The sequence below is a fragment of the Bacteroides xylanisolvens genome, from assembly GCF_018289135.1.
Lineage (GTDB): Bacteria > Bacteroidota > Bacteroidia > Bacteroidales > Bacteroidaceae > Bacteroides > Bacteroides xylanisolvens.
This window is the reverse complement of sequence record NZ_CP072216.1, coordinates 519,043-576,713: the sequence shown is the minus strand read 5'-3', so window position 1 is coordinate 576,713 and position 57,671 is coordinate 519,043. Positions and strand designations below refer to the sequence as shown.

Genomic DNA, 57,671 nt, shown 5'->3' with positions numbered 1-57,671 from the left:
AATAATAAGACGAATGATGTACCGCAAGAAACACAAACAGAAACGGTGCAAGTAGAGAAACCGACACCCCGCAAGCGCAAGGGCGGTTCGGGCGACTACCGGGAAACCTACTTTCAGAAAGTGGAACTGGCAGACCGACAGCCCTTATACGTGAGCCGTACCACGCACGAGAAGCTGATGCGTATCGTGACGGTGATAGGCGGGCGCAAGGTGACGGTAAGCAGCTACGTGGAAAACATTCTGCTGCGGCACTTCGAGCAGTACCAAGACGAGATAAACACCCTGTACGAAAGCCACTTCCAAAAGCCTGTCTGACTATGATAATCTATTGCATACTTACCGGGCTTTTGGTGTACTATATCGCCCTATGGCTGTGGTATCGCTACACGGACAGCCGGACATCAACGGGCAGAACGGATGATGCGCCACTCCCACGAAACGAGGTTTCGGGCTACACGCTGATAGGTGAAAGCCGATACAAGGGCGGACTAATCGGGACAGCGCAGGACAAATCGGGACACCTCCCGCAAGCGGCTGAAAATGATACTATTTTTGCGCCGCAGGCTGACGGACTGCCGGAAGAAAACATTCCGGAAGCAGCAGCCGAAGCGGAAGAAACGCCCGGTTACGAGAATGACGAACCCGACTACGAGGACGAGGAAATAGCCGGGTACATGGACGGTGACGATGATACCGGGCGAGCTACGGGCGTGAGCTTCGATGAACTGGGCGAAGCGGTACGCACGGCGAACGCCGACAACCCCACCGAAGCGGAGAAACGGCAAACCGCCGGGACACTGGCAAGCATTGAGGGGACGAACCTCTACGATGCGGTGGTGGAGAACATCAACGGCGGGCTGGCAAAGGTGGCGGAACTGCTGGGACGCAACGAAGCGGAACTGGCTACGGCTGCTGTCCCTGCCGGAACTGGCGATACAAGCGAGGAACACGAAGCGTTCGACATGAACGATTTCCTATAATATAATAATGTATAAGCCTGACAGCATGAAACAACGGGATTACGGTTGATTGGCAACCTGAAAACCAAACAGACAAACGGGACTATCCCCGACCACTAAAATTTCAAATTATTCACCAGCCGGGAAAGGCGGACTATCCACCCGCCGCCCGGCATTAAAAACAAATCACAATGAGAAAGAAAATCTTCTTGTCGGCGGCTATACTTGCCGCCGTGGTAAGTGCCTACGCACAAGGAAACGGGCAGGCGGGCATCACCGAAGCCACGAACCTAATCACCGGGTATTTCGACCCCGGAACAAAACTGGTGTATGCAATCGGGGCGGTCTGCGGCTTGATTGGCGGGGTAAAAGTATATAACAAGTTTTCAAGCGGCGACCCCGACACCTCAAAGACCGCCGCCAGTTGGTTCGGGGCGTGCATCTTCCTGATTGTCGCCGCCACTATCCTGCGTTCGTTCTTCCTCTAAACCAGCGGCAATGTCTGAATATCCGGTAAACAGGGGTATCGGGAAGCCAGTGGAGTTCAAGGGGCTGAAAAGCCAGTACCTCTTTATCTTTTGCGGCGGCTTGCTCGCCGTCTTCGTGGTGTTCATCGTCCTGTTCATGGCAGGCGTGAACCAGTGGCTATGTATCGGGTTCATCGTGTCGGCTTCGCTGCTGCTCGTGTGGCAGACGTTCCGGCTCAACGCCAAGTACGGCACGCACGGGCTGATGAAAGCTGCCGCACGCAAAAGACACCCACGCTTCATTATCAGCCGAAAGGCGATACCCCGGCTGTTCAACTACAAAAGAAGAAAGGAAGAAAGAACATGAGGAATATGTTAAAGGCTACCACGCTGGAAAGGAAATTTCCCCTTTTGGCGGTGGAGAACGGCTGCATCATATCAAAGGATGCAGACCTGACGGTGGCTTTCAGGGTGGAACTGCCCGAACTGTTCACCGTCACCAGTGCCGAGTACGAAGCTATACATTCGGCGTGGTACAAGGCGGTCAAGGTGCTGCCCGACTACTCCATAGTACACAAGCAGGACTTCTTCATCAAGGAGAACTACCAGCCCGACACCGAAAGGGACGAGCTTAGTTTTTTAAGCCGCTCCTTTGAACGGCACTTCAATGAACGCCCGTTCCTGAACCATTACTGCTACCTGTTCCTGACGAAAACGACAAGGGAGAGAAGCCGCCGACAGAGCGACTTCTCCACCCTCTGCCGGGGCAGGATTGTACCGCAGGAGATAGCCGACAAGGAAGCGGCGGCAAAGTTCATCGAAGCGGTCGGGCAGTTTGAAAGGATTATGAACGACAGCGGTTTTGTCACCCTTACCCGGCTGGCGGCATCGGAAATCACCGGGCAGGACGGAAAGGCGGGCATCATCGAGAAATACTTCTCGCTCTCGCAAACCGACACTACTTGCCTGAAAGACATCGGGCTGTACCCGGAAGAAATGCGGGTCGGGGACGATATACTGTGCCTGCACACGCTTTCGGACGTGGAAGATTTGCCCGGAAAGGTCGGGACGGACTGCCGATTTGAGAAGCTGTCCACAGACAGAAGCGATTGCAGGTTAAGTTTTGCCGCCCCGGTGGGCGTGCTGTTGTCGTGTAACCACGTCTATAACCAGTTCATCTTCATAGACGACCACGCCGAAAACCTGAAGAACTTCGAGCAGACCGCCCGGAATATGCAATCGCTCTCCCGCTACTCCCGTGCCAACCAAGTGAACAAGGAGTGGATAGACGAGTACCTGAACGAAGCGCATAGCAAGGGGCTTATCTCGGTGCGCTGCCACTGCAACGTCATGGCATGGAGTGACGATAGGGACGAACTCAAACGCATACGCAACGATGTGGGAAGCCAGCTTGCACTAATGGAGTGCAAGCCACGCCACAACACCACCGACACGCCCACGCTCTTTTGGGCGGGCATACCCGGCAACGAGGCGGACTTCCCCGCAGAGGAAAGTTTCTACACGTTCTTGGGGCAGGCTCTCTGTCTGTTCGTGGAAGAAACGAACTACAAGAGTTCGCTTTCGCCCTTCGGCATCAAAATGGTGGACAGGGTAAGCGGTCGCCCGCTGCACATCGACATATCGGATTTGCCCATGAAGAAAGGCATCACGACCAACAGAAACAAGTTCATACTTGGGCCGAGCGGGTCGGGTAAGTCCTTCTTCACCAACCACATGGTGCGCCAGTATTACGAGCAGGGTGCGCACGTGCTGCTGGTCGATACGGGTAACAGTTACTTGGGGCTGTCCCGGCTTATCCACAACCGCACGCACGGCGAGGACGGGATTTATTTCACCTACACCAACGAGAACCCGATAGCGTTCAACCCGTTCTATGTCGAGGACGGAGTATTTGACATCGAGAAGAAAGAGAGTATTAAGACCCTGATACTCACCCTGTGGAAGCGGGATGATGAAGCCCCCAAACGGTCGGAAGAAGTGGCGTTATCCAATGCGGTAAGTGCCTATATCGACCTGATAGGCAAAGACAGTTCGGTAACGCCCTGCTTCAACACGTTCTACGAGTTTGTCCGGGATGATTACCGCCGACAGCTTGAACAGAAGAACGTCAGGGAAAAGGATTTTGACATTGACAATTTCCTGAACGTGCTTGAACCGTACTATCGTGGCGGTGAGTACGACTACCTGCTGAACTCCGACAAGGAGCTGGATTTGCTGCATAAACGCTTCATTGTCTTTGAATTGGATAATATCAAAGACCACAAGATTTTATTCCCGGTAACGACTATCATCATCATGGAAGCCTTTATAAACAAGATGCGCAAGTTAAAGGGGATAAGGAAGTTAATACTAATTGAGGAAGCGTGGAAAGCGATTGCATCGGCGAACATGGCGGGCTACGTAAAATATTTATACAAGACCGTCCGAAAGTATTTCGGGGAAGCGATTGTAGTCACGCAAGAGGTAGAGGATATTATTTCTTCCCCTATCGTGAAAGAAAGTATCATCAATAACTCGGACTGCAAAATATTGTTAGACCAGCGAAAATATCTCAACAAGTTCGACAGCATACAGAACCTCTTGGGACTGACCGACAAGGAGCGTTCGCAGATATTGTCTATCAACATGGCGAACCACCCCAGACGGAAGTACAAGGAAGTTTTCTTCTCGCTGGGCGGCACACAATCGGCGGTATATGCCACGGAAGTTTCATTGGAAGAATATTACACGTACACGACCGAGGAAAGCGAGAAAATGGAACTGTTCGCCCTCGCCGACAAGCTGGGCGGCAACCTTGAACTGGCTATCAAGCGGCTTGCAGAAAGCAAAAGAAATCCCCAATCATCAACAACTTAAAAATTAGGAACATGAAATGGATTGATAATCTGATATACACGCTATTGTCCGCCTGCCTGCTGGCGGGCTGCGAGGACAGCGGAAGCAAGGAGCTGGAAAGGATGCAGGGCTATTGGGTACACGTCAGGGGACACCCGGCTTTCACACTCTCGGAAACGGGCGGCAGATACACCGTCACCCGGAAAGCGAATGTCAGGGGCAGAATACTGGAAACGGCTTACCCGGTAACAGAACGGAACGGCTGCCTGTTCATCGAAACGGGCTTCCGCATACAGTTCACCTATGACAAAAAGACCGACCGGATAACGCTCATGCCCGGCGGCGAATACAAACGAGTTACAAACCCTGAAAACAAAAGATAATGAAAAGAACAATTCTCCTTATGGCGGTGTGCCTTTGCTTCATCGGCAAGGCATCCGCACAGTGGGTGGTGTCAGACCCCGGCAACTTGGCGCAGGGCATCATCAACACCACCAAGCAGATAGTGCAGACTTCCACCACTGCCAAGAACACGCTGGACGGCTTCATGGAAGCGCAGAAGATTTTCCAGCAGGGTAAAAAATATTACGATGCGCTCAAAGCGGTACACGATGTTGTCAAGGGCGGCATCAAGGTGAAGAAGTCCATTGAGCTGGTGGCGGAAATATCCGAAATCTACGTGCGAAACTATCAGAACATGCTGGCAGACCCGAACTACACGCCGGATGAACTCACCGCCATTTCAGCCGGGTACGCCAAGCTGCTCTCCGAAAGTGCGGACGTGTTGCAGGACTTGAAGAATGTAGTGAACGTGACGGGCATGTCGCTGACGGATGCCGAAAGGCTGGCGGTAATCAACAACGCCTATAAAAGCCTGCTCAACTACCGCAACCTCGTGAACTACTACACCCGAAAGAACATATCCGTGTCCTACCTGCGGGCGAAGAAGAAGAACGACACCGACCGGGTGCTGGCTCTCTACGGCTCGGCGGATGAACGCTACTGGTAACATATAAATCGGTATGCCTATGTTATTAGCAGCGGTGGATTTTGACAACCTGCACCAAGTGTTGCGGGTGCTGTACGATGAAATGATGCCCTTGTGCAGCAACATGACGGGGGTAGCCAAAGGGATAGCCGGGCTGGGAGCTTTGTTCTATGTAGCCGCCAAAGTGTGGCAGTCGCTCGCAAGGGCGGAAGCCATAGACGTGTACCCGCTCCTGCGCCCTTTTGCGCTGGGGCTGTGCATCATGTTCTTTCCCACGTTCGTGCTGGGCACTATCAACACGGTATTGTCGCCAGTGGTGAAAGGGTGCAACCAGCTTATGGAAACGCAGACTTTCGACATGAACGAGTACCGGGCGCAGAAAGACCGACTGGAATATGAAGCCCTGATGCGAAGCCCCGAAACGGCTTACCTCGCATCGGACGAGGAATTTGACCGACAACTGGAAGAACTGGGCTGGTCGCCCTCCGACATGGTGACTATGACGGGCATGTACATGGACAGGACGGCTTATAATATAAAGAAGTCCGTCCGGGACTGGTTCAGGGAGTTATTGGAAATGCTCTTTCAGGCGGCGGGGCTGATTATAGACACGCTGCGCACGTTCTTCCTAATCGTGTTAAGCATACTGGGTCCGCTGGCGTTTGCGATTTCCGTCTATGACGGTTTCCAAAGCACGCTGACCCGGTGGATTTCACGCTATATCTCCATTTACCTGTGGCTACCCGTGTCGGACTTGTTCAGCAGCGTGCTGGCACGCATACAAACCCTGATGCTCCAAAAAGACATCGAGCAGCTTTCAGACCCGGATTTCATCCCGGACGGGAGCAGCACCGTGTATATAATCTTTATGATTATCGGCATCGTGGGCTACTTCACCATTCCAACGGTGGCAAGCTGGATAGTGTCGGCTGGCGGTACGTCTGCCTATAACCGCAACGTGGCACGGGCCGGGTCAATCGCCGGGGCTGCGGTCGGTGCGGCAAGCGGGAAAGTAACCGGGAAACTACTCAAATAACCAACATCAAAATTTAGTATATGGAATTTAAGTCATTAACGAACATCGAAACGAGTTTCCGGCAAATCCGGCTCTTTGCGCTGGTATTCATCTGCCTGTGCGCACTGGTGACGGGCTTTGCCGTGTGGAATTCGTACAGCTTCGCCGAAAAGCAGCGGCAGAAGATATACGTCCTCGACAACGGCAAAAGCCTGATGCTGGCACTCTCGCAGGACATGGCACAGAACAGACCCGTGGAAGCGAAGTCGCACGTGCGGCGTTTCCACGAACTTTTCTTCACCTTATCACCCGAAAAGGGGGCTATCGAAAGCAACATCAAACGCTCGTTGTTTCTCGCCGACAAGACCGCTTTCAACTATTACAAGGACTTGGCGGAAAAGGGCTACTACAACCGGGTGATTTCCGGAAACGTCACGCAGACGGTGGAGATTGACAGCGTGAAGTGCGACTTCGACCAGTACCCCTACAAGGTGAACACGTATGCCCGCCAGTTGATTGTCCGGGAAAGCAGCCTGACGGTGCGAAGCCTTGTGACCTCGTGCCGGTTGCTTAACGCCACACGGAGCGACAACAACCCGCACGGCTTCATCATCGAAGCGTTCACCATTACCGAGAACAAGGATTTGCAGACCATTAAAAGATAGCCTTATGGAGAGAAAACGAAACCACATCGAAAAGGTGCGGGACTGGGCGGACGACCGCCTGCGCCGAATGTGCGGACGGATTACGCCGGGCAAAAGGCTGGCGGTTATCCTCCTGATGTTCTTCTTTTTCGGCGGCTTGTCTATCTACATCACCGTTTCATCAATCTACAATATCGGGAAACGGGACGGGCAAAGGCTGCAAATAGAACACATCAGACAACTGCCGTTGCACGGCAATGACACAACCAAAAGTATCAACCCGTTAAACAGACCGCAATATGGAAGAAGTACAGAAGAATGAGAACGGCACGACCGCACCGCAGGCGGACGGGAAGCCGAAAAAGGAAGATAAACCCAAACGGGAACTTACCCCGCAGCAGGTGCAGCAGCGCAGGAAAATGATAGTCTTCCCGCTGATGTTCCTTGCCTTTGCAGGGTGCATGTACCTGATATTCGCACCCTCCGGCAAAGAGGACGTGAATGTGGAAAGCGTGGGCGGCTTCAATGCCGACATACCCCTGCCCGCAGAGGACGGGATTATAGCCGACAAGCAAAAGGCTTACGAGCAGGCGGTGACAAACCGCAAACAGCAGGACAAGATACAATCCTTGCAGGACTTCGGTTTCACGCTGGACGATGATACGGAAGAACCACAAGAGGAAATCAATCTGATGCCGGAAGAAGATCCGAAGCCACAAAGGGGCGGCGGTGCTTCTTCAAGGGCGGCTTACCGGGACATCAACCGCCAGTTAAGCACGTTCTACGAAACGCCCCCTGTGGACGAGGAAAAAGAGGAATTGAAACGGCAGGTGGCGGAACTGACCGACCGACTGAAACAGCAGCAGAACGCCACGCCTACGGCTGACGACCAAATGGCACTCTTGGAAAAATCCTACGAGCTGGCGGCAAAGTACATGAACGGGCAGGACGGACAAAGGGGACAGATTGCCCAAATACCGACAGCCGGGCAGAACGGTGGCGGTATCGGCACTCCGACTATTCCGGTGCAGGCTATCCGGGAAACGACCGTTTCGGGATTGCAGCAGCCCATGAGCGATGCCGACTTCATCCGGGCTTACAGCCAGCCACGAAACTACGGCTTCAACACGGCGGTAGGCACGGGGTACGCTATGGGAAAGAACACGGTAGCCGCCTGCATACACCAAGACCAAACGCTGGTGGACGGGCAGGCGGTGAAACTACGGCTGCTCGAACCCATGCAGGCGGGAAATATCGTTGTGCCGAAGAATACCCTTGTGGCGGGGACGGCAAAGGTGCAGGGCGAACGGCTCGACATACTGGTGTCCTCGATTGAGTACGCTGGCAACATCATCCCGGTGGAACTCGCCGTGTTCGACACGGACGGGCAAAAGGGGCTTTCCGTCCCGTCCTCTATGGAGCAGGAAGCGTTCAACGAAGCTATGGCGAATATCGGAAGCGGGCTGGGTACAAGCATTTCCTTTGCCCAAAGTGCCGGGCAGCAGGTGGCTATGGACGTGACAAGGGGATTGCTGCAAGGAACGTCCGGCTACCTCGCCAAGAAGTTCCGAACCGTGAAAGTGAAGCTGAAAGCAGGCTATAAAGTCATGCTGTATGCCAAACAACAATAACCATTTTATCAACCGTTAAAATTTCAATTAGCAATGAAACAGATTTTTGGATTGTTCGCCCTCTTGCTGGGCGTGTGTGCGGCAAACGCACAAACCGCTGACACCGTGAAGTATGCGGCTGGCAACGACTTGTACCGGGGGATTACCCGGAAACTCCCGTACCGCCAAATGGTTACGCCCTACGGCGTGGAAGTGACCTTTGCCAAGACGGTGCATATCATCTTCCCCGCCGCCGTCCGCTATGTCGATTTGGGAAGCAACCACATCATAGCGGGCAAGGCGGACGGTGCGGAGAACGTAATCAGGGTGAAAGCCACGACAGAGGGCTTTCCGGGAGAAACGAACTTCTCCGTTATCTGCGAGGACGGCAGTTTCTTTTCGTTCAACGCCAAGTACGCCCGTGAACCGGAAATGCTCAACATCGAAATGAAGGACTTCTTGGAGAATGAAGATACGTCCGACTTCTCGCATACCCGGATGAACATCCATTTCCGGGAACTGGCGGGTGAAAGCCCGCTATTAGTGAAGCTGATAATGCAGAGCATCTACAAGAACAATGACCGGAAAGTGCGCCACTTGGGTAGCAAGCGTTTCGGCATACAGTTCTTAATCAAGGGGATTTACACATATAACGGGATGCTCTACGTGCACACGCAGACAAAGAACAGTTCCAACGTGCCTTTCGACACGGACTTCATCAGGTTTAAGATAACCGATAAAAAAGTGCCCAAACGCACGGCTATTCAGGAAACGGTACTGGATGCGGTACGCAGCTACAACGAGGTGATAGAGATTGCCGGGAAATCGACCGTGCGCACGGTGTACGCCCTGCCGAAGTTTACCATTCCTGACGACAAGCTGCTGGTCGTGGAACTCTACGAAAAGAACGGCGGGCGGCATCAGACCATACGGGTGGAAAACGCCGACATCGTGAACGCAGAAGTGATTGACGAACTCAAAATCAAATAGGGAATGAAAAGACACATCTTTATAATGATGCTCTTTGCGCTGTGCCTGACCTCGTTTCAGGCACACGCACAAAGATACCTGCCGGGCATGAAAGGCTTGCAGGTCACGGCGGGCATGACGGACGGGGTGCATTGGAACGCTGGCAGTGATTTCGCCTACCACATCGGGGCGGCGTACAGCGTTTACACCAAGAACGCCAACCGCTGGGTGATTGGCGGCGAATACCTGCACAAGAAGTATGACTACAAGGATATGAGAATACCAGTCGAACAGTTCACCGCAGAGGGTGGCTATTACCTGAAATTCCTATCGGACAGACGAAAGACCTTTTTCCTTTCATTGGGCTTGTCGGCTCTCGCTGGGTACGAAACAAGCAACCGAAGCGAAAAGCTGCTGCCGGACGGCTCTACCTTGCTGGATAAGGACTGCTTCATTTACGGCGGTGCGCTGACGCTGGAACTGGAAACCTACCTGACCGACCGGGTGGCTCTGCTGTTGAACGCAAGGGAACGGGCGTTGTTCGGCTCGGACATAGGCAAGTTCCACACGCAGGTATCTTTGGGACTGAAATTCATTATCAACTGACCGCTATATAATAATGTATATGAAGAATGTAATGTATAAAATCATCATGGGCTGCTGCATCGTGGCCGCCCTCGTGCTTGTCACCGCCTGTAATGACAACTTGGATATTCAGCAGGCGTACCCGTTCAGCATCGAAACACTGCCAGTACCCAAAAGGCTGAAAGTCGGGGAAACCGCCGAAATACGCTGCCGACTGGTGCGTGGCGGCTATTACCAGCCGACTACCTATCAGATACGGTATTTCCAGCCGGACGGCAAAGGAAAGCTGGAAATGGATAACGGCACGGTGTTCCTGCCCAACGACCTTTACCCGCTGGAGAAAGAAACGTTCAGGCTCTACTACACCTCGGCATCGACCGACCAGCAGACGATTGACATTTATATCATCGACAGCTTCGGGCAGATGCAGCAACTTACACTATCATTTAATAATGACAACAGCGAAGAAGGAACGGAAACAATAACCCCCTAATAACAAAACGACATGGTAAAAATAGAATTGGATATAGAAGGCATCTCGTGGTACATAGAAACCACGTTGGAAACAGATACAGTTCCGGCAGTAGGTGACATCATCATTGTGGACAAGGACTGTATTTCCGAACGTGACAGTGCTGAATTATGGAAAACGCCGTCCAATCAGGTTTTCAAATGGGCGGACGAAGAAGACGATGCGCCCGTAATGGTATGGTTCGATTGCGAAACGGAAATGCTTGTCACTAAGCGGACATGGAAATATGACATCGAGGAAGAAGAAACCGTGTGCATACTTGGTGTAAAATTTATTCACTATGAGGATTTATAGTTGCGACATCCGTTTTTATCATCCTCTTGGGAAACCGGGTATGGAATGATACGCAAAGCGTAAATATCGGGCAGACAGCCCGCCGGGAAGCATCGGCGGGCTGTTTCCATGATAGGGAAAACGAAAGGCTTCTTTGTTACTTTCTTCACCCGCTGGCAGGCTCACGGAAGAAAGTAACGGCGGCAAGCAGCCGCCGTCCTCTATCAACTGGTTTTAAGGCTCTTTATGGACGTGTATTTCTCTAACCACACCTTTACCTGCTCCATGTTATATTCGCCCGTGATGATTGCCGTATGGTCGTCTATGGCTACAAACCGGACACTTTCATAGCTGTTTACCCAGCCTTGCAGGGAACAGACGCCCCACGTTTCCACATCTGCAAAAACACTGCGGTCTATCCGGCTGATTGGCTCGCCGAAAACTACCGTCATTATCTGAAAGTCCGGTTTGTCCTCCAACAGTTGCAAATGATGCAGCGTGCCGAACTCGTCTATTTTGCGCCCCCACGCCCACACATCATTATACAAATCATCGCCCCACTGGTGCGGGTGGTCGAAACGGACTTTTACCTCTATGGTGTGTTCGTTTTCTTCTGTGTCCTCGATAACGCCCGTTACCATTAAGCCCGTAAAAATACACTCGCAACGCCTGCCGATAAGCTCCTTGTTTACTTCTGTCGTTTTCATGTCCCTGAAATTTACTTGTTTATTACTCCGTTCTTCTTCGCTACCCATTCGTCACGCCTGCGGCGGCACTCGTCCAGCGTTTTGGCTACCGTGCTGAAAAGTTCGCCGTCCGTGTGGCGGTAGTCATATTGATAATAAATTTGTCCCCTGAAAGCCCCTAAACGGCATTTCACGAACTTTTCTTCTCCCGGTGTTTGGGTGATGCTTACCCCGTTTTTGTTAAGTGACTGCATGATGTCTTATTTTTTATGGTTATAAACTTGGTTGTTTTAAGCGGGCAGGGCTTTGACACCCCGCCCGGATTGGTTGTTATGCCGCCCGGAACACAAAGCCGTCATCAAACCAGTAATCGCACATGAACAGGTCACGGGCAAACTGTTTGTAATCGAAATAGGTCTTTGCGAACTCCGGCAGGTCGTAACATTCCTCTACAATTTCATAGGCGAAATCTTCTTCATCGTCATATTCCCCTTGATATTCATCCCGGAAATCACGTACAAGGTCGTCCGCATCTTCCTCGCCCAAATCATGGCTTTTATAGTTGCACCACACGAAAAAGGCTTCCTGCTCGGTGTCGCTCAAATCCTCCACCGCATCACGCAGGGCGAAGAAGTTTTCAGAAATCCAGCTTTCGTCGATTAAGCCCTCCGGCACGTTCTCCCAGTCCTGAAACATGTATTCCGCATCTTCCTCGTCCTTGTGAAGTTCCCGGCAGGCTTCATAAAATTCTTCCTTGTCCGAATAGTCCGAAAGGTCGAGCCATGCGCCGGACAATGAACCGTTGTTGTACTTGGCATAAGTGCCTACATAAACTTTTGCTTCCGATAATACCTTTGCTTCCATATTGCTGTAATTTTTAAGTTTTTAATTTTATGCGGATTTGAGAGGTGAGGGAGTTGAAGTTTCACTGAACTTTTTTCCTGTTTCCCGTAAATCCGACTTTTTTTTTATGCGTCTTCCGGTCGGGTCGGTCGTTTTCGTTTCACATAGGCGTAAAAGGGTAGTGTTTAGAGTTTGCAAGGTTTTGGGCAAAAAATACCTCGCAAGGCAGGGAAGATTTTTTCGCCAAACCGGAACGGCTCGACCTTGCAAAATCGTGAAGAACACGTAACTACCTTTGCCTATTGAAATGATTAAAACGACTGTCCCGGCTGGGGGACTGCGTAAGAGGAAGATTTACAGATAGGGAAACCGGGGAAAAGTGCCTGTTCTCTTTCATCTTTTAGGGAACACTCCATGCGGGCGGGAAAGGCAAGGGTGTTGTGAGCTTGCTTGCAATACGCTTGTGCGGGTTTCCAACGGCTCTTTTCACGGAATACAGTCAGCCATGCCACGCACGGCTGGCGTTTCGGGGAATGTGCCAGTTGGAAAAGGATATAAAAAATGCGGGTAGTCGGTGGACTGCCCGCAAGGTGGAAGAATGTACTTCATTGGGATATAGTTTGTTAGGCGGAATTTCGTTACCGAAATCGTTACCTATTCGTTTTTGTCACGGTTATAGGTAACGAAACCTACCGGACGGCGTTCTTTCTGTTGTTTCGACTGGCTCAAAAGCTGGGTAAGGGCTTGGTACAGTTCGTTGAACTGCGCATCGGTGCTTACCTCCAGTTCCTCGATGCGCCTTGACAGTTCCTCGTAACCGATTGCCATTTGGCGCATGAGGACGAAAGCCCGCATGATTGAAATGTTTACTTCTATGGCTACTTTGGAGCGGAGAACCGAAGAAAGCATGGCTACGCCCTGCTCGGTGAAAGCCATAGGCATAGCAACGCCGAAGTTGTAAGCAGGGGGTATCACATTTTGTGATACCCCTATGGATAACAGCAAGTTAGCTTCCTCTTGGGTGAGTACAAACATAAAATCACCCGGAAAACGCTCGATATTGCGCTTGACCGCCTGCTTCAAGGCTCGTGTTTCCACTTGGTAGAGTTCTGCCAAATGATAATCGAGCATCACCCGGCAACCTCTGACCTCAAAAATCTTGTTTTGGATAATCTGCAAATCCATAATCGTATATTTTAGGAGATTTAGCAATGTTGGAATAATAGTAAGGACTGGTCACAATTTGTGACCAGTTCCCAATAATCAAGATTACATGGCGACTTCCTTGTAAATCTTCTCGATGCCGACAAACTTCTTGTCAAGCCCCTGCATATCGCTGCCTATCTTGCTGTTGGTGATGCGGGCGTAAATTTGCGTAGTTTCTATGTTTGTGTGTCCCAGCATCTTGGACACCGTTTCAATGGGTACGCCCTTTGACAGCGTGGTGGTCGTGGCGAACGTGTGCCGGGCAAGGTGGAACGTCAGGTTCTTTTTAATACCGCATATATCGGCAATCTCTTTCAAGTAGGCGTTTAGCTTCTGATTGCTGATTACGGGAAGTATCTTCCCGTCCGGCAACTTGCCCTTGTACTTCTTCAAAATCATCTTGGGAATATCCAGCAGGGGAACATTCACGTCCGTATTCGTCTTTTGCCGCTTGGTGATTATCCAAAGGTTGCCGTCAAAGGACTTTTGGATATTCTCCTGCCGCAAGTTGGCGACATCGCTGTATGCCAAACCGCAGAAACAGGAAAAGACGAACAAGTCCCTGACGTGTTCCAGCCGTTCGGAAACCATTTTCTTTTTAAGGATGATTTTTATCTCGTCCTCTGTCAGATAACCCCTGTCCACTTTCTCCAGCCGGATTTTATAGCTGGCGAACGGGTCGCCCACCAGTATGCCGTTGTTGCGGGCAATGATGATGATACGCTTGAAGAACTGCATGAACTTGGCGGTGGTGTTGTAGCCGCACTTGCAGGCGGTACGCAAATACAACTCAAAATCGGTAATGAACATCGGGCTTATCTCCTTTATGGATATGTCCGATACGTTGTACTTGCTTTGGATAAATTCAGCGAGGTGGCGGCGGGTCACTTCATACTTGCGGTAGGTCGCTATCGTCTTGGATATGCCCACAAGCTGCTTCACATCGTCATTGTGCTTTTGGAACAATGAAAGGATTGTTTCGTGGCTCTCGCTATGACCTAAAAACTCGTTTTTCACTTTCTCGGCGGTCACGTAGTTGTCACGCCGCTGCATTTCGTGATAAATGGTATTCAGGGAAGAACGTATGTCGTCCAAAAGGGCGTTTATCCTCCCGGCATCCCTGCCTTTGGCTTTGCCCGCAGCAATGCTCCAGTTGTCGGGCTGGATGCTCTGTTTCGTACTGAACTGGCAAAGTTTGCCGTCTATGGTGATGCGTGCCATAATCATAACCTCGCCGTTTTTCTTTTCAGAACCTTTCTTCAAATAAAAAAGAACCTTGAATGTCGATTTCATAACTCACTTTTTTTAGTTGCAAAATTAGTTTTTACCTCTCGTTTTCGAGTTATGCAGACTATGGACTAATATAGTCATTATCAGGTCATTTATGGACAATTCGTTACCGTTTTTGTCCGGCAGGGAATAGGTAACGATTTAGTAACGAAACTTTGTCTTTTACCGTACTTTTGAAGTCTTGGAAGCAGGACTTTCGGGCAATAAAAAAAGCCACAAATCATTGATTTGTAGCTTTTTGTCCGTTTGCTGACCATTTCTGTCCAGCACGTTCAGCGGAGAGACAGGGATTCGAACCCCGGGTACCTCGCAGTACAACGGTTTTCAAGACCGCCGCAATCGACCACTCTGCCACCTCTCCAAAACTTCTTTATCAGAAGTGCTTTTCGTTAAAAGCGGTGCAAAGGTACGAATATATTTTAAACTTACAAGAGTTTTCACAAAAAAAAATCACGAACATCATTTCCAAAGAATAGCAATATCTAGGTATTTTATGTTGAAAAGCATAAAATAGAGCATATTTATGCTGATTATATGAAAAAACGTTGTAACTTTGTGCGCTCTAAAGAAAAGGATAACTACAACCTCTAATTTTATCATTTATGGAATTAAATAAGATCTTTAAAGACGGTCTTTGGAGCACAGAAATCAACGTAAGAGATTTCGTTAGTCACAACATCACTCCGTATTATGGAGATGCTTCTTTCCTCGAAGGACCTACCGAACGCACAAAAGCTGTATGGAACCGCTGCCTCGAAGCACTGGCAGAAGAAAGAGCCAATAACGGCGTACGCTCACTGGATAATGTCACCGTCTCAACCATCACTTCTCATAAAGCCGGATATATCGACAAAGAAAATGAACTGATCGTCGGTCTGCAGACAGACGAACTTCTGAAACGTGCCATCAAGCCTTTCGGAGGTATCAACGTAGTGAGCAAAGCCTGCCACGAAAACGGCGTGGAAGTGGACGACCGTGTAAAAGATATATTCACTCACTACCGCAAGACGCACAACGACGGAGTATTTGACGTATATACCGAAGAAATCCGTTCGTTCCGTTCTCTGGGATTCCTCACCGGACTTCCTGACAACTATGCCCGTGGACGTATCATCGGCGACTACCGCCGTATGGCTCTCTATGGTATCGACCGACTGATTGAGGCAAAAAAAGAAGACTTGCGTAACCTTACCGGTCCGATGACCGAAGCCCGCATCCGCCTGCGCGAAGAAGTGGCAGAGCAAATCAAGGCATTGAAAGACATGAAAGTAATGGGCGAATACTACGGACTCGACTTGAGCCGTCCTGCCTACACCGCACAAGAAGCAGTACAATGGGTATACATGGCTTACCTTGCTGCCGTAAAAGAACAAGACGGTGCTGCTATGTCACTAGGTAACGTCTCTTCGTTCCTCGACATTTATATGGAATATGAATTGAGCAAAGGAACCATCACAGAATCTTTCGCACAGGAGCTGATCGACCAGTTTGTCATCAAACTGCGTATGGTGCGTCACCTGCGTATGCAATCTTACAACGACATCTTCGCCGGCGACCCGACATGGGTAACCGAATCCCTGGGTGGACGCCTCAACGACGGACGTACCAAGGTGACAAAGACTTCTTTCCGCTTTCTGCAAACACTCTACAACCTCGGCCCTTCACCGGAACCGAACCTGACTGTATTGTGGAGCCCGGAACTGCCGGAAGGATTCAAAGAATTCTGCGCAAAAGTATCTATCGACACTTCTTCCATCCAATATGAAAACGACGACCTGATGCGTGAAGTGCGCCAGTCTGACGATTACGGAATCGCATGCTGCGTATCTTATCAGGAAATCGGAAAACAAATCCAATTCTTCGGCGCACGTTGCAACCTGGCAAAAGCCCTGTTGCTTGCCATCAACGGCGGACGTTGCGAAAACACCGGTACGGTAATGGTGAAAAATATCCCCGTACTAACCAGCGACACACTGAACTTCGAAGAAGTAATGAGCAACTACAAGAAGGTATTGACAGAAATCGCCCGTGTTTACAACGAAGCGATGAACATCATCCATTATATGCATGATAAGTATTACTACGAAAAAGCCCAAATGGCTCTTGTAGATACCAACCCACGCATCAACCTTGCTTATGGTGTAGCCGGACTTTCTATCGCCCTCGATTCACTGTCGGCCATCAAATATGCCAAAGTGACCGCACGCCGCAACGACATCGGTCTGACAGAAGGTTTCGATATTCAAGGCGAATTCCCTTGCTTCGGTAATGACAACGACAAGGTAGACCACCTGGGTGTTGACCTGGTCTATTTCTTCAGCGAAGAATTGAAGAAACTTCCGGTTTACAAAAATGCCCGTCCTACTTTATCTTTGCTCACCATCACTTCCAACGTGATGTATGGCAAGAAGACAGGTGCTACTCCCGACGGACGCGCCAAAGGTGTCGCTTTTGCTCCGGGAGCCAACCCTATGCACGGACGTGACAAGAACGGTGCCATCGCCTCTTTGAGTTCCGTAGCGAAATTACGTTACCGCGACTCACAGGACGGTATCAGCAACACTTTCTCCATCGTCCCCAAATCACTGGGAGCTACTGAAGAGGATCGCGTAGAAAATCTGGTGACAATGATGGATGGCTATTTCACCAAAGGCGCTCACCACCTGAACGTGAACGTACTGAACCGTGAAATGCTTTACGATGCCATGGAACATCCGGAAAAATATCCGCAACTCACCATCCGTGTTTCCGGTTATGCCGTAAACTTCGTGAAGTTGAGCCGCGAACATCAATTGGAAGTTATCAGCCGTAGCTTCCACGAACGTATGTAATCAGATCTACTCAATATGACGATAAACGTACATTCATACGAAAGTATGGGAACATTCGACGGGCCGGGCTTACGGCTCGTCGTTTTTCTTCAAGGATGCAATTTCCGCTGCCTGTATTGTGCCAACCCCGACACGATAGCCGGAAAAGGAGGCACACCTACCCCACCGGAAGAAATCGTCCGCATGGCTATGAGCCAACGTCCTTTTTTCGGGAAACGCGGAGGAGTCACTTTCTCCGGAGGAGAACCTACGTTTCAGGCCAAAGCACTAGTCCCTTTAGTGCGTGAACTGAAAGAAAAGGGAATACATGTATGCATAGACAGCAACGGCGGTATCTGGAACGAAGAAGTAGAAGAACTTTTCAAACTGACGGATCTTGTATTGCTGGATATTAAAGAGTTCAATCCGGCACGCCATCAAGCACTGACCGGAAGAAGTAACGAGCAAACCATCCGCACGGCAGCATGGCTGGAAGAAAACGAGAAACCTTTCTGGCTGCGTTATGTATTAGTGCCCGGATACAGCGATTTCGAAGAGGATATCCGCCGCTTGGGAGAGGCTCTGGGAAAATATAAGATGGTGCAACGAGTGGAAATCCTGCCTTATCATACATTAGGCGTACATAAGTATGAAGCGATGGAGCAGGAATACAAGCTGAAAGACGTAAAAGAAAATACCCCCGAACAACTTGAAAAAGCCGCGGAGGTATTTAAAGAGTATTTCACTACTGTGGTGGTCAATTAACCACCACAGTAATAAATAGGATAAAAATCACCATGTCTCTGCTTTCACCTCGAAACAGGGACACTCTTTGATCCGCTCCCAAGGGTCAACAATTCCATTATAATTGGTGTCAGGACTCAAGTCCCGATGACCGACCACCTTTGCATCCGGATAACGCTGCAACAGTTCGCGCACCAGGCGATGCAAAGATTCTTTCTGGCAGGAAGTACGTGTATCCGCTGCCTTTCCGTCCTCATCCAGTCCGCCTTCATAGCACACCCCTAAACTAATCGCATTAAAACCGCGTGCATGAGCACCCACCGTATCTTCATCCCTCATCGGTTCTATCTGTCCCGACTTGCGGATATAATAATGATACCCCCAACAAGAAAAGCCCCGAAAGCGATGGGCAGTGTCCACATCCTTCGCCGTGAAGTCGCGATCAGCACGGGTAGCAGAGCAGTGAATCACAATCAGACTAATCTTTCTCATCGTCCTTCTCCCTTTCCGTTGTTTTCACATTACACACTTCCTTATGGGTAGCATTGAAGCGCACCTCTCTCACAATTCTGTTCCGCTTTCTTTTTCCGAAGAAAGGCACAAGGAACATGATTACATCCAAAATCTTAGTTACAATTTCTTTCATTTGATCTAATATTAAAGTTATCATGCTGCCGGATCCGGAGCTTCTCCGCTTCCACCACCGTCTGAACCACCACCGGAACCTTTGTCATCGTCTTCTCCTTCATTGCCGCTACCGCCCGTTTGGGCCACCGCACGCGTCGTTACCTGCTGGTAGCTAAGAATCTTCGTGATGTCCGCCAACGTCTTTCCGGGACGGAAAATAATATGGGCAGCCGTAATCAGCGAACTTGAAAACTCCTTGACCGACACAGCTCCTTCACTGTTCAACCCGATCTGCAAACTGCCCAAATCACCCAGCCGGACTATTCTTCCCGCTTTCAACGCACGCTTCGCCTCATAAAGAATACCCGAAATGGCGGCACGCACATCTGTCTCCGTACAGGTAGACCGGCTGGTGATTCCCTCGCACAACTCTTCAAAATCCAACTCTCCCGAAGCCTGTGCCTGCGCGTAATACTTTGCCGACTCATCCTTTTTGGCAGGATTCTTGCGCGGCACTACTGAATAAGTTACTGTCATTGCCATAATAAAATAATTTTAAGATTTCACACATTTCGAACGCGTTCCTTATTTGTTAACGACATAAAGATAACACATTTTCCATCCTCCGGATTCCCCAACGAAGTTTCCTGATACTCTATGAATAATAATGACGTTATTCTTTTAATAAGCCATTAATTTTCAGTAACTTTATAGCATAAACCAAATACCATTCATCATGTATTATCCGGATCAGCCGTTTCATATCCGCACTTATAAAAAGTCGGAACTAGCTCATCTTTACAACCCCAACGTATGCCTTAAAGTAGCCTTACAAATACTACGTCGTTGGATTGTCTACAACCTTCCGCTCCTGCAAGAACTCGAACAAGAAGGCTATCGTGCCCGCAACCGCCTTCTCTCTCCCCGGCAAGTGGCAACGATCATACGCTATTTGGGAGAACCCTAGGAACTTAATCAAAAAAACGAAAAGTTCCATTCTATTATTTTACAAACAAATTTCTTTGCAACCGCAAATTAAAAAGAACAAACCAACATGGATCATTTTACCATCTTTCAAGACTTTTACCGCGTCATAGCCGAAATGACAGAAGAAGAAATCGTATCGGCCATCAGCAACGGCACATACCGGGAAACGGTGGAGGACGTGCGCCGAATCTTCGCGGAACAAGGCGAGAAAGCAGCCAACGAAAAGAAAATAGAACTACCGGAAATCACCTTTTCAGCCAACTACCGGGGAGGACGTTCAAACGCAACTCTCGTCAAGTATCTGGGATACATCGTAGTAGACATCGACCATCAGACACAGGAAGCATTGGCACGCATCCTCGCACTGGCAAAAAAGTGTGCCCACACCCGCATCGCTTTCATCAGCCCCAAAGGAATGGGACTGAAAATCGTGGTACGTGTATGCCGGACAGACGGGACATTGCCCGAAACAATTCAGGAAATTGAAGATTTCCATCATGCTGCTTATCACAAAATCGCTTCCTTTTATGCCCAGCTCTGCGGAGTTGAGGTCGACACTTCCGGGCAGGATGTTAGCCGCACTTGCCTGTTCTCTTACGATCCGGATATTTATTTCAATCCCGATGCCACAGCTGTCATCGTGGAACAGCCACCGATGTTCTTCAAGTCTCAAAAGAAGAAAAGGGCATCCGGCAAAAAGAAAAAGACGACAGCACCAGACAACAATCCCCTCACCGAACAAGTGGCACTCAACTACCATTCCTCGCACGCTTCCTTAATGGTGACTCTGAACTATTATCACAATAAATCCGAAAAGTACGTCACCGGCAACCGGAACAACTACCTGCATTGCCTGGCTTGTATGTACAATCGCTACGGCGTCCCCCAGGAAGAGGCGGCAGCTTTTATCAAGAGCCAGTTCACCGATCTTCCCGCGGATGAAATGGACGCACTGATCGGGAGTGCTTACGGACACAACGAGGAATTCGACACCCGCAAGCTGAATAGTACGCAGAAGCGAATGTTACAGATTGAGCAACATATCAAAGAAAATTACGATACACGCTACAACGAAGTGCTTCATATCATGGAATATCGCAGAAGGAAAACGGACACGGAGCAACCGGAACCTTTCCATATTCTCGACGAAATGATGGAAAACAGCATTTGGATGGAGATGAACGAACTGGGCTATTCGTGCACCGTCAAGACGATTCAGAATCTGATCTACTCCGACTTCAGCATCACCTACCATCCTATTCGCGAGTATTTAGACTCGCTGCCTGAATGGGACGGAACGGATTATATCGGTATCCTTGCCAACAGCGTGCATACTAGTCACCAGAAATTTTGGGTAGAATGTCTGGAACGTTATCTGGTGGGAATGTGCGCTGCCGCCACACAAGACGATGTGGTGAACCACACTGTTTTGTTGCTTTGCAGCGAAATACAGAACATCGGAAAGACTACGTTTATCAACAACCTGCTGCCGCCCGAATTGCGCGCCTATCTTTCTACCGGTCTTATCAACCCGAGCAACAAGGATGATCTAGCCAAAATAGCGCAGGCAATGCTTATCAATCTGGATGAATTTGAAGGGATGAGCGGACGGGAACTGAATATCTTCAAGGATTTGGTTACCCGCAAAGTAATCAGCATCCGCCTGCCATACGCGCGGCGTTCGCAAAACTTTCCTCATACGGCTTCTTTTGCCGGCACATGCAATTACCAGGAAGTGCTTCACGACACCACAGGTAACCGCCGTTTTCTCTGCTTTCATGTCGACTCGATGGAGTTTATCAAAATAAACTACGCGCAGTTGTATGCACAAATCAAGTATCTGCTCAACAAGCCGGGGTATCAGTATTGGTTCACCCAGTCGGAAAACTCACGGATTGAAGAGAACAACGAGGATTTCATTTTCCACTCACCGGAAGAAGAACTGGTGTTGACACATATCCGCAAACCGGAACGTTTCGAAAAGGTGCATTATCTGACGGTCACTGAAATTGCGGAATTGATTCGCGAACGGACGGGGTATCAATATTCTCACGGAACCAAAGCCCAACTAGGAAAAGTGATGTCCAAACACGGCTTCGAATTTCATAAGGGAAAAAACGGGAGAAGATACACTGTATTCATTATTGATACGGAACAAGTGAAATCAAACAGGCTATATGAATAAGATTTCATCTCCTTCGCACGCAAAAAGGTGAGGGTTGGTGAGGGTACTTTTGCAACTTTTCATTTTTATATTTCTTATTTCTATTCTTCTATTTTCTTCTAAAAAAAAATACGAATGTTAGAAATTTACCCTCACCTACCCTCACCTTTTCCTTTTTCTTCCTCAAAAAAACGGTGGGAAATTTGAAAAAGACAGTTATCTTTTTCAAATTTCCCACCATGTTTTTTTAATCTGAATCGAAGTTATACTCCTAGCACAATACTAGCATCAATATTCAGTTTTTTACTTATTTCACGAGCCACTTTCAATGTCGGCTCACATTTTCCGGAAATGTAGTCACTAAGACGCGAAGGACTAACTCCTATCAGTTGTGATAGTGATTTCTGATTGAGCCCCATTTCGTACATACGAAGCTTCAGAACATCCACAAGCGAAGGTTCTCCCAAAGAAAAGTGTTCCTCTGAATAATCGGCAACAAAATTAGAAAGAAGTTCCAACTCGATGCTGTTAGGGTCATTCAAAGGAGTATCATCCTTCACTAACGGAAGAAGATCCTCCACTCTCTTTACAGCCCATTCATACTGGGTTTGGTTTTCTATCTTTGTCATATTTTCAAATATTAGCACAATCTATTTTATCATATTCTTTATGAGTACCAATAAAGCGAATATATACAAACTTTACAGTGAACTTCACCACTACTACCAAGCGATAATTATTCCCTTTAACATTGAAAACATAATGCTGGTTACCTACACTATCGGCACTATTAAAGGTCTTCTTTATATCAGCGAAACAAGCCCATTCACTTTTCTTTACTATAGTAACCCATTCTTGCAAAGCAACTTTTGAATCGGGATGCTCCTCTGCATATTCTTTTAACGCTTGTTCTGTAAATATTCTCATTAGTTACTCACTTATCATGCAACAAAAATAAGAATATAATTCCAATTTTCAAAATTATATTCCGATATTTGTAATTATGGATAAAAAGATTCGCTTCTTATAAAGACATCGAAAATTCGATCCTACAACCTAACGCATTCATGATGCGATAGAAAGTAGAAACCTTAGGTTCTGTCTGACCACTTTCCACTCTTGAAATATAAGAACGGTCGGAACCGATACGCCGGGCTAACTCTGCTTGAGTAATCTTAGCCTTTTTCCTTGCGTCTTCGATAATTTGCCCGGTGTAGAAAGCATACGCTTTTTCTTCTGCTTCCGCACGTTCGGGAGTACCTTCTGCTCCAAATTTCGCATCAAGAACAGCGTCATAATCTACTATTTGATGATTGTTTATCTGCATAATATTCCTCCTTTATTTTTAATGCTTTATCTATTTCACTACCCGGTGTTTTTTGCGCCTTCTTTTGAAAGCCATTAAACAACACTACAATATTTCCATCATCAAAAATGAAAAATACCCGTTATATATTACCATTATATTCTGTACGAAGTTCAAAAACTCCGTCCTGAACAAATTTTACAAATTTAGTGGAGAGTCTTTCTTGTGTTTTCAACAAGAGTAGTCCATACTGGATTTTATCTTGTTCCTTTTCGGTTAAAGTCTCCATGAAAGCCTCAAAGTAACCTCCGTATGTACGGATCTTACGTTTCTTTTCCATACTGCAAATATACGAATTGTTGTTCAACTATACAACAATCGTCTTTTTATTTTATATTATTTTTCCTCAAATTCTCCAGCACGCTTTTTCTTCTCATAAGACACCAGCGTCTCTACACTAAGCGTTTTCCCATTCTTAGGGCTTATCACATCTACAACGCTTGCTAACGCACGAAAAGTCTGTTCGCAATTTGCTACTCCGTCATACGTCAACCTACCCAGATTGATGGCATCGAGCACAACAGAGACATATTGCTTCGGATTTCCCCGATACTCGATGATGACAGGCGTGAGATGCGACATCTCTCGAGTCAGTTGACTGACGATTCTTTTTTTTGGTCGAGCAGATCCATTAATTTTTCACTATGCACATTGATTTGTGCGGTTACTTCACGAAGTTCGTCTTTCAATGAACACAATAATTCATCATTCAATGAATTTTCCATAAAACTTTCTATTTAATTGATTATAAAAAAGCCATTCCAGAAAGATAAGCAATCATTACTTACTTCCCGGAATGGTGTCTAATACCTCGAAAACAAAGACTTATATTCTAACCTAATGTACTCACTTTAATCCATTTCTTTTGATTTTGCATTCCATACCAGCAAAGCAAACAACACCGAAAGCAAAGCAGCACCAATCCAAAACCAATTGATATAGGTGAAGTCATAAACATCTACTCCATTCTGAACAGTCTTTTGCCCTTCTATCAGTATACCGCTCATCACGTCCTGCAATCCGGCACCGATATAACTGGCAATACCAACTACTCCCAATGCAGCACCCGACGCATTACGGGGAGCAATATCCACTGCCATCAAACCACCCAGAAAACAGATCAAAACTCCGATACCTAAACCGAAAAGAACCATTGCCAACACGTCTATCCCAAAATGAGCTCCCGGAACTAAGAGAAACAAACAAAGAGCAAACACATTCATCAACCCGAAAATTAACGCAGGAACATTGCGACGTCCACCAAATAACTTATCGGAAATAACACCTGAAAACATAGTACCGATTATGCCACAGACCGGACAAATAGAAATGATAAAACTGGCATCCAAGGTGGAGTAACCCTTTTGAGCTTCCAAATAAAAAACGCCCCAACTATTGATAGCATAACGACTGATATACATAAAAGCACTCGAAAGAGCCAGTATCCAAATGGCAGGCATCAGCAATACCTGACGCTGTGCTTTATTAAAATCAGCCGTTTCTGTCTCACTCATTTCCTTTTTCTGTTTGGGAACATTCACCGAAGGAAATCCCATGCTTTCGGGAGTATCATGGAAGAACTTCCAGACGATCAACGCTCCTATCAATCCCACTATACCGGCTCCGAAGAAACCATACCGCCAGCCCAACACACTGACAATTGAGGCTATTATCAGAAAAGTCAACGCTTCGCCGATATTATGGCTCGCAGACCAAAAGCCATAGTATGAACCGCGCTCTTTGTCCGTGAACCAACGGGAAAGCCCTACTACACAAGAGGCTGCTCCCATAGATTGAAACCAGCCGCTAATCCCCCAAAGGATAGCGAACAGGATAAAAGAATTAGTAAAACCGAGACAGAGGTTAACCAAAGCGGTTACCAATAAACCGGTAGTCATAAAACGGTTGATATTACTACGGTCGGCAAGGAAACCGTTCGTGAATTTCCCGATGGCATAGGTGAAAAACAATACGGAACCTATGATGCCTAACTCTGTTTCCGAAAAAATGCCTTCATCTACAATAGGTTTCTTTACGACATTCAGACTAAGACGGCACACATAATACATACCGTAACCAAAAGTCGCAGAAAGGAAGGTAGACCATTTCAGAAACTTCAAACGGCGGGCATCGGATGAAGACAAAGTTTCTCCGTTACAAGGTCTCGGTGAAGAGACCTTGTAAAAATTGATTAGTTGTTTCAACATGAAGGAAGTGCGTTTAATCGTGAAGTTTCTTGTTACGCAAATACTCCAATAATAAAGCAGGACGATCTGTTTGAATTAGCTTGGCTCCCTGGGCAATTATCCACCCCCAACTTTCATCCGGCTGATGAAGTTCTACTGCACGGTCGTCATCATGGCCGCCACAGAGTTTAGGCCACAAAGAATTAACAAAAAGCCTTGCGCCACTATCACGCACTTTCTGAATCAATCGAAGAGTCTCTTTTTCATCATTATCAAAGACTAATTCATAAGCTATCGGTTTCAAATGTTTCTGATAACTATCTATTATTTTTTCAGCATCTTCCTTATTTAAATTTATCACTGGCATAAAAATCACTTTATCCAATACTTCCCCGTTCTCCACTTTTACTTGTTCATAGGGAAGTCCAGCTTTGATAACACATTGGTCAACTGTTCCCGTTTTTTCCAGAATACAATAAGCCTCTTTAAAATAATCATACCCCTTATCAATATTGACTAATATTTTGCCCTTACATAATAACATGACTTCTTCTAAAGTAGGAATAAGATGAGTAGTCTTGTGAGCTGCTCCATTTTTTAGACGAAAACGCCGCAATTCTTCCAAAGTGTAATTTTCCGGTTTCCCTTTTCCTGTTGTTGTGCGATCAATTGTTTGATCATGCATCACAATGAGATGTCCGTCTTTCGTTTTCTTCAAGTCAACTTCGACCATATCAACTCCCATATCAATACAATTTTGTATTGCTTGCAAAGAATTTTCCGGTGCATTTCTCCAATCACCACGATGAGAAACCACCATCACCGAATGATTATTTTTATCTAACAAATTCGCACGTAACTTTCTATTCTGAGCATTTATCCCCGAAATAGCAATGAGCAACAAACTAAAAATGAATAACTTTCTCATATTGTTTCAGTATTTTTATCTATTGATTCTGATTTTTAAATAAGCTCTATCGTCAAAGGAGCAGTTTCCCTTCTTAATACCTTTAGTACTTTTATATTGGCGCATACAAAGAGGATCATTCTCCAAGATATTCATCAAATAACATTCTGATTCCCTCAAAGTCGGAAACAAACAAGGATAGCCGTCAGACGACAAGACTATTTGTGTATGATTTCCTATGGAGAAAATACGTACCTGATGCATATTAATGGGAAAACCATCAAAAACCGGAAAAGAATATGGTTGATTTTTATCAGGATTGTTTTGAAGTATAGCTTGCTGCTGGAGAAAACGATAAATAAAATTACGCCCTGGATCATTGCTCAATAAATCATCCGGTGTAGCACCATTTAACAAAGCTATTTCATTTACTACCGCACGCGCATTAGCCATTATAGCGTCAATTTCCTTTTCATTTGAAGAGTAAGTATTACCAAAAAGACACTGACAGTCCCCGATTTGCCATATTTCATTCTTTTCATAACTATAAATCACTCCATTGGCAGTAAAACGGCTACCGGGTGTTTTCTCCAACTCTTCCAACAAACGATGCTGAACATAAAAAGAATGTATTTTCTCTGTTATCCTTTTCAGAGCTTCATTGGCATCAATATCTTTAGGGAAATCGTGTATCGCCTCAATGACCAGTTCCATCGCTATACGCCCCGTTTTTTTTCCATCAATCTCCAATTCCGATTTTGCCGTAGCTCCATCAATGACTGCTGCAAAATAGGGAGTTACAATTATCCCATCTTCATTTGTAGCAGGAGTATGCTTACCTTTCAAGAATACTTCTTCTACATCAAAATTAGGACTTGTTTGCATTGTCCATTCATTCTCTACGGAAAGGTAATCCCAATTTTCAATACATTCCCATTTCTTTTTCAATTCTTTCTTTTTCAAATAATTTATTAAATATGCAGGTCTGTCTGTTTGCAATATAGAAGCCCCGAGCGAATCTATCAAATAGCCATAACCTTCATCCGGATCAACTAAAGAGCAATCATCATCGTGACCGCCTGCATGGGTATTCCACAAAGTATTATACCAAATTCGTGCTCGCCCTTTCATCGCATTTTTTACATCATAGGGTAATCTGTTCAAATCAGATGCAAATTTGAACTCTACCGCCACAGGATTTATTATTTGTAAATAGTCATCCAAACGCTGCATTGCATTTTTATCGTCCAAATTAATCTTTGGCATAAAGACGACCTTTTTTAGATATTTCCCATAGTTCTTTTTCACATAATCTGCCGGAGCATCGCTTTTCATTATTACCATATCGGTCGTTCCTGTCTTCTCCAATAGGGTATAAACCTGATCAAAATAATCAAAAGCTTTGTCCAAATTAAGCATCACTCTACCTTTAGCAAACAGTAATGCCTCTTCTAAGGTCGGTACTTTATAAATAGTTTTTATATGACAACCATTTCGCAATTGAAGTGCTTTAATTTCTGCCAGCGTATGATCTGCAACCAGTCCTTTGCCGGTCGTTGTCCGGTCCAACTTAGAATCATGCATTAATATCAAGTGTCCATCTTTCGTTCTTGCCAAATCAACTTCTACAATGTCTACCCCCATTTTTACTGCATTATCTATTGCCTCTATAGAATTCTCGCAAGCATTTCGCCAATCACCTCTATGAGAAGCTACTAATACATTCTTGTTTTCAGGAGCAAACAGTTTATTGCGAATACTGTCTAATCTGGTCTGAGCAAATGAACTAATGCTCAGAATACAAAAGCTCACAAAAACAACTAATTTTCTATTTATCATGTTTCAGCCATTTCAATTATATCGGAATATATAAATAACTATCTTATCTATATATTCCAATATAACATAGTGAGTTTTCTAATATTGAGGATTTTGTGGAAGTATATTAGGATTATTCACCTTCTCAACTTCTGCACTAGGAATCGGGAAAATCAATCTATAATCCGGAATATCTATATCATAAGCGGCCTTTATGACCTCTTTTGCCGTTCCTGTTCTAATTAAATCGAACCAACGATTTCCTTCTAATGGAAATTCCAAATATCTTTCGTTCAAAACAGCTTTTTTAAAGTCTGATTGTGAAGGTACTTCCAAGGATGTCAGATTTGGTAGCCCTGCTCTATCACGTACTTTATTCAGATAATAAAAACCGCTGTTCTTTGAGTTAATATCCGTATCAAAAGATTCTTCGTTCAATACCTCCGCATACATCAAAAGAATATCTGCATATCGCAAAACGATAAAATCATTTCCAACATCTTTAGTAGATACATCCTGAATATCATAATATTTCATCGGTAAATAAACAGAACCACTCTTTTTGTACTCCAAAAATCCTGCACGCGCATCATCACTATTATAGGCTCCTTTCAGGACGTCACTAAAATGGCCCAATGTTACATCCGATAGACTTAACCACATTCCATGACCACCGTCAATCAATGTTTTACTATATTTAATGGCAAACAAGATCTCTTTATTCATCTCATTATTCACATCAAAAACATCCTTTATATCAGTAAGCAAATCATATTTCTCTGTGATTATGATATTATTTAAATGAGTCTTTGCATCATTATATTTCTTATTTGTCAGATAAGTTTTTGCAAGAAGAGCTTCAGCCGCATTAGATGTCACCCGCCCTAAATCTGATTTATCATAAGTATCGGGTAACTGTAAAGCAAATATCAGATCGGATTCAATCTGCTCATAAACTTTGCCTACGCTCTCCCGAGGCATCTTCAAGGCCTCTCCATCGGAAAGTTCATGTACAACCAATGGCACTCCACCAAAGAGACGCACCAAATTAAAATAATGAAATGCACGAATGAAACGGGCTTCCGCCTCAAATTGTAATTTCTTGTCGGCATTAATTGTTGCATTCTGAATGTGATCTATCATCACATTACAACAACTTATTGCACTGTACGATTTCTCCCAAATATCAGCAATCAAACTATTTGTCTTGTTATCTTGAAAATGGTTGATTTCATATTTATCTTGAGAACCGGACGTAAAACTTGGCATAAACATATTATCCGAACGATACTCCAATACATCAAGAACGATTGTCGGATAATTCCGAAGCGACTGGTAACACGCCATTACCGCACTATTAAAATCATTTTCAGTTACATAAAATTCTTTAGCATTAGGCTGAGATTCCGGCGACAAATCTAAGAAGCCCTCACAAGAACTCAAACAGAAAAATGCACATACTATCAATAATTTATTCTTCATAATTTCATGTATTTATTAAAAGCTAACATTCAAACCAAACGAATAAGTCTTAGATAACGGATATGATCCATAATCCACACCAGGAGTCAAGGAACCATTAGAATTATAGTTACTTACTTCCGGATTATAACCGGAGTAATTGGTTATCGTAAATAAATTCTGACCGGAAAAATAAAGTCTCAATGATGTTAATCCGAACTTTTGTACAAAATTCTTAGGCAATGTATATCCTAAAGTAATATTTTGCATTCTAAGATAAGAACCATCTTCCAAATGCCATGTAGATGTGCGTGAATTGTTACCGGTTGACTTACGGTTTGCTCTGTTCACCTGTCCGTTACCCGGATTTTCCACTGATTGAAAACGGTCTAAAGCAATGACCATACTGTTTACATTTCCCTCCATATTAGCTATATAACGCCTTTGTAGATTAAGAATTTTATTTCCCTAAATACCTTGCAAGTTGAATGACAAATCTATCCCTTTATATGCAAATGAACTCATAAATCCATATGTAAACTTCGGCATATAATTGCCAACAATTGCGCGGTCATCATCCAAATCCATTTCACCATTTCCATCAACGTCTACAAATTTGAAATCACCGACTTTTGCATTTGAGAAGTGTGGATATGCATCTAGCTCTGCCTGATTTTTGAATACTCCATCCTGAACCAACAAAAAGTAATTGCCGATAGGCTGACCTACTTCTGTTTTAAAATATGCATGGCTAACGCCCGCAGATGTGATGATCGGAGCATCTTCGGGGCCAAGTTTAAGAACTTTGTTCCTATTGGCAGCAATATTAAAACTTGCATCCCATCTGAACCCACTCCAATTGTGATGGGTACCTATCGTAAATTCAACACCACGATTACGTACTTCACCAATATTCTTGCGCATATCTGAGAATCCCGTAATCTGAGGGATAGGTACGTCTAACAATAGATCGTAGGTGTTACTTTGATACATATCAAATTCAAATGTCAATCGTTCGTCAAATAAACCGATGTCTAATCCAACATTGTACATCCGAGTTTTTTCCCATCCTAAATCATCATTTGAAATCTGCGACGGACGCAAACCTGATACTAAACTACCTTCACCCGTGCCCAATACATATTGATTATATTTCAACATAGCAATATGTTCATAATTTCCAATACTAAAGTTACCGGATATACCATAACTAGCACGTAATTTCAGATTACTAACCCAAGGAAGATTTCTCATGAAATCTTCAGAAATGATACGCCATCCAACAGAGACTGACGGAAAATATCCCCAACGATTATTCTTCCCGAAACGAGACGAACCATCTGAACGTATAGCAGCACTCAATAAATATTTTCCTTTATAATCATATTGTGCCCGTGCCAAGAAAGAAGCCAATGCCCATGCCTGTGAATCTGCTCCACCTGTAGAAACAATTCCTCCGGCTACATTCTGCACTAAATCATTCACAAAATCCGTAGCTTGTACAGAATGCTTCTTCATCATATCTTTTTGAGCTGTAAATCCAATGATAGCATTTAAATTATGACCATTGAAGTTCTTTTGATAATTTAAAGTATTTTCTATAAGCCAGTTCAAATAGTACGTTCCACTGGATTTAGCTACGGGGTTTGATGGTGATTGAAAATACTTCTCTCCCTGTAACGGCAATTCGGACGAACGATAATACTCATTATAAAAATAATTATAATTAGTGGCAGCTGAAAACTTATACTTCAAACCTTTAATTATCTCCCACTGAAAATAGAAGTTACCTAATAAATTAGCATGAGTCACCTGATCTTTTGTCAGATTAGCCATTGCGACAGGATTTAAAACAGCATTATGCTGATAGTCAGTACCTATTTTCCAAAATCCGTTTCCCATATAATTATATGAACCGTCCTCATTATATACCGGCCATACAGGTGGCATCATTAATGCATTAATTACCACTCCTTTATTATTATCACTATCCACTCTGTCCTCTATCGAATAAGACGGTGAAAAATTAACACCTAATTCCACTTTATCACTTTTATAAGTGAAATTGAGACGAGCACCAAACCTTTCATAACCCGAATTCACAATGATACCCGATTGATTTAAATAGCTTCCAGAAATAAAGAATTTTGTCTTTTCTCCACCACCACTTATAGAAATGGAATGCTTTGTAATAGGAGCCGTACGATATAATGCATCTTGCCAATCTGTATTTGTTAGCCCTTTCTGTCCTTCTAAATATGGAAATAACTCAGGTGGAATCTTGTCGTAAGATTTTTTTCGTACTTCATTAGGGTCATCAGGACTAGCGTCAGGATAAGAGGTTAAATACGAACCATTATGCCCGTCACGTGCAAATGCTGCAAATTCATAAGCGTCTAACATATCTATCTTTTTTGAAAGCGTTTGAAAACCAACAGAACCATTATAACTAACTTTCGCTTTTCCACTCGCCCCTTTTTTGGTAGTAATCATTACAACACCATTTGCTCCACGTGAGCCATAAATTGCTGCCGAAGAAGCATCCTTTAATATTTCAATCGATTCCACATCATTCATATCAACAGTTTCCAAAGCACTTGAAGCTCTTTCCAATGGTACTCCATCCACCACATATAGCGGCTCTGCCCCTGCTGTAATAGTACCTGTACCTCTCACGCGAATAGTAGCACCACTGTTAGGTTTTCCAGAAGTCTGAGTTACTTGAACACCAGCCATTTTACCAACAATAGCCTGGTCAAATCCTGTAACAGGCATGTCTTTCAAGTCTTTCCCCCCTACTCTTGCAATGGAAGTAGTGACATCCTGCTTTCTCATGCTTCCATAACCTACTACTACAACTTCGTCAATCAACTTACTATCTTCTATCATGGTTATCTTTGAAAGTTTCTCATCAGTAACAGCAATGTCTATTGTCAAATATCCGATATAAGAAATAGTTAATAGCGATTTTTCCGGCACATCTGACAAAACAAATTTACCATCAAAGTCGGTAATTGTTCCTTGCGCTTCACCTTTAATTTGGACACTGGCTCCAATAATAGGAGTACCATTTTCGTCTACAACCGTTCCGGAAATTTTCTTTTTCTCTCCACTTTTTGATTGCTTTTGTTGGTTACTTTTAGAAATTACAATCATTTTATTCTGCAATTTATAAATCAAGCCTTCATCAAGAATTTTATCCAAGACATCATTTATCGAAGCATTTTTAAATGTTGCCGTAATCATCTTGTTCTCATTTACCTCGTCTGTTTTATAAATAACAGATAATCCAGTTTGTTTTTCCACTTCTTTCAATACCGTTTTCAAAGCTTCATTTTTAAATGTCTTACTCACTGTTTGACCATTTAAAATTACTGCAACAAAGCTCAATGAAACGAAAAGAAGTAACCGTAATAAGTTCTTTCGGTTGTTCATAGTTCTTCCTGATTTAATTTAATAATAGTTGTTACTAAATAGAAATTATTCTCTGATATATATATCCTTATCTATACGTTCGATAGTTATCGGGATGATCTCCTGCAAAGCAGTCATCACCTCTCCTATCGTTTCTCTGTTTCGCAGAGAAATACGGAAAGTCTTATCGCCTATCGACTCCGATTCCAATCGAATATTCACATCATATTGCCGGGATAGTTTTGCGACTAGTTCTTTTAATGTGATATGATCAAATTCTATACGATTCTCCGCCCATGCTTTTGATTGTGAGGCATTTACTTGGGTACGGACAAATTTTCCGGTTTCTACATTCAATCTTATTGATTCACCAGGAGACATCATAACCGGAGTCCCCTTATAATTCAACTCGACCGACCCTTCGAGCAGAGTGGTGGAAATAAACGGATCGTCCGCATATGCGGATACATCGAATTTCGTTCCTTTTACGACTACGTCATATCCATGTGTCTGTACGATGAAAGTAGCTCCCTCCTTCTTTGTGACTTCAAAATATCCCTCACCGTTCAATTCGACTTTACGATTGGCCGTATTAAACTTGTTCGAATACTTCAGTGTGGAACCTGCATTAAGCCAAACGACTGTCCCATCAGAAAGAACGACTTTGCTCTTCTCTCCATAAGGAGTTTCACATACAAAATACGTCTCCGGCTTTAATGAGGAAGAAATCTGCCAAATACCTATGGTGCCTCCTATGGTCAGAATCACGATAGCCGCAACCGCAGCAACTTGCCGCCATACGGATGACCGGAATTTTGAAACAGTAAGCATCGGGATAATAGCTTCTTGAGTGCGAATCTTGCGCTGCAAAATTTCCCATTCTCCGATTGTTCCGGAATCTGAAATGCCTGATGCAATCCACTCCTTTTCCCATTGTCTGAATGTCGCACGATTTTCTTCGCTTTGCCCGACATACGCAAACAGTAGTTTCTCGTCTTGGCGCAGGATTCTTCCTTCGAAATACTGAATAGCTAACTCACGAATGTTTTTCTTTTCTTCCATAATTTCACTTTCTATAAGATGTAACAACTATTATTTCTTTTACCCAACCACCGATAGAAATAAAAAAGCAGGAATTTTTCGGTTCCTGCTTTTTCGCCCTAATTTTCAATGGTTTATCTTTTCCATTTTATTTATTATTCATAATAACCCAGGCAATAATTATAATATAAATATCTACCGGATACTTGTCTTTGAAGTGTTTAGAGAAGCACTGCAATGCTTTGGCAATGTGTTTTTCAACTGCCGTGGTCGATATTTGAAGTTTGTCTGCTATTTCACGATTCTTCAGTCCTTTGAAACGGCTCATCAGGAATATCTCGCGGGAGCGTTCAGGCAATTGCCCAATGACAATGTTGATCTGTTCCTGCAGCTCGTCATACAGCAGTTTATGTTCGGCATCTAATGCGAAATCGGAATAGTAGAGCCGTTCTTCTCCATCAACAGATGCAAGATATTCAATCTGATGTTTCTCAACAATCGAAAGATGCTTCAAGTAATTCAAGCATCCATTACGCACCATCGCAAAAAGCAAAGATGTGACCGATACTGCCGACAGCAATGCCCGCTTCTCCCAGAAACGCAAGAAGCACTCTTGAATAATATCACGAGCCGTTTCTTCATCTTCAACAAAACGAATAGCATAGCCACGCAAACGAGGATAGTAGGTCTTAAAAAGATATTCAAAAGCTTGATTATTTCCTTTTTTTATTTCATCCAATAAGAATTTCTCATCTGAAAATTCAATCATAGTGTCGCATTTTAAGAACAAAAGTATAACAAAGATGTAAAATATCAGATGACAATATTATTAATATTTTTCCACTTATCCGCATTTGGGGAATCTTTTTGTTACGCAAGCAACAAATATATAAGGAGAAAGATGATATATATCAGATATATCCCGTTTTTAAAGTGTTCATTCATCATTATTTCGAAATAATGATTACCTTTGATGTGTATAACAGCTAAAGAACCGAATATGTATGACTTGATGCGTAAACTTCCTATTGGAATACAGACCTTTGAGGATATCCGAAGGAAAAATTATTTATATGTGGATAAAACGGCATTGGTATGGCGAATGGCGAATATGGGAAAGCCATATTTCCTAAGCAGACCACGCCGTTTTGGCAAAAGTTTGTTGTTGTCTACATTTGAATCCTATTTTTTAGGTAAAAAAGAATTGTTTGAAGGTCTTGCCATTGAGAAAATGGAAACTGAATGGAAGGAGTATCCGGTTTTACATATTGATTTGAACGCAGAAAAATATGATAAACCGGAGAAGTTAAATGAAATTCTTAGTAATCATCTGACTCAATGGGAACTTAAATACGGGAAAGGGATTGACGAGAGAACCCTTTCTTCACGATTCGGGGGTGTTATTCGCCGAGCATGCGAACAAACAGGTCAACAAGTAGTGGTATTGGTGGATGAGTATGATAAGCCGCTTTTGCAAGCTATCAACAATTTGGAACTTCTCGACGATTACCGCCAGACATTGAAAGCCTTCTACGGAGTGCTAAAAAGTGCCGACCGCTATCTGCGATTTGTATTTCTTACCGGAGTGACAAAGTTCTCACAAGTCAGTGTATTCAGTGATTTGAATCAATTGAACGACATCAGCATGAAGCCTCCGTATGCTACGGTCTGCGGCATTACCCGGCAAGAATTAGTTGATACTTTCACACCTGAACTCAAAAACCTGTCGGAAGCCAACCAACTGACTTTTGAAGAGACACTTCAAAAAATGACTGCCACTTATGATGGTTATCATTTCTGCGAATTTGCTGAAGGAGTATTCAATCCCTTCAGCGTACTCAATTCTTTCGACGGATGCAAATTCGATAGTTACTGGTTTCAGACAGGTACTCCTACATTTTTAGTTGAACTGCTGCAAAAAAGTGAATACGACCTCCGTACTTTATTAAGCGGTATCGAAGTTCCGGTTTCTTCTTTTGCAGAATATAAAATGGATGTTAATAATCCTATTCCGCTGATTTATCAAAGTGGATATTTGACGATTAAAGACTACGACAGACGATTTAATAACTATCTATTGGATTTTCCCAATGATGAAGTACGTTATGGATTCATCAATTTTCTTGTTCCATTCTACACTCCAATGAAGAATAACGATCAAGGATTTTATATTGGAAAATTCATTGATGAACTGGAAAATAGTGATTACGAATCTTTCCTTACTCGTCTCGAAGCCTTTTTCGCAGATATTCCTTACGAGTTGAACGACCAAACCGAAAGGCATTATCAGGTTATTTTCTATTTGGTTTTCAAACTGATGGGACAATTCACGGAAGCGGAAGTCCGCAGTTCACGTGGGCGCGCTGATGCTGTGGTAAAGACTCCTAAATACATCTATGTATTTGAATTTAAGCTGAACGGAACGGCCGAAGAAGCACTCAAACAGATTGATGAGAAAGGATATTTGATTCCTTATAAAGTAGACCATAGAGAAGTGGTAAAGATTGGCGTGGAGTTTAGTGCTGAAAGTAGGAATTTAAGTCGCTGGCTGGTAGAAATCAAGTAATAAATATAAAGCCATTCCAGGAAGAAAAGCAATCATTACTTACTTCCCGGAATGGTGACTAATACCTTGAAAACAAAGACTTATATTCTAACCTAATGTACTCACTTTAATTCACTTCTTTTGATTTTGCATTCCAAACGAACAAGGCAAACAACACTGAAAGTAGAGCTGAACCAATCCAAAACCAATTGATATACGTGAAATCATAAACGTCAACGCCATTCTGAACCGTCTTTTGACCTTCTATTAATATACCGCTCATCATGTCTTGCAATCCGGCACCGATATAACTGGCAATACCGACTACTCCCAATGCAGCACCCGAAGCATTACGGGGAGCAATATCCACTGCCATCAAACCACCCAGAAAACAAATCAAAACTCCGATACCTAAACCGAAAAGTACCATTGCCAACACGTCTATCCAAAAATGTACGCCCGGAACCAAGAGAAACAGACAAAGTGCTATTACATTCATCAACCCAAATACTAAAGCTGGAATATTACGACTGCCGGAAAACATTTTATCGGAAATGATACCGGAAAATACCGTGCCAATGATTCCACAGATAGAACTGATTGATATTATAAAACTGGCATCCAACGTAGAATATCCCTTTTGAGCTTCCAGATAGAAAACACCCCAACTATTTACCGCATAGCGGCTAATATACATAAATGCACTGGACAGAGCCAAAATCCAAATTGCAGGATTCTTCAAGACAGCCTTTTGTGCTTTGTTGAAATCTTCCGTTTGTTTACCAGACAAAGAATGGGAATCCACAGATGAAGAATTTTTGTTCAACAAGAATCCCTGACTCTGTGGCGTATCACGCATAAAGACAAGCATCATAAAGAAACCTAATATCCCAATAATGCCAGCTCCAATCATCCCGTACCTCCATCCCATCCAACTGACTAATAAGGCTATGGAAATAAAGGTTAATGCTTCACCCAAATTATGACTAGCAGACCAAAAGCCGTAAAAAGTTCCCCGTTCTTTACTACTGTACCACCGAGTGAGCGAAACCACTCCGGATGCTGCTCCCATCGACTGAAACCAACCGTTCAATCCCCAAAGTAAAGCAAAAGCATAAAAGGAGCTAGTGAAACCTAAACATAAATTTATCAAAGCGGAACACAATAACCCGGTAGACATAAAACGCCGAACATTACTACGGTCAGCAAGAAAACCATTCGTCAACTTACCCACTGCATACACAAAAAACAGACAGGAACCGATGATTCCTAATTGCGTTTCGGAAAATACTCCCTCCTCTACAATTGGCTTGCGCACTACATTCATGCTAAGACGACAAACATAGTAAATGCCATATCCGGTAGTAGCCGACAAAAATGTAGCCCAACGGATGCGCTTAAAGCGGGAAGAATCTTCTGAATCAGTCTCTCCCCCGGCTAGCGGGGAAGAGATTTTATAAAAATCCAATATTTTAAATGACATAACCGAAGTTTACATATTAATGAAAGGCGTCTATCTTATGCTCATTACGTTTCTTACGGGCTTGCAAGTATTCCAGTAAATAAGCGGTACGATCAGTCTGGATAATCGTTGCTCCAAGTTTATCTATCAAATATCCATATCCTTCATCCGGGTTTTCCAATGATTTGTCGTCATCATGTCCGCCTGCCATCGTATCCCAAAGGGTATTATACCAGATTTTACTTTTTCCTTCCAGCTTCGTCCTCACTTGTTTGGGGAGTTGACAAGTATCCGATTCGAACAACAATTCGAAGGCTACCGGATGAAGTTCTTTCATGAAATCATCTATTTGCTGCATAGCTCCCGGTCGATCCAAATGTACGATTGGCATATATATGATCCGGTCTAAATATTTTCCCAAATCCTTTTTCACTTCTGCAACAGGCTTTGACCCCTTCATGATGATCTGTTCAACGGTTCCGGTTTTCTCCAGAATGGGGAAAATCTCATCGAATATCGGATAAGCCTTATCCAAATTTACCATAACGCGCCCTTTAGCCGTCAATAATGCTTCCTCTAATGTAGGCACACGATGTTTGGTTCTCAAAGCAGCGCCATTCTTCAGACGGAGTGTACGGATAGAATCCAGTGTCCACTCGGCAACCTTACCTTTTCCGGTGGTCGTTCTATCCAAAGTCTTATCATGCATAAGGATCAACTGTCCGTCTTTGGTTTTCTGAACGTCCAACTCCACGACATCGGCTCCCAACCGGATAGAACTCTCTATTGCTGCCAGCGAATTTTCAGGTGCAAAGCGCCAATCCGCCCGATGGGCGACTACGGTTACTTCTTTATTATCAGGATTCGTAATCTTTGCGTAAATTGCCTTCACCGGTTCATCTGCAAACAAGCGGAAAGGAAACAGCAAAATAATTCCTATTATCAGATAGTTTTTCATATTCATTTTTATCATCTATACTTTGGGGGATTATCTATACTTTTTGGATTTTAAATACTTGGCAGCTAATTCGGCATAATCAGTCTGTACGACATTAATACGTTTGTTTATCATGCCTACCAACCCCGAATAGTTGTCCGACAACATGTTCGTATCATTCGCTCCTACGATATTGGAGAATAAAAGCCAACCTTTGGATTTAATGTCTTCCGTCATCGCTCCCGCAAGAGCATCCGAGGTGGAAAGTTGCATCATCTGCACATTGTCCGTGTAAGATGAAGCAAAATAGGTAATATCATCTGAAGCTTTTGCCATCGGATGCAGTAACAGAGTGCTGTTCGCCGCTTTCAAATCGTATGCATAATTACGGTTGTTTGAAACATAAAGCAGGACTTCGTTTTCCATGTCGAGTTTTTTAAGTAATGCCACCATTGTCGCTACGGCAACGTTTTTGTTGACTATATCCAAGTTAAAATAAACCTTTCCTTTGCCTTTCTTCAATGCGTCCTCTAAAGTGGGGATTCGTTCGTTTGTCAGATTCCCTGCTGCATCTTTAAGATAGAGTTGCTGTAATTGCTGATAAGAATAATCTCCTACCGCACCGCTTCCGTTAGTGGTTCTGTCGATCGTATTATCGTGCATCAGCACCAATATTCCGTCAGAGGTGGGACGTGCATCAAGTTCGATCATTTCTACTCCTGCATTGATTGCATACTCTATGGAAGTTAATGAATTCTCCGGTATGCCATCGGCTATACCTTTCTGCGTGTTCGCCCGATGGGCACAAAGCCAGACCTTATAGGAACTATCATCAAATAAATTCTTTAAATCGGTCTTCAGATTTCCTGTAATAGGCAATTGTCCGCCCGGTTCGCCTCCCGGATTCTCTCCCGAGCCTCCCAACTGTGCACTGGTGTGGCGGCTGTCTTTCCCTTTCATCGGCCATGCCGAAGCTGCACATCCGGTTATACCTTCATCTTCCAAAGCTACCAGGACACTCTTCGACGGATCTACCGTGTGAGTAACGCCAATATAGATCGTTCCATCCGGTCCGATTGTAGGCGAACTCCAGATTTTTCCGATACCCGCTTCCCAGTTATCTTTTAAAGGAGAATCGCTCTCGCTAATCAGTGCAGCCAAGTCTTTTTTCAAGATTAGCTGTTCTTCCGAGGATTCGGGTTTAATGATATAATAATTACCGGATTGCGTTCCAAAATGAATATTTCCGGCCTGATCGATTGCCGCACATCCACTGACGTCTTCCGGCACACCGTAATGCCATTGAACAACTCCATTAGGAGATAATGCAACGATTCCTCCTGTGGCTTCACCCGGAGCACGTTTTACCGTTACAATGATACTTCCGTCCAAGCCTATCACAACACCCCCTTGGTCTAGTGTTCCTACATTTCCTAACGAAGTACGCCATTTCTCGACCCCGTCGCTTCCAATAGCAAACGCACTGCTTCCTATACTCGGGAAGGTGGCAATTCCGTATATAGTGCCGGTTGCGTCCACAGCTACGGAAGCATTCATGTTTTCTGAAGGCTTATCATTTCCCGAACTATATATTTGCCATGCCCACATCACATTACCACCTGTATTCAGTGCAGACGCCGACGCGCCGAATAAGCCGTTCTTTCCACCAGCCCAAATTAATGTGTTGTTCGCCAATGCTATTCCGGCAGATACTCCCCCCGACGGACCTCCGGAATTGTCTGCGTTTGCCACATAACCTACTCTGTAACCGGTATTCTTATCGACAGCAAGCACAGATCCCGTAGAGCCGCCGTTACCCATATAGATATGATTCTCTCCAATCGCACAAGTCAGATAATTAATACGAGGCTTTGAAGCCTGTCCTTTATTCCAAAATCCTTTTTCAGCATCTCCGGCAACGACCCATTTCTTTGTTCCATCGGGATTGATGGCATATACGCGCCCTACTTTGCCACTTGTGTCGCCTGTTCCTACATACACAGTACCGTCCGTATCAATGCTCGGAGTGGTATGCGTATTACCGGACGGAGAATCACCGTCAGCCGATGTCCATAAGTCGAACTCCCACAATTGTTCACCGGTAGTGGCCGAGAATTTCCGCAAATAATGGTCATTGGAAGTCATATATACATTATTATCATCACTGACTGCCGGAGCCGTAGAACGTATTTCGCCCAACACGTGGGCACCTACCCATTTCAGTTTCACATTGCCGACTTCGGGCAGAGGTTCAGCTTCAATCGTCAATAATTTATGAGCCATTGCATAATTTCCTTTACTGTCTTTCACATGCAAAGTCACTGTATATGCTCCATTCGTTTCGTAAGTCACTTTAGGAGCAACTTCTGTTGAAGTCTCTCCATTCCCTAAATCCCATTGGCAGGTATAATTACCTTCTCCGCCTACTGTCTCATTCGTGATACTGACTTCTTCGCCTACATAGTAGGTTGTCTTGTCAAAAGTAAATTTAGCTGTCAGCGCATTTTCTTTCCAATCATCCGAGCATGCTGAAAGTAGCAGCAAGCAGATAAAAAACGTTGTTACTATTCTTATATTCTTCATACTTTGTTCTTTCTAAGATAATTAATAGCCTTCATTTTGAGGGTAATTTTCCTCTCCCGCCAAATCGCGTTCCGACTGGGGAACAGGATAATACATCAGATAGTTTCTACCGTTCAAGGAAGAAAACAAGTCCAAACGGTTGGTTCGCTTCAAATCATACCATCGTTGACCTTCTGCATACAACTCGCGGTGACGCTCATCAAGTATTTGATTCTGAAACTCTATATCAGTCATATTTGAAGGCAACAAGACGGTTGCGTAGCGTTTGTTCATAAATTCTTTTAATGTAGCCAACCCATTGACTGCTCCCAATGCTTCCGCTTTAATCAGATACATTTCCGCCACACGGGTAACCACAATCGGGGTTTGTGACGGTTGTTCATTGGTAACAAACTGACCGGTACTTCCATTCGGGAATTTAATAATACGGCTATTATCTGCACCAAATACTGCCTTTGCCCGTATATCCTTTGACTTTACGGCGGTATCATCATAAAGATGGCTGTAACATTCGGTAGAAGGAGAGTAATCCCAAGTCGGATCGATGTCATTGACCGTCTGGTAGAATAATAGTAAACTTGTACTACGCTTGTTGGCTAACGCAAAGACCAGTTCTTTGCTACTGCTATTAGAGACAAACGCCTGGGCATACTCAACTGCTGTAGTACTCAATGCAAAATTTGATTTTGTAATCACTTTGTCGGCATAAGCTGCCGCATTTGTATAGTCTTTCAAGGACAAACATACTTTGGCATGAAGCGCATCGCAAGCACTAAGAGACACATAAAAACGATCGGTGAAATCAGACAGTAATCCTTCCGCTTTCGCTAAGTCTTCTTTTATAAAACTCCACACTTCGGTTTCGGGGGAAATGGGAACGACGTCGTAAGTGCGCTTACGCAAGATAGGAACTCCTCCCCAGCGAGTGACCAGATGATAATAAATCAAAGCTCTGAAGTAGTATCCGGTCCCTCCTGTCTGCTTCACAACCTGACTCTCTTTATTAGATGACGCTTCGTATGTTTCAACCAAGAAATTTACTTGCTTCAAGGCTGTGAAACATTTCTGCCACTGGCTCAAAACTTCTTTAGAACTAGGAGCCATCAACATGGGGTCGTTCATGGAAAATCCGGGACCTGCCTTGAAATTCTCGCCTTTTACATCACCATCCATATAAAATTTGAATACCAGTTCTTCCATTTCGGCATACACTCCATTCAATAACTTTTCCAAATCGGATTCGCTCAACATATCTTGAGGTATCTGATCTTTAGGCCGCATATCGTCCAGTATACCTGAACAACCCGTCATCCACAAAAGGCAAATGCTACATAGCAAATAGTTGATTATAGTATAGTATCGTTTCATACATCTATATTTTTAAAAGTTTAGATTCAGACCAAAAATAAATGTTCGCAATACAGGTTGCAATCCGAAGTCAACTCCATAATTTGAGTCTCCCGGGCTACCGGAAAATGATGTTTCGGGATCATAACCGGAATACTTGGTGAGAGTGAGTAGATTATCAGCCGAAACGTAGACTCTTAATGAGTTCACGCGGAGTTTCTTAACGACTGATTCCGGCAAAGTGTAACCCAAAGTCACAGTTTTCAGTTTAAAATAGGAAGCATCTTCCAAATAACGTGTTGAAGTTTGCACGTTATAGTCATAATCATACCCGGTATGTACTCCTATTCTTACAGGACGAGGAATCGTGTTGCTTGTGCCCTCTCCACGCCAATATCCGTTGGCCACTTCTTTGCTTACATTAAAGTATTGCTCGACAGATTCGCCACGGTCATTTACTTTTACATTGGATAGCGCCAATCCTAAATGGTCAGTACCTTCGGAACCGTTCACTCCCCGCCATGCCGACATCACTTTACCACCTACCGAAAATTGTCCGAACAATGACAAATCGAAACCTTTGTAAGAGAAGTTGGAAGTAATACCACCGTAAAAATCAGGAATGGCTTTTCCTACATTCATTCGGTCGGCGTCAGATATATCTCCGTCTTCATTATAATCGAAATATTTCACGTCACCGGCACGGACTCCTTTCGCATACAGTTTCGCAGGCACTTCGTCGTCACGCTGGTAGATACCTTCCATCTTTAGCATATAGAATGTACTGATAGGCTGTCCGTTAATCAATGCATGCATCGAACCTCCTAAAAGGTTACTACCGCTGCTGGGAACAATATACATATCATTTCCTTCGATGAGGGAAAGCAATTTGTTCTTTACAAAAGAAATGTTACCACCCAAATCCCATTTAAACTTTCCGGTGAAGATTTTACCATTCAAAGCCAACTCAAGTCCTTTATTCTCTAATGAGCCGATATTGGACTGTAATGTGGTATATCCGGTGGTTGCATTGACTGGTTTCTTAAACAGCAGGTCGGTAGTCTTTTGATAGAACATATCTATGTTTAAAGTCAGGCGAGACTGAAACATTTCTATATCAAATCCGATATTAAACTGGCTGGCTTTCTCCCAAGTCAAAGCACGGGCATCCTGCGAAATCTGGAATCCGGCAGAACCGTTGTAAGAAGCACCACCCGCACTAATCAGTGATAACGGAGCATAATTACTCACTCCTGCCATGCTACCTGTCATACCCCAGCTTAATCTTAACTTTGCATCATTGACGTATTTGTTTTTTGGGAAAAATTCCTCATTGGAGGCACGCCACGCAAAAGAAGCAGAAGGGAAATAACCATATCTCTTGTTCTTCGCAAAGCGGGAAGAACCATCACTACGCAAAGAAGCATTCAGTATGTATTTATTGTCCCAATTCAAAGCGATTCGTCCGAAATAGGATTCTAAGGCATAAGATGTATAACTAATATTTCCGGCGTAAATATTAGGACCTGCATTGATTAAATCAAAGTTGGAGGAAGGAAATGCGCCGTTAGCATAGTTATCACTCTTTGCCCCGAATTGTTCATAAGTGTATTTCTCAAACGAATGTCCCAACATGACGGAGTAGATTAGTTTATTCCATTCATTGTTGTAAGAGAATATATTATCTATCACATAGCGGAAACTCTGGTCTTTTTGTTCGGCTAATGCTCCCCAACCACTACTATTTTTACGGGCATCATGCTTGTCCGACAATTTTTTAGATGTGTTGTCCAAAATACCATATACGCTTACTGTTGGTGTGTACTTAAATCCTTTGAAAGGAGTTACGTCTATACTGAACACACCAGACAGTTGATATTTCTTAGCTACCCAGTCTTCTTCATTAATCAGCATCACCGGATTGTGGCGCAAAATATCTGTCCCGTTCACTTTATAAGATGTTCCGTCTTCTTTATAAGGTGAATACCAGGGCTGCTCCTCACGAGCTGTACGAAGTACTTTCAAGCTGGTACTCGTTTCTTCCAATAAGTCTGAACGGCTGGCCGAACCTGCCATATTCATATTCAGCTTGAACAGGTTGTTTATTTTATGTGTGAATTTGGCACGCATATTATACTGGTCATAGCTGCTCTTATTCAAATATCCTTCTTGAGTATTAGCGCCTAAAGAAGCAAAGAAGGTGGTCTTTTCATTTCCACCGGAAATGCTGATAGAGCCGGTACCTGTTTTCGAGTTTTTTCTTGATATTTCTTTCACCCAATTGGTTTCCTGAATTTGAGAAGGAACATACAATTGAAGGTTAGCTCCCATTTGCACATTGTAATTATCAATAGCGGCTTGCATCGTATTCATATATTCCATCGAATTGGCCATTTCAATGTCGCTAGCCAGATAAGCGAATCCGTAACGACCGGACACCTCTATCTTCGTCTTACCTTGCTGACCTGATTTGGTCGTTATCAATACAACTCCGGCATTGGCACGCGAACCATAGATAGCGGCCGCAGACGCATCTTTCAAAACTTCCATGCTCTCAATGTCATTCGGATTCAGGTTGGGATATTTTTCGCTGGGGATACCATCGACCACATAAAGCGGCGAGCTTCCCCCACTAACGGAACCGATACCACGAACGGTAACATTCGGTGCTTCTCCCGGAGTTCCTGATGCAGAGGAGATATTCACACCCGCTACACGTCCTTGCAGCATTTTAATCGGATTATAGTCATTACCCTGATCTATATTTTCCATCTTTACTTTACTGATAGAAGTAGTGACTAGCTTTTGTGACTGGACTCCGTAGCCGACAACAACGACCTCGTCTATCATTTTACTGTCTTCCTGAAGTACAACTTTTACGAATGTCTGCCCTGCGGCAGAAAGGTCAACTGTTTTATAACCGATATAAGAGACGGTCAATATTCCCTTTTCCGGTACGTCTGCTAATGTGAACTTTCCATCAAAATCTGTAATCGTTCCGTGCGACTCACCTTTTATCACAATACTGGCACCAATGACTGGTTCGCCTTTTTCATCGACAACAGTACCTGTTATTTTTTTAGTTATCGATTTGTCCTGGGCTTTGCGAATCAATACAATCACATTGTCTTGTTCTTTCTTATACGCTAAGTCCATTCCTCCTAAAAGTTGTTGCATGGTTTGTTCAATCGTTGCATCTTTCACATTTAACGATACTTTTCGGTTTAACTCCGGCAGACTCTCATTGTAGAAGAATTTGTAATTGCTTACTTGCTCGATTTTCTTTAAAGAGGCTCTCAAAGAGATGTCTTTCACACTTACCGTTATTTGGGAATAAGCAGTGAAAGAGACGCATAAAAACAATAGCAGACAGATAGCCCGCAGTGTTTTCCAGTTCTTACTTCTCCCTGTATTTGCTTGAGGGAGCTTTTCAAAGGTTGTTTTGTGCTTCATATATCAAAACTTTTAAGTTGTTTGATAGGTATACAGACTGCTATACTCGCTCGTCCAATCGCCTATCAGACTTTAACTCTCGTTAACTTATTCAATTCAGAGAACAAAAAAAACATTCCTAAGTAGTGGGCTTCGGAATGGCTCTATTCTATATTTTACTCAATAAACGATTATATTACTTTGTATTCACCAATATTACGTTCTTCAGCATTAAAGGAAACTCCCACTTTTACTAGCTCACGCCCGTCTGTCCGGTAAGGTAACAAATATCCTTTTTCATCTATTTGTTTCAAAGCTTCGTCTACTGTTCCTTCCAGTTTAAACTCAAAAACATAAATACGGTCTTTCGTTTTCACCACGGCATCGGCACGACCTTTTGCGCTACGGACTTCTGCATCTACATATTGTCCCATCAACTTAAAGACGAGATAAAAAATAACCTGATAATGACGTTCGGTCTTTGTGTTCAATTCGTAAGGTATGTCGGCAAAGAATGATTTCATACGTTCCATAAAGGAATGAACGTCGCCCGACTGAAGTTCACGGACAAACTTAACTGCATTAAAATCCGTTTCATCAGAAGAGATGGGTGTATAATAGGGGATCAGGAATTTAAGAAAGCCATATTTTACCTCATCATTCGGAAAACCTAGCGTATATAGGTTCAATGATTTATCAAAGTTTTTAATGGTCAGATAACCGCTTTGGTAAATCATCGGAAGGGGATTTTTTGTCTCTGCACGGTATTCGGCAAATCCGGAACTTCCTACTTCCAAGCCATCTATCAGCAAACGTAAATCATAATCACTTTGTTTCAGCAGGTCTACAAGATAGGTAGGAGTACCGGTCTGGAACCAGTAATTATCAAACATTAATCCATCAAAGACATTGAGGACACTGAAGGGATTAAACAATCCATCTTCGCTATATGTAAAGTGATATCCATCGTACATTGCCGTCATTTTATCGACAGTATCTTCAAAAGACATCTCCTGCACTTCTGCCAACCGCTCCAACTCGGGAGTAAATGTGGATACTAATTCTTTTTTAGTAATACCACAGATATTGGCGTATGGAATCTTCATGCTAATATCATTCAGTTGATTCAAATCACTGAACACACTTACTTGGGCAAATTTTGTGACTCCTGTCAAGAATATAAACCGAAGATAGCGGTCGGAACTTTTCAGTACACCATAAAAGGCTTTCAGAATACGACGGTATTCATCCAACAGGTTCTCATCTAAAAGGGCTTGCAGCAAAGGTTTATCATACTCATCAACCAATACCACAACTCCTTTTCCTGTTTTCAGGTAGGCTTGTTCAATGATATAACCAAAACGTTCTTCAGGACTACGGTCTTTCTTCTCATCACCATATACGGCTTCCCATTTCTCCAAATACTGGTTTAGCATGGCGACCAAATCTGCCGCCGTCTCATATTTCTTCGCATTCAAATCAAGATGCAGAACCGGATATTGCTCCCACTTCGTCTCTAACTTTTCAATTGCCAAGCCTTCAAAAAGGTCTTTACGACCCTGAAAGTAGGCTTCAAAAGTGGAAATTAGCAGACTTTTGCCAAAACGACGGGGACGACTAAGAAAATAAGGCACTTTAGTAGCTACTATCTGATATATAATGGCTGTTTTATCCACATACAAACACCCCTCTGCACGCATCTTTTCAAATGTCTGTATCCCTATCGGCAATTTACGTTCCAATGTATTCATTGCATCTTCAAATTAGTGTACCACAAATATAGACGTTATTCGATGAATAAACAAAGATACTCTATGAAAGTTCCACTTATTTCTCTTTCAAAACAATCACCGAACCGTCCATTTCATAATAGAAAGGTGAAGTAAGCATCAGGATATTCAATGCATTCTGTATGCCACCTCCCGGAATGGTTCCGGTGAAATATTCATTAGGTAGTTTATTGGAGTCGAAACGAATCTCTACGTCATAGATGCGTGAAAGGGTTTTCATTATATTCTCCAAAGATTCTTTCTCGAAATAGATATTTCCTTTCGTCCATTCAATGTAGTCACTCGGGTGTACTTGAGTGGCTGTTATCTTATGAGTGGCTTTATTATATTCTATTTTGTCGCCGGGCTTCATGATATGCGATGTTTTCTGCGCATAGACTCCAACTTTTCCTTCCAAAAGAACGACTGTCACGTCTTTAGCATCTTCATAGGCAGATACATTAAAAGAAGTACCGAGTACTTTCACTTCCAAATCGCCTACCTGTACAATAAAGGCGCGCTTTTCATCATGAGCTACTTTGAAATAGGCTTCACCATTCAGTTGCACACGACGCCCATTTTCTCCGAAGTTATTCAGATAGCTTAATTGCGAAGCAGAATTGAGAACGACATTCGTTCCGTCCGGCAATTCGATGGTTGCTTTATCTCCTTTATCAGCTTTTACTATAAAGGGCGCTCCCACTGTTTGGGAAGAATCTACAAGATAGTAGGTGAAGAAGGCAATACAAATGGGTAAAACGATGGCGGCAGCCCATTTCCAAGGATTCATACGAATAGTTCTTGGGTTCTCTTTTCCCTGTGTTTCTTCTTTTCCCTGCGTCTGTTCTTTGATTCGGGCAAATAGTTTATCGCGCAGTACCGGATTAATGCCGGCATCCGATTTGGAAAATTCTTCTTCCCACCAGTTCTGTAAATGGCGGTCGTTCTTTATCCAATCGGAGAGCTTTTTTATTTCAGCATCCGTTATATTTCCATCGAAATACTTTTCAATCAGTTCTTTATAATATATCTTATCCATCTTCTTTCCTGCTTATTTACAAGTATACATTTTCATCCTATCTACTATCCAAAAACGTGTATTACAATTACATTTCATTAACAAAAAAGGCAATCAGAAGCGCAATTACCTTATCGTAATGCTTCATCAACTGTTCACGCATAAATTTCACCGCCAAAGATAATTGCGTGGCGACTGTACTTTCAGAAATACCCATCATTTCAGCAATTTCCTTATTCGTATAGTTCTGACGCTTACTTAAGATAAAGATTTTCTTTCGCTGTGCCGGCAATTCTTCCGCTAATGAGTCGATATAATCGTTCAAGAAACGAAGATCAATAGTATCTTCCGTCTGTGAATCATGGTCTAGTCCGCTTTTCAGCAGATATTCATTGTAAACATATTCAACGGTCTGACGCTGGTACATATTCATCAGTAAATTTTTGGCTATCGTACAAAGAAAAGAAATAAATGAAGCGTTCGTATTGACTTTCTCACGTACTTCCCATATACGGATAAAAGTGGATTGCACCACTTCTTCAGCCATATATTGATTGCCGGAAGAAAGCCGCATAATGAAATTGTACAGTTTACCGCTGTACATATTATACAATCTTTCAAATGCTTGAAAAGAACCGTCTTTTAAATCGATTAATAAATGTTTTTCATCTGTAAAATTCACCATAGCTTAGAATTTTGCAACAAAGGTATGCAACCATAGACCATTAACAGGTGACAATATTATTAATATTTTCTCAATTATCCGATTTTTATGAGGAAAAAGATACTAATATCAGGATAGTGACGCCATCCGGTCAAGATAGTGACGCTATCTAATCAGGATAGTGACGCCATCTTGAACGGATACCGTCACTATGTTCAGTAAGGTAGTTCGCATTAATAAGTCAAGCGGATACCAGCCTGTATATTGAAATTAAACGGATTCTCTTTACGTATGGTCTGTATATCCGAACCGTCATCAAAATAATAAGCAACACCGGGTTCTACATAGATACCCAGACGTTTCGTTGCGTTCACCTGTGCACCTACCGCACCAGATACCGAGAATTGCAAAGGTTTCACCGTTTCTTTCTCGGAACCAAGCTTTCCATACACACACTTCTCAACCATACCTCCACCGGAAACGTAGAGAGTGACGAGTTTTTTATCAAGGAAATTCCAGTTGGCACGCAGCGGAATACCTACATAATGAAGTTTTTGTTCTATCTGCTGCTCTTCACCCGCCAGTTTCGCATCCGAAGAAAGCAATGTGTAAGTCAATCCCGTTTCGAGAGAGAATCCTTTGGCCAGTCCTTTACGGACGGACAATCCGAAGGAAATTGGTTGATGGTGCTTAATGTCGACCACTTGTTTTGCCTGACGCAGATAAGGCACTCCATCTTCAAAAACCAATGTCTGATCGTTAGGTATCTCCATCAAACCGTTGGAAACAGAAAGCATATTCACACGAGACATATAAGCATGAGAGCCGGCACCGACTTCTGTGGATGCTCCGCCCGAATTTCCAACCGATAGTCCCATGGACCATGTTCCTTTTTGAGATGCTCTTTTTTCTGCCGGAATATGCAGCTTGTCTCTGCCGGAAGGACGACGCGGCCTGTTGTTCGGCCGTTTAGTATCCTGTGACTGTGTAGCCTGACCCACATTTTCACTGTCAACCTGCCTTGCTTCATTTTTCGTCTGTTCCGTCTCACCTTTGAGCGTCTGATCTTTCTCAATCACAGGATTATTTTCATTCCCTGTTACAGGTTCGTTGCTATTTTCTATTGCAGATTGATCTGCATTTGTTTTCTGTTCTGTAAGATTCTTATCAATTTTCGCCAAACGGTCTTCACGAGCCACTGGTCGCAAGACGGGTTCTACGGAAGTGCCCTGCACATCCGGTTGTTGCACACCCGGCAACGCATCGGGTGTAGATGCCAATGCCGGAGTCTTTATATGACGTATTTCATCCGCAGCCGGTGTCCCCAGAAAATATAGACTTACCGACGAAACCACGGCTAACAATATAACAGCTGCAGCAGCCATCATCCATTTTCGATAAGGATATATTTTCTTCTCCACAGGAGGCATAAGTTCTTTCTCCAGTTGTTCCCAACCGGAAGCAGGCACCGGCTCGGAATAATCCGCGAGCTTCTCCTTCAACTTATTCATCCACAATTCTTTCTCTTCCATCTCTATCTATCCATTATGCATTATCCATTCTTTTACTCTTTTTGCCAATACACTCTTCGCACGAAATAGCTGCGAAGCCGAAGATTTTTCATTAATACCTAATTCCTGTGCGATTTCTTTATGCGATTTGTCTTCGAATGTATAAAGGTTAAACACTGTACGATATCCGGCAGGTAGTTCTTCTATAAACTGCATCAACACTTTCTGTGGAATAGCTTCTACATCAGAAGCGTCCGGTTCTTCATATTCTTCAGGCAACTCTTCTAATGGTGCCGACTGATTGATTACATCATTTTTCCGGAGATATTGCAAAGCTGTGTTGACCATCACCCTTTCCATCCAGGCCCGCAGGGAGCCTTCACCCCTCCAGGTGAACTTGTCGAAGGAATCGAATATCTTTAAAAAACCGTCGTGAAGCAGATCCTGGGCTGTATCACGGTCGCCGGTATAGCGAAGACAGATGCCAAGCATACGTCCCGCATACTGCTCATACAGTTCTTTGCGAGCTTGGTTATTGCCTAGCCTGCATTGTTCCGACAACTCTAATTCTTCCATTCTCTTATACACGTGTTTAACTTATAAATGCAGCAAAGATAGAAATACTGCATAGAGAGAACAACTCTTTTATCACTTTTGTTTCTTTAACAGATTCAAATGCAATATTTTCTATCCCATTGCATTTTCACAATACAAAGGAACCATTTTATATAATCTAAAACTTAAATAAGTATATGAAGAAATTTAAATTCATTGCCTTTATCTTTGCTATTATGACTACAATGCCGATTCTCCAGTCATGTTTGGACGACGATGACAACCCGTCCGATCTTCTGGTTGTCAGTACCATCAATATGATTAGCCAGGATAGCAAGGAATTTTATTTCACTTTGGATGACGGGAAAAAGATGTATCCCAGCAATGCGCAAGGATGGAGTAATAAAGATTGGGTGGAAGGACAACGAGCTTTTGTGATATTCAACGAGCTGGAAGAGCCTGTGAATGGATACGACCTTAATATTCAGGTGAGAGGTATCAATCCAATCTTAACTAAAGACATCATCACGATGGGTGAAGATGACAACGACGAAGAAAAAGTCGGAGATGACAAGATCAACACAACTTATATGTGGATCAACAAGGATAATAAATATCTAACGATTGAATTCCAATATTATGGAACGCATAGTGAAGATAAAAAACATTTCCTGAATCTAGTGATTAATGACAAAGAAGAAACCGCTCCCACTGCTGACGAAGACAGTGCGGAGGACGAATATATCAATCTGGAATTCCGTCATAACAGTGAAGGTGATTATCCTCAAAGCCTGGGCGAAGGATATGTATCTTTCAAACTGGATAAGATCAAAGACCGGATGGAAGGGAAAAAAGGATTAAGGATCCGTGTCAACACTTTATATGGCGGACCGAAAACTTATGAAGTAAAGTTTCCCTAAGATTATAAATCTAATGTAAACGTGCAAAACACACTCTTTTTTAATATAATATATTAATTACGCAAAAGAGGGCGGTAGTTGTGAAACTGCCGCCCTTTTATCTTCTCCTTTATATAAAGAAGTTATCCTTATAAAGGAATTATTTCTTTTCTTCCTTATCTCCCAGATAATTCCAAACTACCGCACTCAACGCAGCTCCTACAAATGGAGCAATGATGAACAGCCACAACTGCGACAGTGCTTCTCCTCCCTGGAATAATGCCGGAGCAATACTACGTGCCGGGTTTACAGAAGTCCCTGTGATAGGAATACATACAATATGTACCAATACAAGAGTCAAACCGATGGCAAGTCCTGCCAGATTGCCTGCTCCCTTCTTCGAGTCAGTAGAGCCGAGCACCACTAATACAAAAATGAAAGTAAATACTGCTTCCGCAATGAATGCCTGCAACATTTCTCCATCGCCAAAACCATTGGAACCTGTAGCCGTAGGTCCGTCATGAGCACCGGTGGAAACTAAGGCAAAAAGAATAGCCGAGCCGATAATAGCTCCGATTACCTGGAAAATCATATACATACCTGCATCTTTTCCATTCATACGCCCAGTTAAGAACACTCCTAATGTAATAGCAGGATTAATGTGACATCCTGAAATACCTCCGATAGCATACGCCATCGCTACTACTGAAAGACCAAATGCTAAAGCTACACCGACTGTTCCCACGCCAGCACCTACCGTACCGGTTACACTACCGGCAAAAACGGCACTTCCGCATCCCATAAGAACGAGCACCATCGTTCCAATCATTTCTGCAATGTACTTTTTCATAACTATAAATAATGGTTGATGCATCAAATATAGAGAATTAACCCAAGAAAACAAAGCCTACGTGCCTAAATTATTATTGCCTTCGCAACATTTTTGAATAAAAGACAAGCAAATAAAATGAAAAAAGGACTTTTGCACGCCATATTAGCCTCTACCTTATGGGCTACCGTAAACTCTTTTATCAAGCAAGAATTGAGCTATGACTTCACTCCAATGAATTTCTCCGGAATCCACTTTGCCACTGTTGAAATTATTCTTTTCGCTTATACCCGATACAAGGGTATATGACAGGAATCATCTCAACCTCTATTATTATAGCAAACACTGTATGGACTGCAAAGTAAGCATTTCTTTTGGGACTGCAGCTTTTATTTCCTCTTTCAGAACACATAGCAGGCTATGACGAATAAAATCTCTATTTGTCGCCAACACCACTTGCCGCGTCGGTCGGGGGATAGCAAACGGACGTACTAATTGTCGCTGTTCTTCCGTCAATTGAGCCACTGCCAGTTCGGGAATAAAAGTGATTCCTTTTCCGCTTTCTACCATTCTCATAAAGGTTTCCATGCTTCCCAAACGATAAGCCATCTGACTAACCTTCACCGCTTCCATCTGACAGAAACGGACAAGTTGGTCACGAAAGCAATGTCCTTCGTCCAAAAGCCAAAGATGTTCACCGGTTATATCGGAAGTGCGGATTATGTCATGTTTGAACGAGGGTTCTTTCCGTGATACATAAGCATAGAATTGCTCATAGAAGAGAGTTTCTTCCGTCAAGAATGTGTCTTCTAATTTACTGGCAATAATCCCTGCATCCAAATCACCGGCATGCAGAGCTTGCTGAATATCCTGGGTTTTCATTTCCGTGACACGAATATCCAGTTCGGGATATTTCTCCATCAGTTGAGGGAAAAAGCGGGGTAGCAAATAAGGAGCGATAGTGGGTAATACTCCCAAACGGAACACGCCTGATAATGATTGCTTATCTTCACTGATGATTTCTTTTACTTGAGCTGCCTGCGCCAGAATCACACGAGCCTGGTCTATCACTTTCTGCCCGATGGGTGTCGGACAAACGGGTTGCACTGTCCTATCGAATAACTTTACTCCCAATTCATCTTCCAGCTTCTGAATCATGGCACTCAAAGTAGGTTGCGTCACACGGCAATATTCGGCTGCCCGTGCGAAATGCCTGAACTGGTCTACGGCTAATATATATTCTAATTGTTGTATCGTCATCTATCAAATCATGTTAAGTTATAGATTTCATCTATGCAAAGATAGAAATTTTCAGTTTGACAACAAGCATTTTCCGCCTTATCTTTGCAGTACAGAAAAAAAAGAAAACAAGTATAAATCATTAAAAATAAAAAGAATATGAAAACTTTAGAATTTATCAAACTGAATGAATCGGGAGCAAACAACGTAGTAGCATCTTTGCAACAACTATTAGCAGACTTCCAAGTGTATTACACCAATCTCCGCGGTTTCCACTGGAATATCAAAGGACATGATTTCTTTGTTCTCCACAGCCAATTCGAAAAGATGTATGATGACACAGCCGAAAAGGTAGACGAAATTGCAGAACGTATCTTGATGTTGGGCGGTACTCCTGCCAATAAATTCAGCGATTATTTGAAAGTAGCAAATATCAGTGAAGTAGATAAGGTGAGCAACGGCGAACAGGCACTGAACAATATCCTTCAGAGTATCAGTTATCTGATTGGTGAAGAACGTAAAATCTTGTCTATCGCTTCTCAAGCCGGAGATGAAGTAACCGTTTCGATGATGAGCGATTATCTGAAAGAACAGGAAAAATTGGTTTGGATGTTGACGGCTTATAATAGCAAGTAATTAAGATAAAAGGTTTAAGTTTAAAAAAGGAGATGTGTCAAAATAATCACATCTCCTTCTTATTTCTATTCAAACTTACAAATAAACTAGAAGAATCAAGGACAAGGTACTTCAGTCATCCATTCTATAGCACCACTTCCTTCCTTCACAGCAGTATGACCATGTCCGGTATAATCCTTACACTCATCACTCATATCATCCAGCTTCCAGTAGCCTTCCAACCCTTCACTGTCAACTTCTACAAAACAACGATGAAGCGGATTCTTCAATTCGGAAGCAGACAATGCCCTTGTCCAAAAACGTGCTTCGCTCACAGAACCTTTCAAATAGAAACCGTTTTGCACTCCCGGTGCAGCTCCGATGTAGAACTTATCTGACAATGAAATCGGATTTGCATATTCCGCTTGTACAAACAAAATTCCATCAATGTACAAAGACAGGGTATTATTTTCAAATACTCCGGCTACATGATACCAAGCATTCTTTTCGAGCGTATATCCCAACTTACCAGCATACACTGACCACCCTTTCGTTGCAAACATAAAGACAGGCACATCACCTTCACCTCCCACACGGTCAGGAGTTCCATCTACAAAAATCCATGTACCTTTCTCTGCATTCTCTCCAACAGGAAAACCTATAATACTCATTAGATTACCACCATAGTATTTAGGGAACTCCCATAAACTTACTCTTGTTTCGATAGTAAATGCGCTCATATTCTGGAATCTGCTGACATCATTATCCTTAAAGTTTATCTTAAAATAATTCTGTCCATTCAGTTTAGGAACATTCACAAGTAACTTCCTGTTGACTATGACATATAAAACATCACTTCCCGGCAAACTAGGATAATCCTTATTTTTACTAACCAATTTTACAGGTAACAAGAAATTAACGCCTTTCTGTATGGCATCTATGTCCTTTACCACTAGTTTCACCGCTTCGGAACGATATTTGCCGCTTTCTACCAACACAGAACTGCTCGACAATACACAAGCACCTTCCGGCAGAGTTTTGTAAGACTCTCCATGATCACTATTATAGCGTTCCACCAACGAATTGTCAATCATCAATTCACCTTCTATATTTGAATTTGCAATCAACGAACTGGAAATTGTTATTCCTAGTTCATCGTTATTGTTCGTTGCAGAAAAAGTCGTTATAGGAGTTTTTTCAGCAGCGGTGATATACACAGCTTCCACATCTATGCTTTCATTGCAGGCCGTTCCTATAAAGGCAAGGCATGAAAGGCACGCAACAGCCAATCTATTTTTTGTGAATAAATTCTTCATTTCTTTACAACTTTATAATTGTTATTCTTCGACTTCAACCTCTTCTCCGTCTGTTTCATCTTCCACTGTTTTACCAGCAGGATTCATAATCTGAATCGCCTGGCGTGCATAATAGTAATTATTAGGTGGTACAGGCAAATTCAGATGGTTTCCTTCAGCATATCCGAACTGTAACACATACGCACCGCAACCTGCCACGTTCTTCGGACTTTCGACAGCATAGTGAGCCATTCCCCATAAACTGGGAATATATTCATTGTCATATCTATAATTCACTCCACCTTGTCCAAACGCATTGCCAACCTGACTCACCCATTCACAAAAGATCCTCTTTTCATTCGGGAATCCTTTCCCATAATCTTGCCATCCATCCTGACATCTGTTATTCAGTGAAGATTCGGAACTGGCATTATATGCCTGACCGATAAAATAATCAAAACGGTCTGCATATTCAGCGTCATTCCACTGTCCGTCAACAACCAACAACTTATGTTTACCATTC

58 protein-coding genes, 1 tRNA gene and 2 pseudogenes (2 of these 61 only partly in view) are annotated in these 57,671 nt (G+C 43.6%); 23 read left to right on the top strand and 38 right to left on the bottom strand.

All coding sequences use genetic code 11. The features are described from left to right. From INE92_RS02615 to INE92_RS02545, 15 genes are all read left to right on the top strand, one after another. A protein-coding gene (locus INE92_RS02615; protein WP_074857163.1) for a DUF3408 domain-containing protein crosses the window boundary here: on the top strand, nt 1-315 show its 3' portion. 87 nt of this gene lie to the left of the window's left edge; only the last 315 of its 402 coding nucleotides appear in the window; the start codon falls outside the window, past its left edge; it ends in the stop codon at nt 313-315. A 2-nt stretch (nt 316-317) separates the two neighbouring features. Next, on the top strand, nt 318-980 hold the full coding sequence (locus INE92_RS02610) for a hypothetical protein (protein ID WP_211421288.1): 663 nt from the start codon (nt 318-320) through the stop codon (nt 978-980). 170 nt (nt 981-1,150) lie between these two features. After that, nucleotides 1,151-1,447, top strand: a complete 297-nt coding sequence (locus INE92_RS02605) for a DUF4134 domain-containing protein (RefSeq protein WP_004308755.1) — start codon at nt 1,151-1,153, stop codon at nt 1,445-1,447. Nucleotides 1,448-1,457: 10 nt separating this feature from the next. Next, entirely contained in the window at nt 1,458-1,793 is a 336-nt protein-coding gene (locus INE92_RS02600) for a DUF4133 domain-containing protein (RefSeq protein ID WP_007845738.1), read from the top strand. Further along, nucleotides 1,790-4,303, top strand: coding sequence for a TraG family conjugative transposon ATPase (locus INE92_RS02595; RefSeq protein WP_211421287.1), 2,514 nt, complete (start codon nt 1,790-1,792; stop codon nt 4,301-4,303). Before INE92_RS02600 ends, INE92_RS02595 begins: the two co-directional genes overlap by 4 nt. An 11-nt stretch (nt 4,304-4,314) precedes the next feature. Next, entirely contained in the window at nt 4,315-4,665 is a 351-nt protein-coding gene (locus tag INE92_RS02590; protein WP_004326111.1) for a DUF3876 domain-containing protein, read from the top strand. Next, nucleotides 4,665-5,291: a DUF4141 domain-containing protein gene (locus tag INE92_RS02585; protein WP_008648479.1), complete on the top strand. Its 627-nt coding sequence runs from the start codon at nt 4,665-4,667 to the stop codon at nt 5,289-5,291. Before INE92_RS02590 ends, INE92_RS02585 begins: the two co-directional genes overlap by 1 nt. A gap of 19 nt (nt 5,292-5,310) precedes the next feature. Then, on the top strand, nt 5,311-6,306 hold the full coding sequence (traJ, locus tag INE92_RS02580; RefSeq protein ID WP_211421286.1) for a conjugative transposon protein TraJ: 996 nt from the start codon (nt 5,311-5,313) through the stop codon (nt 6,304-6,306). Nucleotides 6,307-6,326: 20 nt separating this feature from the next. Further along, nucleotides 6,327-6,950, top strand: coding sequence for a conjugative transposon protein TraK (gene traK, locus INE92_RS02575; RefSeq protein WP_004308760.1), 624 nt, complete (start codon nt 6,327-6,329; stop codon nt 6,948-6,950). A gap of 4 nt (nt 6,951-6,954) precedes the next feature. Beyond that, nucleotides 6,955-7,251, top strand: a complete 297-nt coding sequence (locus INE92_RS02570) for a TraL conjugative transposon family protein (RefSeq protein ID WP_005924209.1) — start codon at nt 6,955-6,957, stop codon at nt 7,249-7,251. Beyond that, nucleotides 7,229-8,560, top strand: coding sequence for a conjugative transposon protein TraM (gene traM / locus INE92_RS02565; protein ID WP_211421285.1), 1,332 nt, complete (start codon nt 7,229-7,231; stop codon nt 8,558-8,560). Before INE92_RS02570 ends, traM begins: the two co-directional genes overlap by 23 nt. 33 nt (nt 8,561-8,593) lie before the next feature. After that, a complete protein-coding gene (gene traN / locus INE92_RS02560) occupies nt 8,594-9,529 on the top strand; it encodes a conjugative transposon protein TraN (protein ID WP_007845745.1) in 936 nt (311 codons plus the stop codon). Nucleotides 9,530-9,532: 3 nt separating this feature from the next. Next, on the top strand, nt 9,533-10,114 hold the full coding sequence (locus INE92_RS02555; RefSeq protein WP_211421284.1) for a conjugal transfer protein TraO: 582 nt from the start codon (nt 9,533-9,535) through the stop codon (nt 10,112-10,114). A gap of 13 nt (nt 10,115-10,127) precedes the next feature. Next, entirely contained in the window at nt 10,128-10,586 is a 459-nt protein-coding gene (locus INE92_RS02550; protein ID WP_118220970.1) for a DUF3872 domain-containing protein, read from the top strand. A 12-nt stretch (nt 10,587-10,598) separates the two neighbouring features. Then, the gene (locus INE92_RS02545; RefSeq protein ID WP_004327301.1) at nt 10,599-10,919 is read left to right on the top strand and encodes a hypothetical protein; all 321 of its coding nucleotides are present in this window, start codon (nt 10,599-10,601) and stop codon (nt 10,917-10,919) included. Here the strand turns inward: INE92_RS02545 and INE92_RS02540 are convergent. From INE92_RS02540 to INE92_RS02505, 8 genes are all read right to left on the bottom strand, one after another. Then, a complete protein-coding gene (locus INE92_RS02540; protein ID WP_008648486.1) occupies nt 10,904-11,068 on the bottom strand; it encodes a hypothetical protein in 165 nt (54 codons plus the stop codon). The genes INE92_RS02545 and INE92_RS02540 overlap by 16 nt on opposite strands. A 54-nt stretch (nt 11,069-11,122) precedes the next feature. After that, nucleotides 11,123-11,605: a DUF7258 domain-containing protein gene (locus INE92_RS02535; protein WP_004308768.1), complete on the bottom strand. Its 483-nt coding sequence runs from the start codon at nt 11,603-11,605 to the stop codon at nt 11,123-11,125. Nucleotides 11,606-11,616: 11 nt separating this feature from the next. Beyond that, a complete protein-coding gene (locus INE92_RS02530; RefSeq protein WP_005924228.1) occupies nt 11,617-11,838 on the bottom strand; it encodes a DUF3873 domain-containing protein in 222 nt (73 codons plus the stop codon). 76 nt (nt 11,839-11,914) lie between these two features. Then, the gene (locus tag INE92_RS02525; protein WP_004329650.1) at nt 11,915-12,448 is read right to left on the bottom strand and encodes an antirestriction protein ArdA; all 534 of its coding nucleotides are present in this window, start codon (nt 12,446-12,448) and stop codon (nt 11,915-11,917) included. Between the two features lie 290 nt (nt 12,449-12,738). Continuing rightward, nucleotides 12,739-12,939: a hypothetical protein gene (locus INE92_RS02520; RefSeq protein WP_081443384.1), complete on the bottom strand. Its 201-nt coding sequence runs from the start codon at nt 12,937-12,939 to the stop codon at nt 12,739-12,741. A gap of 142 nt (nt 12,940-13,081) precedes the next feature. Then, nucleotides 13,082-13,612 carry an ORF6N domain-containing protein gene (locus INE92_RS02515; protein ID WP_070751237.1) on the bottom strand — a complete coding sequence of 177 codons (531 nt, stop codon included), beginning with the start codon at nt 13,610-13,612 and terminating at the stop codon, nt 13,082-13,084. 84 nt (nt 13,613-13,696) lie between these two features. Next, entirely contained in the window at nt 13,697-14,926 is a 1,230-nt protein-coding gene (locus tag INE92_RS02510) for a site-specific integrase (RefSeq protein ID WP_008648492.1), read from the bottom strand. 273 nt (nt 14,927-15,199) lie between these two features. Next, nucleotides 15,200-15,284 (bottom strand) — tRNA-Ser (locus tag INE92_RS02505). Between the two features lie 241 nt (nt 15,285-15,525). Between INE92_RS02505 and pflB the strand changes: the two genes are divergently transcribed. Next, the gene (gene pflB, locus INE92_RS02500; protein WP_004308785.1) at nt 15,526-17,754 is read left to right on the top strand and encodes a formate C-acetyltransferase; all 2,229 of its coding nucleotides are present in this window, start codon (nt 15,526-15,528) and stop codon (nt 17,752-17,754) included. Nucleotides 17,755-17,769: 15 nt separating this feature from the next. After that, the gene (gene pflA, locus INE92_RS02495; RefSeq protein WP_004308786.1) at nt 17,770-18,498 is read left to right on the top strand and encodes a pyruvate formate-lyase-activating protein; all 729 of its coding nucleotides are present in this window, start codon (nt 17,770-17,772) and stop codon (nt 18,496-18,498) included. Between the two features lie 27 nt (nt 18,499-18,525). Here pflA and INE92_RS02490 read toward each other — a convergent pair whose 3' ends face one another. From INE92_RS02490 to INE92_RS02480, 3 genes are read right to left on the bottom strand one after another with little or no spacing between them, the layout of a single operon-like run. Further along, nucleotides 18,526-18,969, bottom strand: a complete 444-nt coding sequence (locus INE92_RS02490; protein WP_015532735.1) for an N-acetylmuramoyl-L-alanine amidase — start codon at nt 18,967-18,969, stop codon at nt 18,526-18,528. Further along, nucleotides 18,956-19,147 (bottom strand): hypothetical protein, encoded by a 192-nt coding sequence (locus INE92_RS02485; protein ID WP_004302306.1) that lies wholly within the window; start codon nt 19,145-19,147, stop codon nt 18,956-18,958. The genes INE92_RS02490 and INE92_RS02485 overlap by 14 nt, the downstream gene beginning before the upstream one ends. Then, entirely contained in the window at nt 19,144-19,647 is a 504-nt protein-coding gene (locus INE92_RS02480) for an HU family DNA-binding protein (protein ID WP_004305836.1), read from the bottom strand. The genes INE92_RS02485 and INE92_RS02480 overlap by 4 nt, the downstream gene beginning before the upstream one ends. A gap of 193 nt (nt 19,648-19,840) precedes the next feature. Between INE92_RS02480 and INE92_RS02475 the strand changes: the two genes are divergently transcribed. Beyond that, entirely contained in the window at nt 19,841-20,071 is a 231-nt protein-coding gene (locus INE92_RS02475; RefSeq protein WP_004305834.1) for a DUF4248 domain-containing protein, read from the top strand. A gap of 87 nt (nt 20,072-20,158) precedes the next feature. Further along, nucleotides 20,159-22,276 carry a virulence-associated E family protein gene (locus tag INE92_RS02470; protein ID WP_015532734.1) on the top strand — a complete coding sequence of 706 codons (2,118 nt, stop codon included), beginning with the start codon at nt 20,159-20,161 and terminating at the stop codon, nt 22,274-22,276. A 242-nt stretch (nt 22,277-22,518) separates the two neighbouring features. Here INE92_RS02470 and INE92_RS02465 read toward each other — a convergent pair whose 3' ends face one another. The 13 genes and pseudogenes from INE92_RS02465 to INE92_RS02410 form a co-directional block, all read right to left on the bottom strand. Further along, entirely contained in the window at nt 22,519-22,884 is a 366-nt protein-coding gene (locus tag INE92_RS02465) for a helix-turn-helix domain-containing protein (RefSeq protein ID WP_015532733.1), read from the bottom strand. A gap of 4 nt (nt 22,885-22,888) precedes the next feature. After that, nucleotides 22,889-23,182: a type II toxin-antitoxin system HigB family toxin gene (locus INE92_RS02460; protein WP_004316673.1), complete on the bottom strand. Its 294-nt coding sequence runs from the start codon at nt 23,180-23,182 to the stop codon at nt 22,889-22,891. A gap of 97 nt (nt 23,183-23,279) precedes the next feature. Next, a complete protein-coding gene (locus INE92_RS02455; RefSeq protein ID WP_004302297.1) occupies nt 23,280-23,582 on the bottom strand; it encodes a helix-turn-helix domain-containing protein in 303 nt (100 codons plus the stop codon). Next, a pseudogene (locus INE92_RS02450) lies at nt 23,548-23,901 on the bottom strand (type II toxin-antitoxin system RelE/ParE family toxin). The gene INE92_RS02455 and the pseudogene INE92_RS02450 overlap by 35 nt, the downstream one beginning before the upstream one ends. Nucleotides 23,902-23,957: 56 nt before the next feature. After that, a complete protein-coding gene (locus tag INE92_RS02445) occupies nt 23,958-24,203 on the bottom strand; it encodes a hypothetical protein (protein ID WP_004315521.1) in 246 nt (81 codons plus the stop codon). A gap of 8 nt (nt 24,204-24,211) precedes the next feature. Next, entirely contained in the window at nt 24,212-24,346 is a 135-nt protein-coding gene (locus tag INE92_RS27075) for a hypothetical protein (protein ID WP_004302294.1), read from the bottom strand. Nucleotides 24,347-24,472: 126 nt separating this feature from the next. Continuing rightward, nucleotides 24,473-25,828: an MFS transporter gene (locus tag INE92_RS02440; RefSeq protein ID WP_004315522.1), complete on the bottom strand. Its 1,356-nt coding sequence runs from the start codon at nt 25,826-25,828 to the stop codon at nt 24,473-24,475. Nucleotides 25,829-25,841: 13 nt separating this feature from the next. After that, nucleotides 25,842-26,735 (bottom strand): glycerophosphodiester phosphodiesterase family protein, encoded by an 894-nt coding sequence (locus INE92_RS02435; protein ID WP_015532732.1) that lies wholly within the window; start codon nt 26,733-26,735, stop codon nt 25,842-25,844. Between the two features lie 15 nt (nt 26,736-26,750). Continuing rightward, nucleotides 26,751-28,553 carry a glycerophosphodiester phosphodiesterase family protein gene (locus tag INE92_RS02430; protein WP_004315633.1) on the bottom strand — a complete coding sequence of 601 codons (1,803 nt, stop codon included), beginning with the start codon at nt 28,551-28,553 and terminating at the stop codon, nt 26,751-26,753. A gap of 78 nt (nt 28,554-28,631) precedes the next feature. Beyond that, the gene (locus INE92_RS02425) at nt 28,632-30,014 is read right to left on the bottom strand and encodes a RagB/SusD family nutrient uptake outer membrane protein (RefSeq protein WP_009040045.1); all 1,383 of its coding nucleotides are present in this window, start codon (nt 30,012-30,014) and stop codon (nt 28,632-28,634) included. A gap of 15 nt (nt 30,015-30,029) precedes the next feature. Continuing rightward, nucleotides 30,030-33,428, bottom strand: a pseudogene (locus tag INE92_RS02420) (TonB-dependent receptor). Nucleotides 33,429-33,473: 45 nt separating this feature from the next. Next, nucleotides 33,474-34,469, bottom strand: coding sequence for a FecR family protein (locus INE92_RS02415; protein ID WP_008019006.1), 996 nt, complete (start codon nt 34,467-34,469; stop codon nt 33,474-33,476). Nucleotides 34,470-34,596: 127 nt separating this feature from the next. Further along, the gene (locus INE92_RS02410) at nt 34,597-35,217 is read right to left on the bottom strand and encodes an RNA polymerase sigma-70 factor (RefSeq protein ID WP_004315628.1); all 621 of its coding nucleotides are present in this window, start codon (nt 35,215-35,217) and stop codon (nt 34,597-34,599) included. A 231-nt stretch (nt 35,218-35,448) separates the two neighbouring features. On the opposite strand from INE92_RS02410, the gene INE92_RS02405 reads away from it, so the two are divergent. After that, the gene (locus INE92_RS02405) at nt 35,449-37,014 is read left to right on the top strand and encodes an ATP-binding protein (protein ID WP_141409632.1); all 1,566 of its coding nucleotides are present in this window, start codon (nt 35,449-35,451) and stop codon (nt 37,012-37,014) included. A gap of 106 nt (nt 37,015-37,120) precedes the next feature. Here INE92_RS02405 and INE92_RS02400 read toward each other — a convergent pair whose 3' ends face one another. The 10 genes from INE92_RS02400 to INE92_RS02355 form a co-directional block, all read right to left on the bottom strand. Next, nucleotides 37,121-38,476 (bottom strand): MFS transporter, encoded by a 1,356-nt coding sequence (locus INE92_RS02400; protein WP_055235398.1) that lies wholly within the window; start codon nt 38,474-38,476, stop codon nt 37,121-37,123. A gap of 16 nt (nt 38,477-38,492) precedes the next feature. Next, a complete protein-coding gene (locus tag INE92_RS02395) occupies nt 38,493-39,413 on the bottom strand; it encodes a glycerophosphodiester phosphodiesterase family protein (RefSeq protein ID WP_182425111.1) in 921 nt (306 codons plus the stop codon). Nucleotides 39,414-39,443: 30 nt separating this feature from the next. Further along, nucleotides 39,444-41,975, bottom strand: a complete 2,532-nt coding sequence (locus tag INE92_RS02390; protein ID WP_195435616.1) for a glycerophosphodiester phosphodiesterase family protein — start codon at nt 41,973-41,975, stop codon at nt 39,444-39,446. A gap of 21 nt (nt 41,976-41,996) precedes the next feature. After that, complete coding sequence (locus INE92_RS02385) at nt 41,997-43,343, bottom strand: RagB/SusD family nutrient uptake outer membrane protein (protein ID WP_195435613.1); 1,347 nt, start codon at nt 43,341-43,343, stop codon at nt 41,997-41,999. A gap of 12 nt (nt 43,344-43,355) precedes the next feature. Further along, nucleotides 43,356-46,775: a SusC/RagA family TonB-linked outer membrane protein gene (locus tag INE92_RS02380; RefSeq protein WP_195435608.1), complete on the bottom strand. Its 3,420-nt coding sequence runs from the start codon at nt 46,773-46,775 to the stop codon at nt 43,356-43,358. A 170-nt stretch (nt 46,776-46,945) separates the two neighbouring features. Continuing rightward, on the bottom strand, nt 46,946-48,505 hold the full coding sequence (locus tag INE92_RS02375; protein WP_015532723.1) for an ATP-binding protein: 1,560 nt from the start codon (nt 48,503-48,505) through the stop codon (nt 46,946-46,948). Nucleotides 48,506-48,581: 76 nt separating this feature from the next. Beyond that, entirely contained in the window at nt 48,582-49,562 is a 981-nt protein-coding gene (locus INE92_RS02370; RefSeq protein WP_015532722.1) for a FecR family protein, read from the bottom strand. Nucleotides 49,563-49,629: 67 nt separating this feature from the next. After that, nucleotides 49,630-50,226 carry an RNA polymerase sigma-70 factor gene (locus INE92_RS02365; RefSeq protein ID WP_195435605.1) on the bottom strand — a complete coding sequence of 199 codons (597 nt, stop codon included), beginning with the start codon at nt 50,224-50,226 and terminating at the stop codon, nt 49,630-49,632. Nucleotides 50,227-50,438: 212 nt separating this feature from the next. Further along, nucleotides 50,439-51,737 (bottom strand): porin family protein, encoded by a 1,299-nt coding sequence (locus INE92_RS02360; RefSeq protein ID WP_015532721.1) that lies wholly within the window; start codon nt 51,735-51,737, stop codon nt 50,439-50,441. Nucleotides 51,738-51,743: 6 nt separating this feature from the next. Then, nucleotides 51,744-52,292: an RNA polymerase sigma factor gene (locus tag INE92_RS02355; RefSeq protein WP_004314738.1), complete on the bottom strand. Its 549-nt coding sequence runs from the start codon at nt 52,290-52,292 to the stop codon at nt 51,744-51,746. Between the two features lie 176 nt (nt 52,293-52,468). Here INE92_RS02355 and INE92_RS02350 point away from each other — a divergent pair, with 176 nt between their 5' ends. After that, a complete protein-coding gene (locus tag INE92_RS02350; RefSeq protein ID WP_015532720.1) occupies nt 52,469-53,191 on the top strand; it encodes a NigD1/NigD2 family lipoprotein in 723 nt (240 codons plus the stop codon). A gap of 139 nt (nt 53,192-53,330) precedes the next feature. Here INE92_RS02350 and INE92_RS02345 read toward each other — a convergent pair whose 3' ends face one another. Next, nucleotides 53,331-54,020, bottom strand: a complete 690-nt coding sequence (locus INE92_RS02345; RefSeq protein WP_004314740.1) for an MIP family channel protein — start codon at nt 54,018-54,020, stop codon at nt 53,331-53,333. A 117-nt stretch (nt 54,021-54,137) separates the two neighbouring features. On the opposite strand from INE92_RS02345, the gene INE92_RS02340 reads away from it, so the two are divergent. Further along, the gene (locus tag INE92_RS02340) at nt 54,138-54,308 is read left to right on the top strand and encodes a hypothetical protein (protein ID WP_015532719.1); all 171 of its coding nucleotides are present in this window, start codon (nt 54,138-54,140) and stop codon (nt 54,306-54,308) included. Between the two features lie 24 nt (nt 54,309-54,332). Here INE92_RS02340 and INE92_RS02335 read toward each other — a convergent pair whose 3' ends face one another. Further along, complete coding sequence (locus INE92_RS02335) at nt 54,333-55,259, bottom strand: hydrogen peroxide-inducible genes activator (RefSeq protein WP_015532718.1); 927 nt, start codon at nt 55,257-55,259, stop codon at nt 54,333-54,335. A 138-nt stretch (nt 55,260-55,397) separates the two neighbouring features. Here INE92_RS02335 and INE92_RS02330 point away from each other — a divergent pair, with 138 nt between their 5' ends. Beyond that, nucleotides 55,398-55,874: a Dps family protein gene (locus INE92_RS02330; RefSeq protein ID WP_004314742.1), complete on the top strand. Its 477-nt coding sequence runs from the start codon at nt 55,398-55,400 to the stop codon at nt 55,872-55,874. A 95-nt stretch (nt 55,875-55,969) separates the two neighbouring features. On the opposite strand, the gene INE92_RS02325 is transcribed toward INE92_RS02330, so the two are convergent. Further along, on the bottom strand, nt 55,970-57,169 hold the full coding sequence (locus INE92_RS02325; RefSeq protein WP_009040774.1) for a DUF1735 and LamG domain-containing protein: 1,200 nt from the start codon (nt 57,167-57,169) through the stop codon (nt 55,970-55,972). 21 nt (nt 57,170-57,190) lie between these two features. After that, nucleotides 57,191-57,671, bottom strand: the 3' portion of a protein-coding gene (locus tag INE92_RS02320) for a glycoside hydrolase family 18 (protein WP_015532717.1). 590 nt of this gene lie beyond the right edge of the window; the window shows 481 of its 1,071 coding nt (coding positions 591-1,071); its start codon lies beyond the right edge, outside the window; it ends in the stop codon at nt 57,191-57,193.

Coding starts and splice junctions, on each gene's coding strand:
- INE92_RS02610 (WP_211421288.1), top strand. CDS start 318: ATGATAATCTATTGCATACTTACCGGGCTTTTGGTGTACTATATCGCC.
- INE92_RS02605 (WP_004308755.1), top strand. CDS start 1,151: ATGAGAAAGAAAATCTTCTTGTCGGCGGCTATACTTGCCGCCGTGGTA.
- INE92_RS02600 (WP_007845738.1), top strand. CDS start 1,458: ATGTCTGAATATCCGGTAAACAGGGGTATCGGGAAGCCAGTGGAGTTC.
- INE92_RS02595 (WP_211421287.1), top strand. CDS start 1,790: ATGAGGAATATGTTAAAGGCTACCACGCTGGAAAGGAAATTTCCCCTT.
- INE92_RS02590 (WP_004326111.1), top strand. CDS start 4,315: ATGAAATGGATTGATAATCTGATATACACGCTATTGTCCGCCTGCCTG.
- INE92_RS02585 (WP_008648479.1), top strand. CDS start 4,665: ATGAAAAGAACAATTCTCCTTATGGCGGTGTGCCTTTGCTTCATCGGC.
- traJ (WP_211421286.1), top strand. CDS start 5,311: ATGTTATTAGCAGCGGTGGATTTTGACAACCTGCACCAAGTGTTGCGG.
- traK (WP_004308760.1), top strand. CDS start 6,327: ATGGAATTTAAGTCATTAACGAACATCGAAACGAGTTTCCGGCAAATC.
- INE92_RS02570 (WP_005924209.1), top strand. CDS start 6,955: ATGGAGAGAAAACGAAACCACATCGAAAAGGTGCGGGACTGGGCGGAC.
- traM (WP_211421285.1), top strand. CDS start 7,229: ATGGAAGAAGTACAGAAGAATGAGAACGGCACGACCGCACCGCAGGCG.
- traN (WP_007845745.1), top strand. CDS start 8,594: ATGAAACAGATTTTTGGATTGTTCGCCCTCTTGCTGGGCGTGTGTGCG.
- INE92_RS02555 (WP_211421284.1), top strand. CDS start 9,533: ATGAAAAGACACATCTTTATAATGATGCTCTTTGCGCTGTGCCTGACC.
- INE92_RS02550 (WP_118220970.1), top strand. CDS start 10,128: ATGTATATGAAGAATGTAATGTATAAAATCATCATGGGCTGCTGCATC.
- INE92_RS02545 (WP_004327301.1), top strand. CDS start 10,599: ATGGTAAAAATAGAATTGGATATAGAAGGCATCTCGTGGTACATAGAA.
- INE92_RS02535 (WP_004308768.1), bottom strand. CDS start 11,605: ATGAAAACGACAGAAGTAAACAAGGAGCTTATCGGCAGGCGTTGCGAG.
- INE92_RS02530 (WP_005924228.1), bottom strand. CDS start 11,838: ATGCAGTCACTTAACAAAAACGGGGTAAGCATCACCCAAACACCGGGA.
- INE92_RS02525 (WP_004329650.1), bottom strand. CDS start 12,448: ATGGAAGCAAAGGTATTATCGGAAGCAAAAGTTTATGTAGGCACTTAT.
- INE92_RS02515 (WP_070751237.1), bottom strand. CDS start 13,612: ATGGATTTGCAGATTATCCAAAACAAGATTTTTGAGGTCAGAGGTTGC.
- INE92_RS02510 (WP_008648492.1), bottom strand. CDS start 14,926: ATGAAATCGACATTCAAGGTTCTTTTTTATTTGAAGAAAGGTTCTGAA.
- pflB (WP_004308785.1), top strand. CDS start 15,526: ATGGAATTAAATAAGATCTTTAAAGACGGTCTTTGGAGCACAGAAATC.
- pflA (WP_004308786.1), top strand. CDS start 17,770: ATGACGATAAACGTACATTCATACGAAAGTATGGGAACATTCGACGGG.
- INE92_RS02490 (WP_015532735.1), bottom strand. CDS start 18,969: ATGAGAAAGATTAGTCTGATTGTGATTCACTGCTCTGCTACCCGTGCT.
- INE92_RS02485 (WP_004302306.1), bottom strand. CDS start 19,147: ATGATAACTTTAATATTAGATCAAATGAAAGAAATTGTAACTAAGATT.
- INE92_RS02480 (WP_004305836.1), bottom strand. CDS start 19,647: ATGGCAATGACAGTAACTTATTCAGTAGTGCCGCGCAAGAATCCTGCC.
- INE92_RS02475 (WP_004305834.1), top strand. CDS start 19,841: ATGTATTATCCGGATCAGCCGTTTCATATCCGCACTTATAAAAAGTCG.
- INE92_RS02470 (WP_015532734.1), top strand. CDS start 20,159: ATGGATCATTTTACCATCTTTCAAGACTTTTACCGCGTCATAGCCGAA.
- INE92_RS02465 (WP_015532733.1), bottom strand. CDS start 22,884: ATGACAAAGATAGAAAACCAAACCCAGTATGAATGGGCTGTAAAGAGA.
- INE92_RS02460 (WP_004316673.1), bottom strand. CDS start 23,182: ATGAGAATATTTACAGAACAAGCGTTAAAAGAATATGCAGAGGAGCAT.
- INE92_RS02455 (WP_004302297.1), bottom strand. CDS start 23,582: ATGCAGATAAACAATCATCAAATAGTAGATTATGACGCTGTTCTTGAT.
- INE92_RS02445 (WP_004315521.1), bottom strand. CDS start 24,203: ATGTCGCATCTCACGCCTGTCATCATCGAGTATCGGGGAAATCCGAAG.
- INE92_RS27075 (WP_004302294.1), bottom strand. CDS start 24,346: ATGGAAAATTCATTGAATGATGAATTATTGTGTTCATTGAAAGACGAA.
- INE92_RS02440 (WP_004315522.1), bottom strand. CDS start 25,828: ATGTTGAAACAACTAATCAATTTTTACAAGGTCTCTTCACCGAGACCT.
- INE92_RS02435 (WP_015532732.1), bottom strand. CDS start 26,735: ATGAGAAAGTTATTCATTTTTAGTTTGTTGCTCATTGCTATTTCGGGG.
- INE92_RS02430 (WP_004315633.1), bottom strand. CDS start 28,553: ATGATAAATAGAAAATTAGTTGTTTTTGTGAGCTTTTGTATTCTGAGC.
- INE92_RS02425 (WP_009040045.1), bottom strand. CDS start 30,014: ATGAAGAATAAATTATTGATAGTATGTGCATTTTTCTGTTTGAGTTCT.
- INE92_RS02415 (WP_008019006.1), bottom strand. CDS start 34,469: ATGGAAGAAAAGAAAAACATTCGTGAGTTAGCTATTCAGTATTTCGAA.
- INE92_RS02410 (WP_004315628.1), bottom strand. CDS start 35,217: ATGATTGAATTTTCAGATGAGAAATTCTTATTGGATGAAATAAAAAAA.
- INE92_RS02405 (WP_141409632.1), top strand. CDS start 35,449: ATGTATGACTTGATGCGTAAACTTCCTATTGGAATACAGACCTTTGAG.
- INE92_RS02400 (WP_055235398.1), bottom strand. CDS start 38,476: ATGTCATTTAAAATATTGGATTTTTATAAAATCTCTTCCCCGCTAGCC.
- INE92_RS02395 (WP_182425111.1), bottom strand. CDS start 39,413: ATGAAAAACTATCTGATAATAGGAATTATTTTGCTGTTTCCTTTCCGC.
- INE92_RS02390 (WP_195435616.1), bottom strand. CDS start 41,975: ATGAAGAATATAAGAATAGTAACAACGTTTTTTATCTGCTTGCTGCTA.
- INE92_RS02385 (WP_195435613.1), bottom strand. CDS start 43,343: ATGAAACGATACTATACTATAATCAACTATTTGCTATGTAGCATTTGC.
- INE92_RS02380 (WP_195435608.1), bottom strand. CDS start 46,775: ATGAAGCACAAAACAACCTTTGAAAAGCTCCCTCAAGCAAATACAGGG.
- INE92_RS02375 (WP_015532723.1), bottom strand. CDS start 48,505: ATGAATACATTGGAACGTAAATTGCCGATAGGGATACAGACATTTGAA.
- INE92_RS02370 (WP_015532722.1), bottom strand. CDS start 49,562: ATGGATAAGATATATTATAAAGAACTGATTGAAAAGTATTTCGATGGA.
- INE92_RS02365 (WP_195435605.1), bottom strand. CDS start 50,226: ATGGTGAATTTTACAGATGAAAAACATTTATTAATCGATTTAAAAGAC.
- INE92_RS02360 (WP_015532721.1), bottom strand. CDS start 51,737: ATGGAAGAGAAAGAATTGTGGATGAATAAGTTGAAGGAGAAGCTCGCG.
- INE92_RS02355 (WP_004314738.1), bottom strand. CDS start 52,292: ATGGAAGAATTAGAGTTGTCGGAACAATGCAGGCTAGGCAATAACCAA.
- INE92_RS02350 (WP_015532720.1), top strand. CDS start 52,469: ATGAAGAAATTTAAATTCATTGCCTTTATCTTTGCTATTATGACTACA.
- INE92_RS02345 (WP_004314740.1), bottom strand. CDS start 54,020: ATGAAAAAGTACATTGCAGAAATGATTGGAACGATGGTGCTCGTTCTT.
- INE92_RS02340 (WP_015532719.1), top strand. CDS start 54,138: ATGAAAAAAGGACTTTTGCACGCCATATTAGCCTCTACCTTATGGGCT.
- INE92_RS02335 (WP_015532718.1), bottom strand. CDS start 55,259: ATGACGATACAACAATTAGAATATATATTAGCCGTAGACCAGTTCAGG.
- INE92_RS02330 (WP_004314742.1), top strand. CDS start 55,398: ATGAAAACTTTAGAATTTATCAAACTGAATGAATCGGGAGCAAACAAC.
- INE92_RS02325 (WP_009040774.1), bottom strand. CDS start 57,169: ATGAAGAATTTATTCACAAAAAATAGATTGGCTGTTGCGTGCCTTTCA.